This is a genomic window from Micromonospora sp. SYSU B005 (assembly GCF_055362685.1).
The window spans coordinates 507,599-563,267 of sequence record NZ_JAXCFU010000001.1 but is presented as its reverse complement, the minus strand read 5'-3'; the positions used below and the strand labels follow the sequence as shown (position 1 = coordinate 563,267).

Genomic DNA, 55,669 nt, shown 5'->3' with positions numbered 1-55,669 from the left:
TCGCCGGCCTGCCCGGTCCCGCCGCCGACCGGGCGGTGCACCACTGGGTGGAGCGGCTGGGCCTGACCCGCTTCCACGACGTACGCCTGCCGCGGTTGTCCAAGGGCACCGCGCAGAAGGTCGGCATGGCGCAGGCACTGCTGCGGCCGCCCGGCCTGCTGGTGCTCGACGAGCCCTGGGAGGGGCTGGACGCCACCGCCCGCGAGGCGGTCCCCGAGATCATCGGCGAGGTGCTGGCCGGCGGCGGCGCGGTGCTGGTCAGCGACCACCGGGGCGAGACGGTCCGGCTCCCGGGCGCCCGGCACCTGTCGGTCACCGACGGCACGGTGACCGAGGAGGCGTCGTCGGGCGGCGCGGCCGTCGCCGTGGTCGAGCTGGCGGTGCCGGCCGCCGGGCTGGCCGCCGCCGTCGCCCGCCTGCGCGCCGACGGCCACCAGATCCTTCGGGTACGCGAACCCGCCGTCCCGCCCCCGGCCACGCACCCGGTGCCGGCCTCCGCCGGCCCGTCGGGCACCGGCGGATCGGCCGGCGCGTCCGCCGCCGGTTCCCCGGACCAGGCCGCTGCCGAGGGGGACTCTGCCCGGCCCGGGCCGGCGCCGGAGGTGACCAGGTGATCGCGCTGGTCCGGCTGCGGCTGGCCGGCTTCGTGCGTACCGGACGGGCGCTGGCACCGGTGCTGGCCGGCCTGCTCGTCCTCGGCGTCCTCTACGGCGGAGGCCGGGCCCGGCCGGCGGAGGCCTACGGCGTCTCCGCCGTGGTGCTGTTCCCGGTGCTGGCCTGGCAGACCAAGATCCTGCTGGACGTGGAACCCGACGTGCAGCGCCGGATCGCCCGGGTGGTGGCCGGCCCGGCCCGGGAACGGGCGGCCGGGCTGCTCGCGGCGCTGGTGGCGGGGCTCGCCGTGGTGCTGCTCGCGCTGGCGCTGCCGTGGCCGCTGGGCGGTGTCACCGCTGCCGTCGGGCCGGGGGAGCGGCCGGTGCTCGCCGGGGTGGCCCTGGGGCTCTGGGCGCACCTGCTCGCGCTGCCGGCGGCGGTGGCGCTCGGCGCGCTCGCCAGCCGGGCGGTGACGCGCAGCGCCGGCTACGGGGTCGCCGTGCTGGTCACCGGCGCGGTCGGGGTCGTGGTGCTCGGGCTCTCCGGCTCGGTCGTGCCGTGGCTGGCCCCGCCGGTGATGGCGACCGCGCGGGCGCTCACCGGGCCGGTCGCGGCCGGGGAAGGCCTGCTGCTCACCGGCTGGGCGGCGCTCTGGGCGGCGGTGGCGCTGACCGGCTACGCCTGGGCGCGGCGTGCCCGGGCCTGAGCGATGGGTGACCGGGAGCACCCGGCGCGATTTGGTGCTGCGGCGTACGTCGCGTAACCTGGTGCGGTAGTTCCACCCAAAGACCGCTGGTCGCCGTGCTCCGGCACGGTCGAAGGTCCCGCGACGACGGGCGACCCGCGCAGGGCGGTAAGCGAAACTCGGTGTCACCCACGGTCCGCCGACTGTGCCAGTGTCCCGGCCCTCGCCCCGTGCGCCCTGCGCCGGGGCTTTTTCGTTGTCGTGATGCCTCCGCCGCCGTCGTCGAGCCTCGGCTCGCCGCCGGCGTACCAGCTCCGAGCAACGAGAGAGGAGGGACATGGCGGACAAGCCGATCCGGGCCGACAAGGCCACGGCCGTCGCCGAGCTGACCGAGAGCTTCCGCAACGCGGGAGCGACCGTGCTGACCGAGTACCGCGGGCTCACGGTTTCGCAGCTCACCCAGCTGCGGCGCTCGCTCGGCAAGGAGACCAGCTACACGGTCGCGAAGAACACGCTGGCAAAGCGTGCCGCGGCCGATGCGGGCATCTCCGGGCTCGACGAGCTGTTCTCCGGTCCTACCGCGCTGACTTTCGTTTCGGGCGACGTCGTCGAGGCGGCGAAGGGGCTTCGCGACTTCGCGAAGGCCAACCCGAAGCTCGTCATCAAGGGCGGTGTCTTCGAGGGCAAGGCCATTTCCGCGGCCGAGGTCACGAAGCTCGCCGACCTGGAGTCCCGCGAGGTGCTGCTGGCCAAGCTGGCCGGCGCCATGAAGGGCAACCTGAGCAAGGCCGCGGCCCTGTTCCAGGCTCCGCTCGCCAAGACCGCGCGTCTGGCGGCCGCCCTGCAGGACAAGCGCGAGAAGGAGGGCGCCGAGGCGGCCTGAGGCCACCCGGCGCACCCACGTTCTTAGTTTTCATTGCGAGAAAGGACGCCAGACATGGCGAAGCTCAGCACCGACGAGCTGCTCGACGCGTTCAAGGAGATGACGCTGATCGAGCTCTCCGAGTTCGTGAAGCAGTTCGAGGAGACCTTCGAGGTCACCGCCGCCGCTCCGGTCGCCATGGCCGGCCCGGCCGGTCCGGGTGCCCCGGCCGCCGAGGCCGAGCCGGAGAAGGACGAGTTCGACGTCATCCTCGACGCCGACGGTGGCAAGAAGATCCAGGTCATCAAGGTCGTGCGCGAGCTGACCGGCCTGGGCCTCAAGGAGGCCAAGGACCTGGTCGAGGCCGCTCCGAAGGCCGTCCTGGAGAAGGCCAACAAGGAGACCGCCGAGAAGGCCAAGGCCAAGCTCGAGGGCGAGGGCGCCAAGGTCACCCTCAAGTGACCTTGCTCCACCTGACGCGCGTCCGGCTCACGTGAGCCGGGGCACATCGCGTCGCGGCGGGCGGTGATCCGGGAGACCGGGTCACCGCCCGCCGTGTTGGTGCCACCCGACGGCGAACGGCGTGAGCAGGGCGTACAGCGTCCTCTCATCGGCCGGTCAGCGACGTCTGTCGGTAGCCCGTCGGTGGGAAAGACACCCCGAGCGGTAACCGGCCCTTGACGCGGCACCGGCCTGCCAGGCACGCTGAACATCAGCAAGACCTTCCGCGCTTGCAACGGCCGCCTCTCGGGTAAGGGCAACGGCAGCACCGCCGCCGCGGCTCCCGAGCGGACTGGCAGGAGCGTCGCGTTCCGAGCGGCCCGGTCGACCCGGTTTTCCGAGGTCCCAGGGCTTGTTCCGCGACGACCTGCGGGGTGGGCTGGACAGCGGTTAGCCTCTCGGCTACACTGCTAGTTTGCGCTGCCTTCCGACTTGACCCCTGCTCGGAAATGTCCGATTGTGGATATTTCTGGTGGGGTCATTGGAGTGCACGCGTACCAGCCGTTCTGCAGCACCGGTCCTCGGAAGGACGCATCTTGGCAGCTTCCCGCCCTGCGAAGACCAGTCGTACGTCGAGCGCATTCGCGCCCCGCCGAGTTTCTTTCGGTCGGATCACCGAACACCTCGAGGTCCCCAACCTCCTCGCCATCCAGAACGAGTCCTTCGACTGGCTCGTCGGCAACGAGGCTTGGCAGGGCCGGTCGGCGGACGACCCGCACGCACGCTCGGGTCTCGCGGAGATCCTCGACGAGATCAGTCCCATTGAGGACTTCTCCGGCACCATGTCGCTCTCCTTCTCGGCTCCGCGCTTCGACGAGGTCAAGGCCTCGATCGAGGAGTGCAAGGAGAAGGACCTGACCTACTGCGCGCCGCTGTTCGTGACCGCGGAGTTCACCAACAACACCACTGGCGAGATCAAGAGCCAGACGGTGTTCATGGGTGACTTCCCGATGATGACGCCGAAGGGCACCTTCATCATCAACGGCACCGAGCGCGTCGTGGTCAGCCAGCTCGTCCGCTCGCCGGGCGTGTACTTCGACAAGCAGCCGGACAAGACCTCCGACCGCGACCTCTCCAGCGTCAAGGTCATCCCGAGCCGGGGTGCCTGGCTGGAGTTCGACATCGACAAGCGCGACACGGTCGGCGTTCGCATCGACCGCAAGCGCCGCCAGGCCGTCACCGTCCTGCTCAAGGCCATCGGGTGGTCCGCCGAGCGCATCCGTGAGAAGTTCGGCTGGTCCGAGCTCATGATGACCACGCTCGAGAAGGACCACATCGCCGGCCAGGACGAGGCCCTGCTCGACATCTACCGGAAGCTCCGCCCTGGCGAGCCGCCGACCCGTGAGAACGCCCAGACCCTGCTCGACAACCTCTTCTTCAACCCGAAGCGGTACGACGTCGCCAAGGTCGGGCGCTACAAGTTCAACAAGAAGCTCGAGCTGGACGTGCCGATCACCACCGGCACGCTCACCGAGGACGACATCGTCGCCACCGTGGAATACCTCTGCCGGCTGCACGCCGGTGAGGAGGGCTACGAGGCCGACGACATCGACCACTTCGGCAACCGTCGCCTGCGTACCGTGGGCGAGCTGATCCAGAACCAGGTCCGGGTGGGTCTCTCCCGGATGGAGCGGGTCGTCCGCGAGCGGATGACCACCCAGGACGTCGAGGCGATCACGCCGCAGACCCTGATCAACATCCGCCCGGTGGTGGCGGCGATCAAGGAGTTCTTCGGTACGTCGCAGCTGTCCCAGTTCATGGACCAGACCAACCCGCTGGCGGGCCTGACCCACCGGCGCCGGCTGAGCGCGCTCGGCCCGGGTGGTCTGTCCCGCGAGCGGGCCGGCTTCGAGGTCCGCGACGTGCACCCGTCCCACTACGGCCGGATGTGCCCGATCGAGACGCCGGAAGGCCCGAACATCGGCCTGATCGGCGCGCTGTCCACGTTCGCCCGGGTCAACCCGTTCGGCTTCATCGAGACGCCGTACCGGAAGGTCATCGACGGCCGGGTCACCGACCAGATCGACTACCTGACCGCGGACGAGGAGGACCGGTTCGTCAAGGCGCAGGCGAACGCCCCGCTGAAGTCGGACGGCACCTTCGCCGAGGACCGCGTCCTGGTCCGCCGTAAGGGCGGCGAGACCGAGGACGTCGCGCCGGGCGCCGTGGACTACATGGACGTGTCGCCGCGGCAGATGACCTCGGTCGCCACCGCGATGATCCCGTTCCTTGAGCACGACGACGCCAACCGCGCGCTCATGGGCGCGAACATGCAGCGTCAGGCGGTGCCGCTGGTCAAGGCCGAGGCCCCGCTGGTCGGTACGGGCATGGAGTACCGCGCCGCGGTCGACGCCGGTGACGTCGTCGTCGCCGAGGTCGGCGGTGTGGTCGAGGACCTGTGCGCGGACTACATCACCGTCCACCAGGACGACGGCCACCGCCGGACGTACCTGCTGCACAAGTTCCGCCGCTCCAACGCCGGCTCCTGCGTCAACCAGAAGCCGGTCGTCTTCGAGGGCGACCGCGTCGAGGCCGGTCAGGTCATCGCCGACGGTCCGTGCACCGACGAGGGCGAGATGGCGCTCGGACGCAACCTGCTGGTGGCGTTCATGTGCTGGGAGGGCCACAACTACGAGGACGCGATCATCCTGTCGCAGCGCCTCGTGCAGCAGGACGTGCTCACCTCGATCCACATCGAGGAGCACGAGGTCGACGCCCGGGACACCAAGCTCGGCCCGGAGGAGATCACCCGCGACATCCCGAACGTCAGCGAGGAGATGCTCGCCGACCTCGACGAGCGCGGCATCATCCGGATCGGCGCCGAGGTCGTCCCCGGCGACATCCTGGTCGGCAAGGTCACCCCGAAGGGCGAGACCGAGCTGACCCCCGAGGAGCGGCTGCTCCGCGCGATCTTCGGCGAGAAGGCGCGCGAGGTCCGGGACACCTCGCTGAAGGTGCCGCACGGCGAGACCGGCACGGTCATCGGTGTGCGTACCTTCTCCCGCGAGGACGGCGACGAGCTGCCCCCGGGCGTCAACGAGCTGGTCCGGGTCTACGTGGCCCAGAAGCGCAAGATCCAGGACGGTGACAAGCTCGCGGGCCGCCACGGCAACAAGGGCGTCATCTCCAAGATCCTGCCGATCGAGGACATGCCGTTCCTGGAGGACGGGACCCCGGTCGACATCGTGCTGAACCCGCTCGGTGTGCCGTCCCGGATGAACATCGGCCAGGTCCTGGAGACCCACCTCGGGTGGGTGGCCAAGACCGGCTGGAGCGTGGACGGCGACGACGCCGAGTGGAAGCGCCAGCTCCGCTCGATCAACGCGCACGAGTCCGAGCCGGACACCAACGTGGCCACTCCGGTCTTCGACGGTGCCCGCGAGGAGGAGATCTCCGGTCTGCTGGCGTCGACCCTGCCCAACCGGGACGGCAACCAGCTCATCGGGGGCAGCGGCAAGGCGCAGCTGTTCGACGGTCGTTCCGGCGAGCCGCTGCCCGACCCGATCGCGGTCGGCTACGTCTACATCCTGAAGCTCAACCACCTGGTCGACGACAAGATCCACGCCCGGTCGACCGGCCCGTACTCGATGATCACGCAGCAGCCGCTGGGTGGTAAGGCGCAGTTCGGTGGCCAGCGCTTCGGTGAGATGGAGTGCTGGGCCATGCAGGCGTACGGCGCCGCCTACGCCCTGCAGGAACTGCTGACCATCAAGTCCGACGACGTCCTGGGCCGGGTCAAGGTCTACGAGGCGATCGTCAAGGGCGAGAACATCCCCGAGCCGGGCATCCCGGAGTCGTTCAAGGTGCTGCTCAAGGAGCTGCAGTCGCTGTGCCTCAACGTCGAGGTGCTCTCCAGCGACGGTGTGGCCCTGGAGATGCGCGAGACCGACGACGAGGTGTTCCGGGCGGCGGAGGAGCTGGGCATCGACCTGTCCCGGCGCGAGCCGAGCTCGGTCGAAGAGGTCTGAGGTGGTGATCCGGGGCAGGGTGACCCTGCCCCGGATCCCACTCGTTAGCTAGCAGTACAGACGACGACATAGGGGACATAGTGCTCGACGTCAACTTCTTCGACGAGCTGCGCATCGGCCTCGCCACCGCTGACGACATCCGTCAGTGGTCCCACGGCGAGGTCAAGAAGCCCGAGACCATCAACTACCGCACCCTCAAGCCGGAGAAGGACGGGCTCTTCTGCGAGAAGATCTTCGGTCCGCAGCGGGACTGGGAGTGCTACTGCGGTAAGTACAAGCGGGTCCGCTTCAAGGGCATCATCTGCGAGCGCTGCGGCGTCGAGGTGACCCGCTCCAAGGTTCGCCGGGAGCGGATGGGTCACATCGAGCTGGCCGCTCCGGTGACCCACATCTGGTACTTCAAGGGCGTGCCGAGCCGGCTGGGCTACCTGCTGGACCTCGCCCCCAAGGACCTCGAGAAGATCATCTACTTCGCCTCGTACGTCGTGACGAGCGTGGACGCCGAAGCGCGTCACCGCGACCTCTCGACCATCGAGAACGAGATCCTGGCCGAGAAGCGGCAGGCCGAGAACAGCCGCGACTCGGAGATCGAGAAGCGGGCCGCCAAGCTGGAGGCCGACCTGGCCGAGCTGGAGGCCGAGGGCGCGAAGGCGGACGTCCGGCGCAAGGTCAAGGAGGGCGGAGAGCGCGAGATGCGCCAGATCCGCGACCGGGCCCAGCGCGAGATCGACCGCCTCGACGAGGTCCTCGACACCTTCCGCAAGCTGGAGCCGAAGCAGCTGGTCACCGACGAGCTGCTCTACCGCGAGCTGCGCGACCGCTTCGGTGAGTACTTCACCGGCAGCATGGGCGCCGAGGCGATCAAGGCCCTGGTCCAGAACATGGACCTGGAGGCCGAGGCGGAGAACCTGCGCGAGACCATCCGCTCCGGCAAGGGCCAGCGGAAGATCCGGGCGCTCAAGCGGCTCAAGGTCGTCGCGGCGTTCCAGAACACCCGCAACTCGCCGCTCGGCATGGTGCTGGACTGCGTCCCGGTCATCCCGCCGGACCTGCGCCCGATGGTGCAGCTCGACGGTGGCCGCTTCGCGACCTCCGACCTGAACGACCTGTACCGGCGTGTGATCAACCGGAACAACCGCCTCAAGCGGCTGATCGACCTCGGCGCGCCCGAGATCATCGTCAACAACGAGAAGCGGATGCTCCAGGAGGCCGTCGACGCGCTGTTCGACAACGGCCGTCGTGGTCGTCCGGTCACCGGCCCGGGTAACCGGCCGCTGAAGTCGCTGTCCGACATGCTCAAGGGCAAGCAGGGCCGGTTCCGCCAGAACCTGCTGGGCAAGCGCGTCGACTACTCCGGCCGTTCGGTCATCGTGGTCGGCCCGAAGCTCAAGCTGCACCAGTGCGGCCTGCCCAAGCAGATGGCGCTGGAGCTGTTCAAGCCGTTCGTGATGAAGCGGCTGGTCGACCTCAACCACGCGCAGAACATCAAGTCCGCCAAGCGGATGGTCGAGCGGCAGCGGCCGGTCGTGTGGGACGTGCTGGAAGAGGTCATCGGCGAGCACCCGGTGCTGCTGAACCGCGCGCCGACCCTGCACCGTCTGGGCATCCAGGCCTTCGAGCCGCAGCTGGTCGAGGGCAAGGCCATCCAGATCCACCCGCTGGTCTGCACCGCGTTCAACGCCGACTTCGACGGTGACCAGATGGCGGTCCACGTGCCGCTGTCCGCCGAGGCCCAGGCCGAGGCGCGGATCCTGATGCTGTCGTCGAACAACATCCTCAAGCCGGCCGACGGCAAGCCGGTCACCATGCCCACCCAGGACATGGTCATCGGTCTCTACCACCTGACCCACCTCACTGCGGGTGGCAAGGGCGAGGGCCGGGCGTTCAGCTCGGACGCCGAGGCGCGGATGGCGTACGACAACGGCGAGCTGCACCTGCAGGCTCCGGTCCGGATCCGGCTGCGCGACGTGGTCGGTGTGGACAACGGTGCCGGCGCCGAGCCGTGGACCGCCCCCGAGGGGTGGACCGAGGGCGAGCCGGTGACCGTGGAGACCACGCTGGGCCGGGTCCTGTTCAACGAGACGCTGCCCCCGGGCTACCGCTTCGTGAACTACGAGATCCGCAAGGGCCAGCTCTCCGCGATCGTCAACGACCTCGCCGAGCGCTTCCCGAAGGTGGCCCTGGCGGCCACCCTGGACGGGCTCAAGGAGGCCGGTTTCCACTGGGCCACCTGGTCCGGCGTCACCATCGGCATGGAGGACGTCATCGCTCCGCCGCGCAAGCGGGAGATCCTGGAGCGGTACGAGAAGGAAGCCGACCGGATCGACAAGCAGTACCAGCGCGGTCTGATGACCGCCGAGGAGCGCCGCGGCGAGCTCATCGAGATCTGGACCAAGGCGACGAACGAGGTCGCCAAGGAGATGGACACCGCGCTGCCGCAGGAGAACCCGCTGTGGAAGATGATCAACTCGGGTGCCCGCGGTAACCTGCTCCAGCTCCGGCAGATCGCGGCGATCCGTGGTCTGGTGGCCAACCCGAAGGGCGAGATCATCCCGCGGCCGATCAAGGCCAGCTACCGGGAGGGTCTGTCCGTGCTGGAGTACTTCATCTCCACGCACGGTGCCCGTAAGGGTCTCGCGGACACCGCCCTGCGTACCGCCGACTCGGGTTACCTGACCCGGCGTCTGGTGGACGTCTCGCAGGACGTCATCATCCGCGAGGAGGACTGCGGCACCGACCGTGCCATCCCGATGCAGATCGGTGAGCGCATCGACGGCAAGCTGGTCGTGCACGAGCACGCCGAGACCAGCGTGCACGCCCGGACGCTCGCCGACGACATCAAGGGCCCGGACGGCACCGTGGTGGCCCACCGCGGCCAGGACATCAACTCCATCGGGGTCGACGCGATCGTCGCCGCCGGCGTGGAGACGGTGCGGGTGCGCAGCGTGCTCACCTGCGAGTCGAAGCTGGGCGTCTGCGGTGCGTGCTACGGCCGCTCGCTGCCGACCGGCAAGACCGTGGACGTCGGCGAGGCGGTCGGCATCATCGCCGCCCAGTCGATCGGTGAGCCGGGTACGCAGCTGACGATGCGTACCTTCCACACCGGTGGTGTCGCGGGTGAGGACATCACCCAGGGTCTGCCCCGTGTCCAGGAGATCTTCGAGGCCCGGGTGCCGAAGGGTAAGGCGCCCATCGCCGACACCCCGGGTCGCATCCGGATCGAGGACGGCGAGCGGTCCCGCAAGATCGTGGTCATCCCGGACGACGGCAGCGACGAGATCGTCTACGACAAGATCTCGAAGCGGGTGCGGCTCCGGGCGCACGACGGCGACCACGTCGAGGTCGGCGAGAAGCTCACCGAGGGCACCATCGACCCGCACGAGCTGCTGCGCATCCTCGGCCCGCGCGCGGTCCAGGTCCACCTGACCCAGGAGGTCCAGGAGGTCTACCGCTCGCAGGGTGTGCTCATCCACGACAAGCACATCGAGATCATCATCCGCCAGATGCTCAAGCGGGTGACGGTGATCGACTCCGGCTCGACCGAGTTCCTGCCGGGTGTGCTGGTCGACCGGGCGCTGTTCGAGTCGGAGAACCGCCGGCTCGTCGGCGAGGGTGGCGAGCCCGCCGCCGGTCGCCCGGTGCTGATGGGTATCACCAAGGCCTCGCTGGCCACTGACTCCTGGCTGTCGGCGGCCTCCTTCCAGGAGACCACCCGGGTGCTGACGGACGCGGCGATCCACGCCCGCAGCGACTCGCTGATCGGCCTCAAGGAGAACGTGATCATCGGTAAGCTCATCCCGGCCGGTACGGGCATCAGCAAGTACCGCAACGTCCGGGTCGAGCCGACCGAGGAGGCGAAGGCCAAGGTCTACTCGATGACCGGCTACCCGGAGACCGACTACGGCTTCGGGCCGGCCAGCGGCCAGGCGGTTCCGCTGGACGACTTCGACTTCGGGTCGTACCGCTAAGCAGTAGGCAACGACGAGGCCCCCGGCATCCGCCGGGGGCCTCGTCGCGTCCGGAGTGCCGGGACCGGGGGCGGATCCGGGGCATGATGGAGGCATGACGACCGTGCCCGGGCAGGCGCCCGTCGTGCCGCAGGCGTACCGCCATCCGCACGATCCGGAACCGGTCCGCTCCACGAAGGCCCGCGCCGTCTTCGCGCTCGGGCTGATCGGCGCGCTCACCGGCTTCTTCATCGGCGGGGCGGTGCCGGCCACCATCGCGCTCGTGCTCGCCCGGCAGGCCCGCCGGGAGGCGTACGCGTCGGGTGGCTATCTCACCGGCGCGGACTGGCTGCGGCGCGGCGAGCAGATGGCGCGGACCGGACTGGTGCTGACCGCCGCCGCGGTGGTCGCGGCGGTGGTGATCGGTGTGGTCCGGGCCGCGGACGCGTCGTTCGGCCACGACTTCGCGCCGAACTTCGACTGACCCGGTGGGGGAGCGGGCCCGCGCCCGCCCGCCCCGCAATGATCGGCGACGGTAGCCTGGCCGGTGTCCGCCGCGCGGCGGGCGTGTGGACAGGAGGACCCCGTGACGGAACCGGCCGCGCCGGGAGGCGACCCGACCCGCCCCGGGCCGTACCCGCCGGGTCCCGCGTCCGCGCCGGCGTTCGGGGCGTACCCGGGGGGTCCACCGGCGCACGGGCCGGCGTTCGGGGCGTACCCGGGGAGTCCGCCGGCGCACGGCGGCGGGTGGCCGGCGCCGGGGAGCGCGCCCGGCCACGGTGGCTGGGGCCCGCACGGCGGGCCGGCGCTTCCGCCCCCGCCGGCCGAGACGCCGCGGCCGCCGAAGCGGGTCGACGCGGTGCCGGGTACGCCGTTCGGCGTGGTCCACCTCGACGTGCCGCCGGTCACCTCGGGCCTGGCGATCGGGTCGCTCGTCGCAGGTATCGCCGCGATCGGGGTGTCGCTGCTGGTGTTGTGCTTCGGCCTGGCCGGCCGCAACGTCGGCGGCGCCTGGGCGGCGGGCGCGTTCACCGTGCTGGGCGGGCTGATCGGCGTCGGCGCGATGGTGGCCGGGCTGCTCGCCCGGCGGCAGATCCGGCGGCCGGCGCCGCCGCCGTCGGTGCGCTTCACCGGCGCCGGCCTGGCCGTGGCGGGGATCTCCTGCGGGGCGGCGGGCCTGCTGTTCGGCCTGATCGGGCTCGCGCTGGCCCTGGTGGTGCAGATCACGTGACGCCGCGTCTGCGACGCCTGCGGCCGGTGACCTGCCTTGTGCGGTATGTCCGGGTGCCCGAAGGGCGGGCGGTGTCGGGGCCGCCGGGTCGCGCGGCGGACGAGCCGGTACACTTGTCACTGTAGGTGCCCATCACCGGCGCATCGGCGACCCGGAGACCGGGCGGCGGACCGCACAGCGGTCCTTCCCGACCCATCCGTTTTGACCGGCGCGGCTGTGGTAGGTACTCTTTCCCCTTGTGCCCGGGCCCGCCCGGGCAATGCGTGCGTGCGCTGGAACCGGTCAGCCGGTGATCGCGCGGTCGCACCACCAAGACCAGAAGATCCGGTACGACGCGTCAGCGGCCGGCACCGGAACCGTGACTCGGGCGACACGCCCGACCGCGGGTGCTGGGGAGCCGTCAGGCGGCCCTGGTTGGAATGTAGGAGAGCCGCCCACCCGGACGGCTGGAGCAGACGGCGCGGTCGCCTCGCAGCGGCCGAAGGGAGCGGAGAAACCCGGTGCCCACCATTCAGCAGTTGGTCCGAAAGGGCCGTCAGGCCAAGACGACCAAGACCAAGACCCCGGCGCTCAAGGGTTCTCCCCAGCGGCGCGGCGTGTGCACCCGTGTGTACACCACCACCCCGAAGAAGCCGAACTCGGCGCTGCGCAAGGTCGCTCGTGTCAAGCTCAGCAGCCAGATCGAGGTGACCGCCTACATCCCGGGCGTCGGCCACAACCTCCAGGAGCACTCGATCGTGCTCGTGCGCGGTGGTCGTGTGAAGGACCTCCCGGGCGTGCGGTACAAGATCGTGCGCGGTTCGCTGGACACCCAGGGTGTCCGCAACCGCAAGCAGGCTCGCAGCCGCTACGGCGCGAAGAAGGAGAAGAGCTGACATGCCGCGTAAGGGACCCGCTCCGCGGAAGCCGCTGGTCGCTGACCCGGTGTACAACTCGCCCCTGGTCACCCAGCTGGTGAACAAGATCCTGCTGCGCGGCAAGCGTCAGCTCGCCGAGCGCATCGTGTACGCCGCCCTGGAGGGCTGCCGCGAGAAGTCCGGCACCGACCCCGTCGTCACGCTCAAGCGCGCGATGGACAACGTCAAGCCGACCCTCGAGGTGCGCAGCCGCCGTGTCGGTGGCGCCACCTACCAGGTTCCGGTCGAGGTCCGGCCGTCCCGCGCGACCACGCTCGGTCTGCGCTGGCTGGTGACCTACTCCCGGGCGCGGCGCGAGAAGACCATGGTCGAGCGGCTGATGAACGAGCTGCTGGACGCGAGCAACGGCCTCGGCGCCGCCGTCAAGCGGCGTGAGGACACGCACAAGATGGCCGAGTCCAACAAGGCCTTCGCGCACTACCGCTGGTAACACCTGAGGTTCCGGCGCCCACCCGGCGCCGGAACCGCCACCAGTTGTGTCGAGACGACGATAAGTAGGGATTGAAGTGGCCGCCGCAGACGCGCTCGCCAACGTACGCAACATCGGCATCATGGCCCACATCGATGCCGGTAAGACCACTACCACCGAGCGAATCCTGTTCTACACCGGCATCACGTACAAGATCGGTGAGGTCCACGAGGGCGCCGCCGTCATGGACTGGATGGAGCAGGAGCAGGAGCGCGGTATCACCATCACTTCCGCCGCCACCAAGTGCGAGTGGAAGGGCCACACGATCCAGATCATCGACACGCCCGGCCACGTCGACTTCACGGTCGAGGTCGAGCGGTCGCTGCGTGTTCTGGACGGTGCGGTCGCGGTCTACGACGGCGTGGCCGGCGTGGAGCCCCAGACGGAGAACGTCTGGCGGCAGGCGGACAAGTACAACGTCCCCCGGATGTGCTTCGTCAACAAGCTCGACCGGACCGGCGCCGACTTCTTCCGCTGCGTGCAGATGATGATCGACCGGCTCAACGCCACCCCGCTGGTCCTCCAGATCCCGATCGGCGCCGAGTCCGACTTCATCGGCGTGGTCGACCTGGTCGAGATGCGTGCGCTGACCTGGCGCGGCGAGACCCAGAAGGGTGAGGACTACGCGGTCGAGGAGATCCCGGCCGACCTCGCCGACTCGGCCGCGGAGTGGCGCGAGAAGCTGATGGAGACCCTCGCCGACGTCGACGACTCGGTGATGGAGAAGTACCTCGAGGGCGAGGAGATCTCGGTCGACGAGATCAAGGCCGCCATCCGCCGGTCCACCATCGCCGGCAAGGCCAACCCGGTCCTCACCGGTACCGCCTTCAAGAACAAGGGCATCCAGCCGATGCTGGACGCGGTCGTCGCGTACCTGCCCTCGCCGCTGGACATCCCGGCGATCGAGGGTACGGCCACCGACGGCGAGACCCCGCTGCAGCGGAAGCCCTCGGTCTCCGAGCCGTTCTCCGGCCTGGCCTTCAAGATCCAGACCGACAAGCACCTCGGCAAGCTGACGTACGTCCGGATCTACTCCGGCACGCTCGAGTCCGGTTCTCAGGTGATCAACTCCACCAAGGACCGCAAGGAGCGGATCGGCAAGATCTACCAGATGCACGCCAACAAGCGGGAGGAGCGCAGCTCCGCCCAGGCCGGCGACATCATCGCGGTGCAGGGTCTGAAGCAGACCACCACCGGTGACACCCTGTGCGACCCGGCGAACCCGGTCATCCTGGAGTCGATGACCTTCCCGGAGCCGGTCATCGAGGTGGCCATCGAGCCGAAGACCAAGGCCGACCAGGAGAAGCTCAGCACCGCCATCCAGCGGCTGGCCGAGGAGGACCCGACCTTCCGCGTCAAGCTGGACGACCAGACCGGTCAGACGGTCATCTCCGGCATGGGCGAGCTGCACCTGGACATCCTGGTCGACCGGATGCGCCGCGAGTTCAACGTCGAGGCGAACATCGGTAAGCCGCAGGTGGCGTACCGCGAGACCATCCGCCGCAAGGTGGAGAAGGTCGAGTACACCCACAAGAAGCAGACCGGTGGTTCCGGCCAGTACGCCCGCGTGATCATCAGCGTGGAGCCGCTGCCGCTGGGCAACGACGCCCCGACGTACGAGTTCGCCAACGCGGTGACCGGTGGCCGCATCCCCCGGGAGTTCATCCCCTCGGTGGACGCGGGCGCGCAGGACGCCATGCAGTACGGCATCCTCGCCGGCTTCCCCCTGGTGGGCGTCAAGCTCACCCTGGTGGACGGCCAGTACCACGAGGTCGACTCGTCGGAGATGGCGTTCAAGATCGCCGGCTCGATGGCGATGAAGGAGGCGGCCCGCAAGGCCGACCCCGCTCTCCTCGAGCCGATGATGGCCGTTGAGGTCACCACTCCTGAGGAGAACATGGGTGACGTCATCGGCGACCTCAACTCCCGGCGTGGCATCATCCAGGCGATGGAGGAGCGCAGCGGCGCTCGCGTCGTCCGGGCTCTGGTGCCGCTGTCGGAGATGTTCGGCTACGTCGGCGACCTGCGGTCGAAGACCCAGGGCCGGGCTAGCTACAGCATGCAGTTCGACTCCTACGCCGAGGTTCCGGCCTCGGTGGCCAAGGAGATCATCGCCAAGTCGACGGGTGAGTGACACTCACCCTCGGCTGATCCGATGACGCGAGGGCGGTCGCGGGAGGGTTCTCCCGCCCGCGGCCACCTCGATCGGGTTGCGTGAGACCGGGCCTGTAGGCTTCATCGCCGCAGAACCCACAAAAGCTCTCCGGCCTTCCGGCCGGAAAGGCTGTCGACAGAGTCCTAAGCGCCGAACGGCGCGCCGGGGCGAACGAACCAAGAAAGTCCACAGGAGGACACCAGTGGCGAAGGCGAAGTTCGAGCGGACTAAGCCGCACGTCAACATCGGCACCATTGGTCACATCGACCACGGTAAGACGACGCTGACGGCGGCCATCACCAAGGTCCTGCACGACCAGTACCCGGACCTGAACCCGTACACGCCGTTCGACGAGATCGACAAGGCGCCGGAGGAGAAGGCCCGCGGCATCACGATCTCCATCGCGCACGTCGAGTACCAGACCGAGGCGCGTCACTACGCGCACGTCGACTGCCCCGGTCACGCCGACTACATCAAGAACATGATCACCGGTGCCGCGCAGATGGACGGCGCGATCCTGGTGGTGGCGGCGACCGACGGCCCGATGCCGCAGACCCGCGAGCACGTGCTGCTGGCCCGTCAGGTCGGTGTGCCGTACATCGTCGTGGCGCTCAACAAGAGCGACATGGTCGACGACGAGGAGCTCCTGGAGCTCGTCGAGCTCGAGGTCCGTGAGCTGCTCTCCTCGCAGGAGTACCCGGGTGACGACCTGCCGGTCGTCCGGGTCTCGGCGCTGAAGGCCCTCGAGGGTGACCCGGAGTGGACCGGGAAGCTCCTGGACCTGATGAACGCCGTGGACACCGCGATCCCGCAGCCGGAGCGCGAGACCGAGAAGCCGTTCCTCATGCCCATCGAGGACGTCTTCACGATCACCGGTCGCGGCACCGTGGTCACCGGTCGCGCCGAGCGCGGCATCCTCAAGCCGAACGAGGAGGTGGAGATCGTCGGCATCCGTGAGAAGTCGATGAAGACCACCTGCACCGGCATCGAGATGTTCCGCAAGCTGCTCGACGAGGCCCGCGCGGGTGAGAACGTCGGTCTGCTGCTGCGCGGCATCAAGCGCGAGGACGTCGAGCGCGGCATGGTCGTCATCAAGCCGGGCACCACGACCCCGCACACGGAGTTCGAGGCGACGGTCTACATCCTCTCCAAGGAGGAGGGCGGCCGGCACACCCCGTTCTTCCAGAACTACCGCCCGCAGTTCTACTTCCGGACCACGGACGTCACCGGCGTCGTCACGCTGCCCGAGGGCACCGAGATGGTCATGCCGGGCGACAACACCTCGATGACGGTGAAGCTGATCCAGCCCATCGCCATGGAGGAGAACCTGAAGTTCGCGATCCGCGAGGGTGGTCGTACGGTCGGCGCGGGTCGCGTCACCAAGATCATCAAGTGAGCTGGGTAACCCCGATTAGCGTCGCCGCCGGTCGTGCGGCATACTAGTCAGGTTGCGTAACGACGGTCAGTCGCCTGCGTCCGGTTGAGGCTGGACCTCCGGGAGTCAGACTGTCTCGCGTAGGGTGGTTGGTCGCCATCGGCGGTCAACCACCCTCGCGCGGCGTTCAGGTCGCGGTCCCCGCGATCGGCGCCATGACCCACCGCGTGGTCAGCGAATCGCTCCGGAGTCCCGGGGCGGAGCCTGGCCCACGGGCGCGACACGCCCGACCGCGGGGGTCGGCGGAAGTGGGCCTGTGCCAGCCGGTACAGGCGCCCGCAACACAGCGGCATCGAGAGAAGGAACAGAAGCCACCATGGCGGGACAGAAGATCCGCATCCGGCTCAAGGCCTATGACCACGAGGTCGTCGACTCCTCGGCTCGGAAGATCGTCGAGACGGTGACGCGTACCGGGGCGCAGGTCGCTGGCCCGGTGCCGCTGCCCACGGAGATCAACCGTTTCTGCGTCATCCGCTCGCCGCACAAGTACAAGGACTCGCGCGAGCACTTCGAGATGCGTACGCACAAGCGTCTGATCGACATCATCGACCCGACCCCGAAGACGGTCGACTCGCTCATGCGCCTCGACCTGCCGGCTGGCGTCGACATCGAGATCAAGCTGTAGGGACCGGACAAATGGACAGGCAAGTCAAGGGGATCCTGGGCGCCAAGCTCGGCATGACCCAGGTCTGGGACAACAACAAGGTTGTGCCCGTGACCGTGGTTCAGGCCGGCCCGTGCGTCGTGAGCCAGGTTCGTAGCGCCGACAAGGACGGCTACTCCGCGGTCCAGCTGGCGTACGGGGTCATCGACCCGCGCAAGGTCAAGAAGCCGGTCGCCGGCCACTACGCCAAGGCGGACGTCGCGCCGCGCCGGCACATCGTCGAGCTGCGCACCTCCGACGCCGCGGACTACGCGCCGGGCCAGGAGGTCACGGTCGAGGAGTTCCCGGCCGGCGTCGTGATCGACGTGACCGGCAAGACCAAGGGCAAGGGCTACGCCGGCCCGATGAAGCGGCACGGCTTCCACGGTCTGCGTGCCAGCCACGGTGTCGAGCGCAAGCACCGCTCGCCCGGCTCGATCGGCGCCTGCGCGACCCCGGGTCGCGTCTTCAAGGGCACCCGGATGGCGGGCCGGATGGGTGGCGTGCGCTACACCGTCCAGAACCTGACCGTCCAGGCGGTCGACACCGAGAACAACCTCCTGCTCGTCCGCGGCGCCATCCCCGGCCCGAAGGGCGCGCTGGTCCTGGTCCGCACTGCGGCCAAGGCGAAGGTGAAGAAGGGCGGTGCGGCCAAGTGACCACCGTTGACGTCATCAACGTCGAAGGCGCCAAGAGCGGCTCCGTCGAGCTGCCGGCCGACATCTTCGACGCGCAGGCCAACATCGCCCTGATGCACCAGGTCGTGGTGGCCCAGCTCGCGGCGGCCCGTCAGGGTACGCACAAGACGAAGACCCGCGGCGAGGTCTCCGGTGGAGGCAGGAAGCCGTACAAGCAGAAGGGCACCGGTCGTGCCCGCCAGGGCTCGACCCGCGCGCCGCAGTTCGCCGGCGGTGGCGTGGTCCACGGCCCGGTGCCGCGCGACTACAGCCAGCGCACCCCGAAGAAGATGAAGGCCGCCGCCCTGCGTGGCGCCCTCTCCGACCGGGCCCGCGCCGGCCAGGTGCACGTCGTCGAGGCGTTCGTCTCCGGCGAGAAGCCGTCCACCAAGGCGGCCCTGGCCACGCTGACCAAGCTGACCCAGGCCCGTCGGGTCCTGGTCGTGCTGAGCAGCACCGACGAGCTGAACTGGGTGTCGCTGCGGAACCTGCGCAACGCGCGGGACAGCCGGGTGCACCTGATCGAGGCCGGCCAGCTCAACACCTACGACGTGCTGGTGGCCGACGACGTGGTCTTCACCAAGGAGGCCCTGGACGAGTTCCTGGGCGTTCCCGCCGAGACCACCGAGGAGGATGGCAAGTGAGCACGATCGCCGATCCGCGTGACGTCATCGTCGCGCCGGTCGTCTCGGAGAAGAGCTACAGCGAGCTGAACCGCAACTGGTACACCTTCCTGGTGCACCCGGACGCCAACAAGACCGAGATCAAGATCGCTATCCAGCAGATCTTCAACGTCCGCGTCCTGACGGTCAACACGCTCAACCGCGAGGGCAAGCGCAAGCGGACCCGTACCGGGTTCGGCAAGCGCAAGGACACCAAGCGCGCGATGGTGAAGCTGGCTGACGGTGACCGTATCGAGGCCTTCGGCGGCCCGGTCAGCTGAGGGGTGTAGACAATGGCTATCCGTAAGTACAAGCCGACGACGCCGGGCCGGCGTGGCTCGAGCGTTGCCGACTTCGCCGAGATCACCCGGTCGACGCCCGAGAAGTCGCTGCTGGCTCCGCTGCCGAAGAAGGGCGGACGCAACGCCCACGGCCGGATCACCACGCGGCACCACGGTGGCGGCCACAAGCGCCAGTACCGTCTGATCGACTTCAAGCGGGTCGACAAGGACGGCGTGCCGGCGAAGGTCGCCCACATCGAGTACGACCCGAACCGCACCGCGCGCATCGCGCTGCTGCACTACGCCGACGGCGAGAAGCGCTACATCATCGCGCCGAAGGACCTGAAGCAGGGCGACCGCGTCGAGTCCGGTCCGGGCGCCGACATCAAGCCGGGCAACAACCTGCCGCTGCGCAACATCCCGGTCGGTACCACCATCCACAACGTGGAGCTGCGTCCGGGTGGCGGCGCCAAGCTGGCCCGCTCGGCCGGCGTCGGCATCCAGCTGCTCGGCCGTGAGGGCGCGTACGCGACCCTGCGTATGCCGTCCGGTGAGATCCGGCGTGTGGACGTGCGCTGCCGCGCCAGCATCGGCGAGATCGGCAACGCCGACCAGTCGAACATCAACTGGGGTAAGGCCGGCCGTATGCGGTGGAAGGGCAAGCGCCCGACCGTCCGTGGTGTCGCGATGAACCCGGTCGACCACCCGCACGGTGGTGGTGAGGGTAAGACCTCCGGTGGTCGCCACCCGGTCAACCCGCAGGGTAAGCCCGAGGGCCGCACCCGTCGTAAGGGCCAGCCGAGCGACCGGCTGATCGTCCGCCGCCGCTACGCCACGCGTAAGCGCGGCTGAGGGAGATAAGACATGCCTCGCAGCCTGAAGAAGGGCCCGTTCGTCGACGACCACCTGCTCAAGAAGGTGGAGACGCAGAACGACAAGGGCTCGAAGAACGTCATCAAGACCTGGTCGCGCCGCTCGACGATCATCCCGGAGATGCTGGGTCACACGATCGCCGTGCACGACGGACGTAAGCACGTCCCGGTCTTCGTGACCGAGGCCATGGTCGGGCACAAGCTCGGCGAGTTCGCGCTGACCCGCACGTTCAAGGGTCACGAGAAGGACGACCGGAAGAGCCGCCGGCGCTGACGCCGCGGGCATACGGATAGAGGAACAAGGGGTTACAGCGATGCCAGGAAAGGGCGACGCTCCGGTGCTTCCGGGCGCGCGGGCGGTTGCGCGGCACGTGCGCATCTCGCCGATGAAGGCGCGCCGGGTGGTCAACCTCGTCCGCGGCCTGCCCGCGAAGGAGGCGCTCACGGTGCTGCAGTTCGCGCCGCAGGCTGCGAGCGAGCAGGTGTACAAGGTGCTCGCGAGCGCGATCGCCAACGCGGAGAACAACGAGCGGCTGGACCCCGACGCGCTGCTCGTCAGCGAGGCGTTCGTCGACGAGGGCCCGACCATGAAGCGGTTCCGGCCGCGGGCGCAGGGCCGGGCGTACCGGATCCGCAAGCGCACGTGCCACATCACCGTGGCGGTCGAGGCGGTCGCGGCGGCCACGCCGAAGAAGTCGGCGAAGAAGGCCGCTCCGGCCAAGCCGGCCGCTGAGGAGCAGAGCACGACGGAGGGTGCCGAGTAATGGGTCAGAAGGTTCACCCGACCGGGTTCCGGCTCGGCATCTCGACCGACTGGAAGTCCCGCTGGTTCGCGGACAAGCTCTACAAGGACTACATCGGCGAGGACGTCAAGATCCGCCGCATGATGTCCAAGGGCCTCGAGCGCGCCGGCATCTCCAAGGTCGACATCGAGCGCACCCGTGACCGGGTCCGCGTCGACATCCACACCGCCCGGCCGGGCATCGTCATCGGCCGTAAGGGTGCGGAGGCCGACCGGATCCGCGGCGAGCTGGAGAAGCTCACCGGCAAGCAGGTCCAGCTGAACATCATCGAGGTGAAGAACCCCGAGTCGGACGCGCAGCTGGTCGCCCAGGGCGTCGCCGAGCAGCTGTCCAGCCGGGTCAGCTTCCGTCGGGCCATGCGCAAGGCGATGCAGTCCGCCATGAAGAACCCCGCCTGCAAGGGCATCCGGGTTCAGGTCTCGGGCCGTCTGGGCGGCGCCGAGATGAGCCGGACCGAGTTCTACCGCGAGGGCCGGGTTCCGCTGCACACGCTGCGGGCCAACATCGAGTACGGCTTCTTCGAGGCCCGTACCACCTTCGGCCGGATCGGCGTGAAGGTCTGGATCTACAAGGGCGACGCCGTCCCGGGCCGCGAGGCCCCGGCCGAGGCTGCCCCGTCGCGCGGCCCGCGCCGTGACCGTGGCGACCGGCCGGACCGGCCGCGCCGTGGCCGCTCGGGCTCGTCCGGTACGACCGCCGGTGGCACCGAGGCCGGCCGGGCTGCCGCGACCACCATCGCGCAGCAGGCGGAGACGCCGGCCGGCGACCCGGTCGACAGCAGCGCTGTCGCCGCAGCCGCCTCGGCTCCGGTCGGTAACCAGCCGGCAGAACAGCAGCAGGAGGGCTGACAGATGCTGATGCCGCGCAAGCCCCCGAAGGGCTTCCGCAAGCCGCACCACCCGGACCGCAGTGGCGCGTCCAAGGGTGGTAACCGGGTGGTGTTCGGCGAGTTCGGGATCCAGGCTCTCGAGCCGGCGTACGTGACCAACCGCCAGATCGAGTCGGCGCGTATCGCGATGACCCGCCACATCAAGCGTGGCGGCAAGGTCTGGATCACGATCTTCCCGGACCAGGCCCTCACCAAGAAGCCGGCCGAGACCCGGATGGGTTCCGGTAAGGGTTCGCCCGAGTGGTGGGTCGCCAACGTGAAGCCGGGGCGGGTTCTCTTCGAGATGTCCTTCCCCAACGAGCAGATCGCGCGAGAGGCGATGCGTCGCGCGATCCACAAGCTCCCGATGAAGTGCCGCATTGTTACGCGCGAAGTGGGTGAATCCTGATGGCAGCGGGCGTCAAGCCCTCCGAGCTGCGTGAGCTCTCCGAGGAGGAGCTGGTCACGAAGTTGCGCGAGGCGAAGGCGGAGCTGTTCAACCTCCGCGTGCAGGCCGCAACCGGGCAGCTGGACAACAACCGGCGGCTGCAGGTCATCCGTCGGGAGATCGCCCGGATCTACACGATCATGCGTGAGCGTGAGCTGGGTCTCTCGGCCGCGCCGACTGAGGTGACTGCATCATGAGTGAGAACACCACCGCCCCCGCGCGGTCCCGCCGCAAGGTTCGCGAGGGCCTCGTGGTCAGCGACAAGATGGACAAGACCGTCGTGGTCGAGGTCGAGGACCGCGTCAAGCACGCGCTGTACGGCAAGATCATGCGCCGTACGCGCAAGCTGAAGGTGCACGACGAGCAGAACTCGGCCGGCATCGGCGACCGGGTCCTGATCATGGAGACCCGGCCGCTGTCCGCCACCAAGCGCTGGCGGCTCGTGGAGATCCTCGAGAAGGCCAAGTAGCGAAGGCTCGAGCTCGGCCGGGTCTCGGTCGGGCGCAGGTTCCGCCAGGCTCCGGCCGCCCCGAGCGGCCGGAGAACCGGCAGACATAGGAGATAGACGTGATTCAGCAGGAGTCGCGACTGCGCGTCGCCGACAACACGGGTGCCCGGGAGATCCTGTGCATCCGGGTGCTCGGCGGCTCCGGTCGGCGCTACGCGAGCATCGGCGACGTCATCGTGGCGACCGTCAAGGACGCGATCCCCGGTGCCGGTGTGAAGAAGGGCGACGTCGTCAAGGCCGTCGTCGTTCGGACCGCCAAGGAGAAGCGGCGGCCGGACGGGTCGTACATCCGCTTCGACGAGAACGCCGCCGTCATCATCAAGGACGGTGGGGACCCGCGCGGTACCCGTATCTTCGGCCCGGTGGGCCGGGAGCTGCGGGACAAGCGGTTCATGAAGATCATCTCTCTCGCGCCGGAGGTGTTGTGACCGTGAAGGTCAAGAAGGGCGACACGGTCGTCGTCATCGCCGGCAAGGACAAGGGTGCCAAGGGCAAGGTCATCGCGGCCTACCCGCGGCAGGACAAGGTCCTGGTCGAGGGCGTGAACCGGGTCAAGAAGCACACCCGTATCAGCACCACCCAGCGTGGCGCCAAGACCGGTGGCATCGTCACCCAGGAGGCCCCGATCCACGTCTCGAACGTGATGGTCCTGGACTCCGACGGCAAGCCGACCCGCGTCGGCTACCGGATCGACGACAACGGCCAGAAGGTCCGCATCGCGCGTAGCACCGGTAAGGACCTCTGATGACCACGGCTACCGAAACCAAGACCCTGCCGCGCCTCAAGGAGCGGTACCGCAACGAGGTGGTGGCCGAGCTGCAGAAGCAGTTCGAGTTCGCCAACCCGATGCAGGTGCCGCGGCTGGTCAAGATCGTCGTCAACATGGGTGTCGGCGAGGCCGCTCGCGACGCCAAGCTGATCGACGGGGCCGTCCGCGACCTGGCCACCATCACCGGCCAGAAGCCGCAGGTCCGGCGGGCCACGAAGTCCATCGCGCAGTTCAAGCTCCGCGAGGGCATGCCGATCGGCGCGAAGGTCACCCTGCGCGGCGACCGGATGTGGGAGTTCCTGGACCGGCTGCTCTCGATCGCGCTGCCGCGTATCCGTGACTTCCGCGGCCTGGACGGGCGCAAGCTCGACGGGCACGGCAACTACACGTTCGGCCTGACCGAGCAGTCGGTGTTCCACGAGATCGACCAGGACAAGATCGATCGCCAGCGGGGCATGGACATCACGGTGGTCACGACCGCCACGACCGACGACGAGGGCCGGGCGCTGCTCAAGCTCCTGGGCTTCCCGTTCAAGGAGAACTGAGATGGCCAAGAAGGCGCTGATCCTCAAGGCGGCCGCGAAGCCGAAGTTCTCGGTTCGCGCGTACACCCGCTGCCAGCGGTGCGGGCGTCCGAAGGCGGTCTACCGCAAGTTCGGTCTCTGCCGGGTGTGCATCCGGGAGATGGCCCACCGCGGTGAGCTGCCCGGCGTGTCCAAGGCTTCCTGGTAATAGCCCGGCGCGCTCCGGCGCGTCAGCTGAACTGTCTCTTCGCCGTAGGCCCCGGGCCTGGCCCGGGGAACCCCGGCGAGAAAGGTTGACGAGTTTTCATGACGATGACCGACCCGATCGCAGACATGCTCACGCGTCTGCGTAACGCCAACCAGGCGTACCACGACCGGGTGACGATGCCCTACTCGAAGATCAAGGCGAACATCGCCGAGGTCCTCAAGGCCGAGGGTTACATCGCCACCTGGTCGGTCGAGGAGCCCGAGGAGGGCGCCGTCGGCAAGCGACTGGTCGTCGAGCTGAAGTACGGCCAGAACCGCGAGCGGAGCCTGGCCGGCATCAAGCGCGTGTCCAAGCCCGGTCTCCGGGTGTACGCCAAGTCGGACGGGCTCCCGCGGGTGCTCGGCGGGCTGGGCGTGGCGATCATTTCGACGTCCCAGGGGCTGCTCACCGACCGGCAGGCCCGCAAGCGGAGCGTTGGCGGGGAAGTCCTCGCCTTCGTCTGGTAACGGGAGACAGGTAGAAATGTCGCGTATTGGACGTAAGTCGATCCCGGTGCCTGCCGGCGTCGACATCACGATCGACGGCCGGACCGTCAAGGTCAAGGGCCCCAAGGGCGAACTGAGCCACGTGCTGGCCGAGCCGATCACGGCGGAGCGGGGCGAGGACGGCGAGCTGCACGTCAACCGGCCCAACGACGAGCGCAAGGCCAAGGAGCTGCACGGCCTGAGCCGTACGCTGGTGGCCAACATGATCGTCGGTGTCACCGAGGGCTACCGCAAGAGCCTGGAGATCGCCGGTACCGGTTACCGCGTGACCGCCAAGGGCAAGGACCTGGAGTTCGCGCTCGGGTTCTCGCACCCGGTCCTGGTGCCGGCGCCGGAGGGCATCACCTTCACGGTCGAGAAGCCGACGCTGTTCCACGTGGCCGGCATCGACAAGCAGCAGGTCGGCGAGGTCGCCGCCAACATCCGGAAGATCCGTCCGCCGGAGCCCTACAAGGGCAAGGGCGTGAAGTACCAGGGCGAGGTCATCCGCCGCAAGGCTGGAAAGGCAGGTAAGAAGTGAGCGCCACGCTGCTCAAGCGCCGCCGCGGCGTCGCCGCCAAGCGTGCCGTCGGGCGTGCGCGTCGGCACTTCCGGGTCCGCAAGAACGTCAGCGGCACCGCCGAGCGTCCCCGCCTGGTCGTCACCCGCTCCCTGCGCCACGTGGTGGCCCAGGTCGTGGACGACACCAAGGGTCACACCCTGGCGTCGGCCTCGACCATGGACGCCTCGCTGCGCGGCGCCGAGGGCGACAAGAGCGCCCTGGCCGGCAAGGTCGGCGCCCTGCTCGCCGAGCGCGCCAAGGCCGCCGGCGTCTCGAAGGTCGTCTTCGACCGCGGTGGCAACCGGTACGCGGGGCGTGTCGCCGCGCTTGCCGACGCCGCCCGCGAAGCCGGGCTCGAGTTCTAGAAACCCCGTCACGAGAGAGAAGGAAGGCTGCTGATGCCAGGTCAACAGCGCCGTGGCGGCGGGTCCGGTGGCAACGAGGGTGGTCGCCGCGACAACCGCCGTGAGGGCGGCCGCGGAAACGCGCCCGTCGAGAAGACCCCGCACCTCGAGCGGGTCGTCGCGATCAACCGCGTCGCCAAGGTCGTGAAGGGTGGTCGTCGCTTCAGCTTCACCGCCCTGGTGATCGTGGGCGACGGCGACGGCACCGTCGGTGTGGGCTACGGAAAGGCCAAGGAGGTGCCCGCGGCGATCGCCAAGGGTGTCGAGGAGGCCAAGAAGCACTTCTTCAAGGTGCCGCGCATCGCGTCCTCGATCCCGCACCCGGTGACGGGTGAGGCGGCGGCCGGTGTGGTGCTGCTCAAGCCGGCCTCCGCCGGTACGGGCGTCATCGCCGGTGGCCCGGTGCGTGCCGTGCTGGAGTGCGCGGGCATCCACGACGTGCTCTCCAAGAGCCTCGGCTCGTCCAACCCGATCAACATCGTGCACGCCACGGTGGCGGCCCTGAAGGGGCTCGAGTCCCCGGAGCAGGTCGCGGCCCGTCGTGGTCTGCCGGTCGAGGACGTCGCGCCGGCCGCCATGCTGGCGTCGCGGGCGGGGGTGGCGTCCTGATGGCACGCCTGAAGGTCACCCAGGTCCGGTCCGAGATCGGGACCAAGAAGAACCAGCGTGACTCGCTGCGTTCGCTCGGTCTCAAGCGGATCAACGACGTGGTGGTCAAGGAGGACCGGCCGGAGATCCGCGGCATGATCTTCACGGTCAACCACCTCGTGAAGGTCGAGGAGGTCGAGTAATGACGATCAAGGTGCACCACCTGCGTCCGGCTCCCGGCGCCAAGACCGACAAGACCCGCGTGGGTCGCGGTGAGGGCTCCAAGGGCAAGACCGCCGGTCGCGGTACCAAGGGTTCCAAGGCCCGGAAGAACATCTCGCCGGCGTTCGAGGGTGGGCAGATGCCCATCCACATGCGCCTGCCGAAGATGAAGGGCTTCAAGAACAAGTTCAAGGTCGTGTTCCAGGTGGTCAACCTGGACCGGCTGGCCGAGCTGTTCCCGAACGGCGGCCAGGTCGGCCCGGTCGAGCTGGTCGAGGCCGGCGCGGTCCGCAAGGGTCACCCGGTCAAGGTGCTCGGCACCGGCGACCTCGGCGGCGTGTCTCTCCAGGTCTCGGCGCACGCGTTCAGCGCGTCGGCCAAGGAGAAGATCACCGCCGCCGGTGGCTCGGTCACCGAGCTGTAAGGCGATGTCCATGGCGCCCGTTCAGTTGTTCGCAACTGGGCGGGCGCCATGGTCTACCGGCCACATGTGCGCCGGGTAACATCGGATTCGGTTTATGTAGCCGGGCACATCTGCCCGGACCGGGGCCGGGCTGTTAGAGTCCGTTCCCAGCCATGGATACCGGACACTCCGTCCGGCACCACCCCGCCCCGCCAGGGACTCGTTCACCGGCGGCCCGCGTCGCGCAGGAGGAAGAAGTTGCTGTCCGCCTTTCTCAGTGCGTTCCGTACGCCTGACCTGCGCAAGAAGCTGCTGTTCACAGTAGGCATCATCGCGGTCTACCGGCTGGGCGCCACGCTGCCCAGCCCGGGCGTCTCGTACGGCAACGTGCAGAAGTGTCTCGAGGCCACGCAGGGCGGCAGTACGGGAGTGCTCAACCTGCTGGATCTGTTCTCCGGTGGCGCGCTGCTCCAGCTCTCGGTCTTCGCGCTGGGCATCATGCCCTACATCACCGCGTCGATCATCCTGCAGCTGCTGACGGTGGTGATTCCGCGCCTGGAGCAGCTCCGCAAGGAGGGCCAGGCCGGGCAGGCCAAGATCACGCAGTACACCCGCTACCTGACGCTGGGCCTGGGTGTCCTCCAGGCGTCGGCGTTCGTGGCGCTGGCCCGCTCCGGCCAGCTGTTCAACAACCAGTGCGACCAGTTCCCGATCGTGCCCGAGGGCACCGGCATCCCGAACTGGCTGACCCTGGGCATCCTGGTCATGACCATGACCGCCGGCACCGGCGTGGTGATGTGGCTCGGTGAGCTGATCACCGACCGGGGCGTCGGCAACGGCATGTCCGTGCTGATCTTCACCTCGATCGCGGCCCGCCTCCCCAGCGAGGGCTGGAAGATCAAGACCACCAAGGGCTGGGGGATGTTCCTCCTCGTCATCGCCCTGGTGCTGGTGGTCATCACCGCTGTCACGTTCATCGAGCAGGCGCAGCGCCGCATCCCGGTGCAGTACGCCAAGCGCATGATCGGCCGGCGGATGTACGGCGGCACGTCGACCTACATCCCGCTGAAGGTGAACCAGGCGGGTGTCATCCCGGTCATCTTCGCCTCGTCGCTGCTCTACCTGCCGCAGCTCGCGCTCCAGTTCTTCGATCAGAACGACCCGGGCAAGGTCCAGGCGTGGATCCAGAACCACATCGTGAAGGCGAGCGCGCCGGAGCACATCGCGATCTACTTCCTGCTGATCATCTTCTTCACGTACTTCTACGTGTCGATCACGTTCAACCCGACCGAGGTCGCGGACAACATGAAGAAGTACGGCGGCTTCGTGCCGGGCATCCGCCCCGGCAAGCCGACCGCCGAGTACCTCGACTTCATCCTCAGCCGGATCACCCTGCCGGGCGCGCTCTACCTGGGCATCGTCGCGATCCTGCCGAACTTCTTCTTCATCTGGCTCGACAACCAGCAGTTCCAGAACTTTCCGTTCGGCGGCACCGCTGTGCTCATCATGGTCGGCGTCGGTCTGGAGACCGTGAAGCAGATCGAGAGCCAACTCATGCAGCGGAACTACGAAGGGTTCCTGCGGTAGATGCGACTCGTTCTGGTTGGCCCGCCGGGCGCGGGCAAAGGCACACAGGCGGAGTTCGTCGCCGCGCACCTCTCGGTGCCGAAGATCTCGACCGGTGACATCTTCCGGGCGAACGTCTCCCAGGGCACGCCGCTGGGCGTCGAGGCCAAGCGGTACATGGACGCCGGCAAGCTGGTTCCGGACGAGGTCACCATCAACATGGTGCGAGACCGGCTCGCCGAGCCGGACGCGAGCGAGGGCTTCCTGCTCGACGGCTTCCCGCGGACCACGCCGCAGGCCGCCGCGCTGGACAAGCTCCTCGCCGACCTCGGCACCGCGCTGGACCTGGTGCTGGAGCTGGTCGTCGACGACGACGAGGTGATCCGGCGCCTGTCCGGCCGGCGCACCTGCCGCGGCTGCGGCAAGATCTGGCACGTCGAGTTCGACTCGCCGAGCCGGGAGGGCGTCTGCGACCGCTGCGGCGCGGAGCTGTTCCAGCGGGACGACGACAAGCCGGAGACCATCGCCGCCCGGCTGCGGGAGTACGCCGAGAAGACCGCGCCGCTGGTCGACTACTACGGCGCCCAGGGCAAGCTGGTGGGCATCGACGCGACCGGCCCGGTGGAGGACGTCACCGTCCGCGCCATCGACGCGCTGCGCTCGTACGGCGGCTGAGGTCCCACCCGCCACCCGGCGGATAGAGTGCGAACAGCGGGGTACGTGCGACGTGCCCCGCTGCTCCGCGTACGCGTGACGAAAGGTAACCACCACCATGCGCCGTCCCCAGCTGGACATCCAGCTGAAGACCCCCGAGCAGATCGAGCTGATGCGGGCCGCCGGTCTGGTCGTCGCCCGCGCCCTGCGGCGGATGCGGGAGGCGGTGGCGCCGGGCGTGTCGACGGCCGACCTGGACGCGATCGCCGAGTCGACCATCCGCGAGGCGGGCGCCGTGCCGTCGTTCAAGGGCTACCACGGCTTCCCGGCGTCGATCTGCTCCTCGGTCAACCGGCAGGTGGTGCACGCCATCCCGTCGGCCGAGCAGGTGCTGCGCGAGGGCGACCTGATCTCGATCGACTGCGGCGCGGTGCTGGACGGCTGGCACGGCGACGCGGCGGTCACGGTGCCGGTCGGCGAGGTCGACCCGGCGCTGCTGAGGATGACGGCGGTGGCCGAGGACGCCATGTGGGCCGGGATCGCCGCGGCGGCGCGCGGGGCGGCCTCCGGCAAGGGCCGGCTCACCGACATCTCGCACGCGGTCGAGACGGCGGTCCGCAAGGGCGGCCGGTACGGCATCGTCGACGGCTACGGCGGCCACGGCATCGGCACCGAGATGCACCAGGACCCGCACGTGCTCAACCACGGGCGTCCCGGCAAGGGGCCGCGCCTGGTGCCGGGCCTGGCGCTCGCCATCGAGCCGATGATCACGATGGGCTCGCCGCGTACGGTCGAGCTGTCCGACGGCTGGACCGTGGTGACCCGGGACGGGTCGATGGCGGTGCACGTCGAGCACTCGATGGCGCTGCTGGACGACGGCGTGTGGGTGCTGACCGCCGAGGACGGCGGACGGGCCCGCCTGGGCGACCTGGTGACCAGGCGGCAGACGTCGGTGGACTCACCGGCCTGATCGAGGGCCCCGGCCCCGCCGGATGACCGGCCGCGCCGTGCCGGGCTGGCGATCGGGTGACATGCTTGCTCCCATGGAGGAGCGCAACCGCATGCGGGCGGCCGACGCGGACCGTGAGGCCACCGCGGAGCGACTCCGGGCGGCGTTGAACGAGGGCCGGCTCGACCTGCACGAGTACGACGACCGGCTGCGCCGGGCGTACGGGTCGAAGACCTACGGCGAGCTGGACGAGCTGCTGACCGACCTGCCCGGCGCCGGACCGGCCGGACGCCCCCTGCCGGCGCCCCGCGCGCCAGGGGAGGGCGGGGTGGCGGTCCCGGGCCCGGAGGCCGTGAGCGGGGCGCGTAGCGCCTGGCTGCTGGGGGTCTGGGGCCCCTGGCTGAAGGTGGCCCTGATCCTCACCGCGATCTGGTTCGTCTCGCAGCTGGGTGAGGGCGAGTTCGAGTTCGACGACTACTGGCCGCTCTGGGTGCTCGGCCCGTGGGGCGCGGTGGTGCTCTACCAGACCGTCCAGGGGCTGGCGTCCGGCGCGCCGGAGAAGGACGCCGAACGCCGGCGGCGCAAGCGGGTCGAGCGGGAGGCCCGCCGCCAGGCGAAGCGCGAACTGCCGGAGACGTGACCTGCGTCATATCCGAGCCGTCCGGGTGACTGTCGCGCCGGTCGGTTTGGCGAGCACGTGCGGGTCGGCGTACACTTTCAGATCGGCGCACAGCGTCCACTCCGCCATGCCCACCCTGCGCTTCGGTGGGAGTCGGAGCCGCGGCTGGCGCGGGTTTCCTGATCTTGGTCAGTTCACCCGTGTAAGACGTTGTGGGCCGTCCGGAGTAACCGACGTCAGGACAGCGGAGGACATGCCGAAAAAAGACGGAGCCATCGAGATCGAGGGTCGGGTCATCGAGCCCCTGCCGAACGCCATGTTCCGGGTGGAGCTCGCGAACGGCCACAAGGTGCTCGCTCACATCAGCGGCAAGATGCGCCAGCACTACATCCGCATCCTGCCGGAGGACCGGGTCGTCGTCGAACTCTCGCCGTACGACCTGACCCGCGGGCGCATCGTCTACCGCTACAAGTAAGCCTGACGGCGGCCGGGAGACCCGTGTCCGTCTTCGACGTCCGGATCGCGCACCGCCGCGGCTCCGGGCCAGATGGGAAGTAAGGCAACCGTGAAGGTCAAGCCGAGCGTCAAGAGGATCTGCAACAAGTGCCGGGTGATCCGCCGGCACGGCCGGGTCATGGTCATCTGCACCGACCCGCGCCACAAGCAGCGCCAGGGCTGACGCCCCACACATCACCAGCTCGTCTCAGCCGCGGTCGGGTGCGCAGCGCGTACCCCTCGTGGTTGACCCCCGGTCGGAGGCCGGGGCCCGCTCGGGCAGCGACCGATCCCGGTCGCCGGCGTTCTTGACGCCGGAAGGACAGGGACGGCCGGTAGCGGGGTGGGACGGGTCCACACCTCCGCCACAACATCACGAGGAGTACGCCCGCACATGGCACGTCTAGTCGGCGTGGATCTCCCCCGCGAGAAGCGGATGGAGATCGCGCTCACCTACATCTTCGGGGTCGGTCGCACCCGCGCCCTGGAGACGCTCGCCGCGACCGGCATCTCGCCGGACAAGCGCGTTCGGGACCTCACGGACGAGGAGCTCGTCGAGCTCCGGAACCACATCGAGGGCAACTACAAGGTTGAAGGCGACCTGCGCCGCGAGGTCGCCGCTGACATCCGCCGCAAGGTCGAGATCGGCTGCTACGCCGGTATCCGGCACCGCCGCGGTCTGCCCGTGCGTGGCCAGCGCACCAAGACCAACGCGCGGACCCGGAAGGGCCCGAAGCGGACCGTGGCCGGCAAGAAGAAGCCCGGCAAGAAGTAACTAGGAGCGCACAGACTTATGCCACCGAAGGCTCGTGCCGGAGCCGCCGTCAAGAAGGTCCGGCGCAAGGAACGCAAGAACGTCGCCCACGGGCAGGCGCACATCAAGAGCACCTTCAACAACACCATCGTGTCCATCACGGACCCGACCGGTGCGGTCATCTCCTGGGCCTCCTCCGGCCAGGTCGGCTTCAAGGGCTCCCGCAAGTCGACTCCGTTCGCCGCGCAGCTCGCCGCCGAGGCCGCCGCGCGCCGCGCGATGGAGCACGGCATGCGCAAGGTCGACGTGTTCGTCAAGGGCCCCGGCTCCGGCCGGGAGACCGCCATCCGTTCGCTGCAGGCCGTCGGCCTCGAGGTCGGGCAGATCTCCGACGTCACGCCGCAGCCGCACAACGGGTGCCGTCCGCCGAAGCGTCGCCGGGTCTGAGAGGTTAGAGAGAGATGGCTCGTTACACCGGTGCTGACTGCCGCCGTTGCCGGCGGGAGAAGATGAAGCTGTTCCTCAAGGGCAGCAAGTGCGATGGTCCGAAGTGCCCGTTCGAGTCCCGGCCGTTCCCGCCCGGGCAGCACGGCCGCGGCCGCACGAAGGAGACGGAGTACCTGCTCCAGCTCCGTGAGAAGCAGAAGGCCCGTCGTGTCTACGGCGTGCTGGAGAAGCAGTTCCGCGGCTACTACGAAGAGGCCGTGAGCAAGGAAGCCAAGACCGGTGAGGTCCTGCTGCAGATCCTCGAGTCGCGGCTGGACAACGTGGTCTACCGGGCCGGCTACGCCAAGTCCCGGGACATGGCCCGTCAGCTGGTCAAGCACGGCCACTTCACGGTGAACGGCAAGAAGGTCGACATCCCGTCGTACCGCGTCAAGGAGCACGACATCGTCGAGGTGCGTGCCAAGAGCAAGGAGCTCACCCCGTTCCTCGTGGCGCAGGGTGAGGCCGGCTCGCGGACCGTTCCGGCGTGGCTGGAGGCGATCCCGAGCCAGCTGAAGATCCTTGTGCACTCGCTCCCGGCCCGCCAGGTGATCGACACCCAGGTCCAGGAGCAGCTGATCGTCGAGCTCTACTCCAAGTAAGGGCTCGTTGCGGTGGCCCGTCCTCCGGGGCGGGCCACCGGAACAGTTGTGTCGTGGGCGTCAAATAGCGGGCGCCCCGGAAGAGAAGAGAAAAGATGCTCATCAGCCAGCGACCGTCTCTCTCCGAAGAGTCGATCAACGAGACCCGCTCCCGGTTCACCATCGAGCCGCTGGAGCCCGGCTTCGGCTACACGCTGGGCAACTCGCTCCGGCGTACGCTGCTGTCCTCGATCCCGGGCGCGGCGGTCACCTCGATCAAGATCGACGGTGTGCTGCACGAGTTCACCACGATCCCCGGTGTCAAGGAGGACGTGGTCGAGCTCGTCATGAACATCAAGGAGCTGTGCGTCAGCTCCGAGCACGACGAGCCGGTCAGCATGTACCTGCGCAAGCAGGGCCCGGGCGACGTGACCGCCGGTGACATCCAGCCCCCGGCCGGTGTCTCGGTGCACAACCCGGACCTGAAGCTCGCCACCCTCAACGGCAAGGGCCGGCTCGACATGGAGCTGACCGTCGAGCGGGGTCGCGGCTACGTCACGGCGGCGCAGAACAAGCAGGCGGGCGCCGAGATCGGCCGGATCCCGGTCGACTCGATCTACTCGCCGGTGCTCAAGGTGACGTACCGGGTCGAGGCGACCCGTGTCGAGCAGCGTACCGACTTCGACCGGCTCATCATCGACGTCGAGACCAAGCCGTCGATGGGCCCGCGTACCGCGCTGGCCTCGGCCGGCTCGACGCTGGTGGAGCTGTTCGGGCTGGCCCGGGAGCTGGACGAGACCGCCGAGGGCATCGACATCGGGCCGTCCCCGCAGGACGCCCAGCTGGCGGCGGACCTGGCCCTGCCGATCGAGGAGCTGGACCTCACCGTCCGCTCCTACAACTGCCTCAAGCGCGAGGGCATCAACTCCGTTGGTGAGCTCATCGGGCGTACCGAGGCCGACCTCCTCGACATCCGCAACTTCGGTCAGAAGTCGATCGACGAGGTCAAGATGAAGCTCGCCGGGATGGGCCTGGGGCTGAAGGACTCGGCTCCGAACTTCGACCCGGCGCACGTCGTGGACGCCTTCGGCGAGGCGGACTACGACACCGACGACTACCGCGAGACCGAGCAGCTCTAGTCCGCGCTGCCGCCACACCTGAGGAGCACCAAGCATGCCCACGCCCACCAAGGGCCCCCGCCTCGGCGGCAGCCCCGCGCACGAGCGGCTGATGCTGGCCAACCTGGCCACTGCGCTGTTCCAGCACGGCAAGATCCAGACCACCGAGACGAAGGCCCGGCGGCTGCGTCCGCTGGCCGAGCAGCTCATCACCAAGGCCAAGCGCGGCGACCTCGCCTCGCGCCGCCGCGTGCTGGGCGTCGTCAAGGACAAGGACGTGGTCTACGCCCTGTTCGACCAGATCGCGCCCCGGTACGCCAACCGCAACGGTGGCTACACCCGGATCGTGAAGACCGGTCCGCGCAAGGGTGACGCCGCTCCGATGGCGATCATCGAGCTGGTGGAGGAGCTTCAGGTCGCCGAGCCGAAGGCGAACAAGAAGACCGCCGCCCGCAAGGCCGCGCAGCAGGACAAGGTCGAGGCCCTGGCCCCGGCCGAGGAGACCCCGCGCTCCAGCGCCGGTGACCAGGACGCCGAGCCGCCGGTCTCCGCGTCGGGTGACACCGCCGCCGCCCGTGAGGACAGCGACGAGGCCACCGAGAACGACAAGGCCTGAGATCAGGCTCGACCGGGCCCGGCATCCCCTCGGGGGTGCCGGGCCCGTCGCCGTCGACAGGAGGTACGAGGTGGACGAGCGGACCCGGCTGCGGCTGGACGTCTCGTACGACGGCACCGACTTCTCCGGCTGGGCGCCCCAGCCGACCCGGCGCACCGTGGCCGGCGTACTCGTGCAGACGCTGGACCTGGTGCTCGGCGCGGGCACGGTGACCGGCCTGACGGTGGCCGGGCGTACCGACGCCGGGGTGCACGCCACCGGGCAGGTATGCCACCTCGACCTGCCGACTCCCGTGTGGCGGGAGCACGAGGGGCGGCTGCTGCGCCGGCTGGCCCGGCTCTTGCCGCCTGACGTCCGGGTACGCGCGATGACCGAGGTGCCCGCCGACTTCGACGCCCGCTTCTCGGCCACGTTCCGGCGCTACGAGTACCGGGTCACCGACGCACCGTGGGGCGCCGAGCCGCTGCGCCGCGGGGACACCCTGGCCTGGCCGAAGCCGCTGGACCTGGCGGCGCTGAACGCCGCCGCCGCCGGGCTGGTGGGCGAGCACGACTTCGCCGCGTACTGCCGGCGCAAGGAGAACGCCACCACGCTGCGCGAGGTGACCCGGCTGGACTGGCGGCGCGACCCGGACGGGATCCTGGTCGCCACCGTGCAGGCCGACGCGTTCTGCCAGAACATGGTGCGCAGCCTGGTCGGGGCGATGCTGGTGGCCGGTGACGGGCGGCGGCCGGTCCAGTGGCCGGCCGGCCTGCTGACCCGGCGTGAGCGCTCCAGCGAGGTGACAGTGGCGCCGGCGCACGGCCTCGCCCTGGTCGCTGTGGGCTACCCGGCCGACCCGGCCGAGTACGCCCGCCGCGCCGAGGAGACCCGCCGGTTGCGGGTGCCGGTGGCCGAGGGCTGAGCCCGCCTCAGTCCGTGCCCCGCTGTCCGGCGCTGTCCCCGGCCGACTCCGCGTCGGGCTGACCGGCCGTGCCGGCCGCCGCGCGACGGTCCAGCACACCCCGGTTGAGGTGCAGCTCGACCATGTCGTACATGATCTCGCGGGCGGCCGCGTCGTCGCTCGGGATGCGTTCCCCGTCGGCGCGGGTGACCAGGCAGTAGGCGACGTAGTGTCCGCGTACCTGCCAGGCGACCCGGGCCGCGGCCTTCTCCACCGCGTCGGTGTCGTCGCCGGCCGCCATGCCACGGAACCGTCCCTGGCGCGCGTCGAGCAGCGGCCGGATGCGGTCGCGTACGCGCTGGGCGGTGGCCACGTCGGTGAGGTTGAACAGGCCGGCGGTGATCAGGTGGTCGCCGTCGGGGGAGCGGAGCGTGCCCCGCACGACCTGGTTGCAGCCGAGCCGGACCAGCAGGTCGGCGATCTCGCCGGTGGCCGCTACCTGGCACTTCGTGCTGGCCTGGGTCTTCAGCACCCGGTATGCGGGCTTTCCGTCGGTGACCACCAGATCCTTCGTCGGGAAGACCTCCGTGGCGGTGAGCGACGCCTGGTCGGTGTCCCGGGAGTCCAGGTCGGTGGCACCGGACGGGGTGCTCGACTCGGTCGGCTGCGGGGTCGGCTGGCCGGCTGGGGGCGTGGCGGTGCGTTCGTCGAGCAGAGCCGCGACGGCGAGCCCGGTGAGCGAGAGCAGCAGCAGGACGGCGGCACCGCCGACGAGCGTCTGCCAGAACCGCCCGCCGCCGCGGCGTTCGGCGCGCCGGGTCCGGGGCAGCTCGGAGACGTCGGCGGCGCGGGCGGTGGGGCTGGCCGGGATCGGCACCGTCGGCCGGTTCACCGCCGCCGGTACGGGCGCGGGCATGGGCGGCGCGGGCTGCGGCACCGGGGACGGCTCCCGTGGTGGCGCGGGCCGTCCGGGTGCCGGCGCCGGGGCCGGTGGTGCCGGAACGGGTGCGCGGGTGTCGTCCGCCACCGCCTGCCCGTCGGGGTCGGCCTGCTCGGCCGCGCCGGCCGGCGGCAGCGCCGGTTGCGGGCGCGGCGGCGGGGGCAGCGACGGCGTGGGGAAGCGGGAGCGTGACGGACCCGCGGGCGGAGGCGTGGCTGCGGGCCCGGTGGGGGCCGACCCGGGCTTCGGGTACTCCAGGAAGGCGTCCTCATCGGACTCGTACCGGTACACCATGTGGCATAGAGTAGGACTGATTGTCCCTTTCAGGGGTAATATCGGGAAATTCTGGTGGAGTGGCGTCCGGCCCTGCCCGTGACACCGTCGCCGGAACCGCCCCGGCCCGGTGCGAGAATGCCTGCGTGACCGGCGACCACTACTTCACCGCTGAACCCTCGACCCCGGCCCGCCCGCGCGAGGTCGAGTTCACAGTCGCCGGGCGCGACTACACACTCGGCTCGGCCGGTGGCGTCTTCTCCGCCGACCGGCTCGACCCGGGGACCGCCGTGCTGCTGCGCAAGGCCGACCTGCCGGCCGCCGACGTCACCGGCGCGCTGCTCGACATCGGATGCGGCTTCGGCCCGATCACCTGCGTCCTCGCCACTGTCGCGCCGAAGGCCACCGTCTGGGCGGTGGACGTCAACGAGCGCGCCCGCGCCCTCACCACCGACAACGCGGCAAGGGTCGGCGCCGCCGACCGGGTACGCGCCGTCGCGCCCGACGACCTGCCGGACGACGTCACCTTCACCCAGATCTGGTCCAACCCGCCGATCCACATCGGCAAGGCGGAACTGCACGGCCTGCTGCTGCGCTGGCTGCCCCGGCTCGCCCCGGACGGAGTGGCCTGGCTGGTCGTCGCCCGGCACCTCGGCGGCGACTCGCTGCACCGCTGGCTGATGGAGCAGGGCTGGTCCGTCGAGCGGCAGGCCAGCCAGAAGGGCTACCGGGTGCTGCGGGTCACCCGGTAAACCGGTGTCGTCCACCGACCCGGCTCGGGCAGGATGCCCGCGTGGGATACGTGGACGTGGCAGGAGTGGGGCACATCCTCCCGGACGGGCGTGAGCTGTTCAGCGACGTGTCGTTCCGGGTCGGTGAGGGCGCGAAGGTGGCGCTCGTCGGCCCGAACGGCGCCGGCAAGACCACGCTGCTGCGGATGGTCGCCGGTGACCTGCCGGTCAAGACCGGCGCGATCGCCCGCTCCGGCGGGCTGGGCGTGATGCGGCAGTTCATCGGCATGATCGGCGACGAGTCCACGCTCGCCGACCTCGCCCTGTCGCTGGCGCCGCCGGCGCTGCGCAACGCCGGGCGGCGGCTCGCCGAGACCGAGGCGGCCATGCGGGCGGCCGAGGTACGCGGCAAGTACAGCTCCGCCGCCGCGAAGACCCAGCTCGCGTACGCCGAGGCGCTCGCCGCCTGGGGCGAGACCGGCGGGTACGACGCGGAGGTCCTCTTCGACACCGTCGCCACCATCGTGCTGGACCTGCCACGGGACAGCGCCCGGGAACGGCCGGTCCGCACGCTCTCCGGCGGCCAGCAGAAACGCTTCGCGCTGGAACTGCTGCTGCGCGGCCCGGACGAGGTGCTGCTGCTCGACGAGCCGGACAACTTCCTCGACGTACCCGGCAAACGCTGGCTGGAGGGGCGGCTGCGCGAGTCGGCCAAATCCGTGCTGTACGTCTCGCACGACCGGGAACTGCTGGCGCAGACCGCCGACCGCGTCGTCGCGGTGGAGGGCGGCAGCGCGTGGGTGCACCCGGGCGGCTTCGCGAGCTGGCACGACGCCCGGGTGGCCCGGCACGCCCGCCTCGACGAGCTGCGCAAACGCTGGGACGAGGAACACCAGAAGCTGCGCGAGCTGATGCTGATGTACAAGCAGAAGGCCGCGTACAACGACGGGATGGCGTCCCGCTACCAGGCCGCGCAGACCCGGTTGCGCAAGTTCGAGGAGGCCGGGCCGCCGCCCGTACCCCCGAAGGACCAGGACATCCGGATGCGCCTGACCGGCGGGCGGACCAGCAAGCGCGCGGTCATCGCCGAGCAGCTGGAGCTGGACGGCCTGACGTACCCGTTCGACCTGGAACTCTGGTACGGCGACCGGGTCGCGGTGCTGGGCGCGAACGGCACCGGCAAGTCGCACTTCCTGCGCCTGCTGGCCCGCGGCGGCACCGACCCGGAGCCGGGAAACACTCCAGTCGACGGTGCCGGCGCGCTCGCACCGGTCGCCCACGGCGGCGTGGTGCGGCTCGGCGCGCGGGTCCGGCCCGGGCACTTCTCGCAGACCCACGACCGGCCGGAGCTGATGGCCAAGACGCTCGTCGAGGTGCTGTGGCGCGGCGACGACCACCGGGCCGGCATGGACCGGCACGCCGCGATGGCGGCGCTGTCCCGGTACGAGCTCGCCGGCCAGGGCGACCAGCGGTTCGGCACGCTCTCCGGCGGGCAGCAGGCCCGCTTCCTGGTGCTGCTGCTGGAGCTGTCCGGGGCGACGCTGCTGCTGCTCGACGAGCCCACGGACAACCTCGACCTGGCCTCGGCCGAGGCACTGGAGGCCGGGCTGACCGCGTTCGAGGGGACTGTGGTCGCTGTGACACACGACAGGTGGTTCACCCGTACCTTCGACCGGTTCGTGTTGTTCCGGGGCGACGGCGACGTGGTGGAGACGCCGGAGCCGGTCTGGGACGTGGGGTGATCGACCGGGAGCTGGCCGACCGGCTGTGCGCGGTGGACGGCGTGGTCGCGGTGGCGCTCGGCGGCAGCCGCGCCCGCGGCGACCACCGGCCCGACTCCGACTGGGACCTGGGCCTCTACTACCGGGGTACGCCGGACCTGGCCGGGCTGCGCGCGGTGGCCGCCTCGATCGCCGACGGGCCGGTGGACCTCACCGCACCGGGCGGCTGGGGGCCGTGGGTCGACGGGGGCGGCTGGCTGCGTGTCGGCGGCGTCGCAGTGGACTGGATCTACCGCGACCTGGACCGGGTGCACCGGGTGTGGGCGGACTGCCGGGCCGGCCGCTACACGGTCGAGGCGCAGGCCGGGCACCCGCTCGGCTTCTACTCGCACGCGTACGCCGGGGAGGTGGCGCTTGGGCGGGTGCTCGGCGACCCGAGCGGTGAGCTGACCGCGCTGCGGGCCGAGACCGTCGACTACCCGCCCGCGCTCGGCGCCGCGCTGGTCGCCGGCGGCTGGGAGACCGGGCTGCTGCTCGACGGCGCGGCGAAGGGCGCGGCCGGAGGCGACGCCGGCTACGTGGCGGGCTGCCTGTTCCGGGTGGTCGGCGTGCTGGTCCACGCGCTGCACGGCCGGGCCGGACGGTGGCTGGTCAACGAGAAGGGCATGATCACGTCCGCCGGACGCCTGCCTGGTGCGCCGCCGGACTTCGCCGAGCGGGCGCAGGAACTGCTGGGCGCGGTGGGGCGTACCCCGTCCGAGCTGGCGGCGACGATCGCCGCCGCCCGAACGCTGGCCGCCGAGGTGCTGCCGCTGCCCGGATGACACCCGGGCAGCGGGCATAGGGTGGATCTCGTGAGTGAGATGACCTATCGCCGGCTGGGCGACTCCGGGCTCGTGGTGTCAGTGGTCGGTATCGGCTGCAACAACTTCGGCCGCAAACTCGACCTCGACGGCACCCGGGCGGTGGTGGACGCCGCGCTCGACGCCGGGATCAACTTCTTCGACACCGCCGACATCTACGGCGAGCCGCAGGGCGCCTCCGAGGAACTGCTCGGCCAGGCGCTCAAGGGCCGCCGCGACGACGTGGTGCTGGCCACCAAGTTCGGCATGGACATGAACGGCGCGAACGGGCCGGACCACGGCGCCCGGGGCGCCCGCCGCTACATCGCCCGCGCGGTCGAGGCGTCGCTGCGCCGGCTCGGCACCGACCACATCGACCTGTACCAGATGCACGAGCCCGACCCGGGCACCCCGATCGACGAGACGCTCGCCGCGCTGGACGACCTGGTGACCGCCGGCAAGGTGCGCTACCTGGGCAACTCCAACTTCGCCGGCTGGCAGATCGCCGACGCCGACTGGACCGCGTCGTCGCAGGGGCGTACCCGGTTCATCTCCGCGCAGAACCACTACTCGCTTGTGGAACGCGGGGTGGAGGACGAGGTGATCCCCGCCTGCGAGCGGTTCGGCCTCGGCATGCTGCCGTTCTTCCCGCTCGCCAACGGGCTGCTCACCGGCAAGTACAAGCGCGGTGAGGCGCCCCCGGCTGGTAGCCGACTGGCCGGTGGCGGCCGGTACGCCGAGCGGCTGGCCGCCGCGCGCTGGGACGTCATCGAGGCGATCGAGGCGTACGCGGCCGAGCGCGGCATCACCATGCTCCAGGTGGCCATCGGCGGCCTGGCCGCCCGTCCCGCCGTGACGTCGGTGATCGCCGGCGCGACGACCCCCGAGCAGGTGAAGGCGAACGCCGAAGCCGGGACGTGGCAGCCCAGCGACGAGGACCTCGACGCCTTGGACGCCATCCTCTGACCGTCCCCGCCGGTACCGACGCGCCCGCTCGTGCGTTGGATCCGTCCGCGTGTCGGCGTGCACCCACCGTGGCCGCCCGCGCGCGGAGGCACCCATGGCGTTCCACTCAGAGGCAGCGCTCACGACGGGTGGAACGGCATGGGTGTCAAAAGGGCCTTGAAACACCCATGGCGTTCCACTCGTCGCCAGATTCAGTCGCGAGTGGAACGCCATAGGTGTCTGCGGGCGGGCCTTCTGACGCCCGTGGCGTCTCGGGCGGCCCGGACCGGACCGGCCAGGCGGCGGGTGGCGGGCCGGGGCTGCGGGCACGGATCAGTGGTTCGTCTCGATGGCGCGACGTTCTGCCAGGGCCTGGCGCACCAGGGCCACTGTGGCGTCGGGGCGGCGTAGCACGTCGTCGGCGGTGAACCGGAGCACGACCCACCCGGCCGCGCGGAGCGCGTTCAGGCGCGCCACGTCCCGCCGGAAGTGCGCCCGCTCCCGGTGGTGGTCGCCGTCGTACTCGACCGCGAGGCGGAGAGCCGGCCAGGCCAGGTCCACCCGAGCCACGAAGCGTCCGCCGGCGCGAACCTCGTGCTGGGCGGTGAGCGGGCCGAGGCCGGCGTCGAGCAGGAGCAGCCGCAACCGTGTCTCCATCGGGGACTCGCTCAGCGGCTCGGCCACCGCCAGTACCTCGCGCAGCAGCGGAGCACCCGGCCAACCCGGCCGGTCGGCGGCGTAGGCCCGCAGGGCGGGCAGCTTCACGACCCGGCGACGCAGCAGCGCGTCGACGGCGACCAACGCCTCGACGCGGGTGCCGTGGCGGCCCAGGTCGAACGCGGTACGCAGCGGGGTGGTGACCGGTAGCCCGCCGACGAGGGTGCGATCCTGCTCCGGCAGCGGCGAACGGACCACCCGCAACCGTGGGTGCGGTCGCAGTCGAGCAGCAGGCGGCAGCACCACTGTGACCGGCGCGTCGCGGGTGAGCACGTCCACGCCGTACACCCAGGCGGCGCTGCGCCCGGCAAGCACGGCATCCGGCGGCAGACGCAACGTCACCGCCTCGCACCACATCCGGTGGTCGTCGGCGCGGTATCCGTCCCGGTGCACGTACACGTCCGGCAGCAGGCGGATCCACGCCGGCCCGCGCAGCATCGTCCAGGTGAGCAGCCCTTCGGAGACGACACTGCCGCCCCGGAACGGCACGATCGCCAGGCGGCGCGGAACGCGGGCGGGAACGGCCATCCCGGCAGCGTGTCGTGACGGGACGGTCACCCGCTGCCCCGATCCGGCGGACGGCTGGTTCCTGGGAAAAACCTCACCCGGGCTTCCGTACGGGCGGGAGGCGTCGTACGGTAGGCCGCAAGTGACCCACGGGAGCCCGGTGCGGACCGGGCTGAGAGGGGGGCTGGGAGCCCCCGACCGTCGAACCTGATCCGGGTAATGCCGGCGCAGGGAGGAGCGTTGCCGTGCTGTCCCTGGGACGACTGCATCTCATCACCGACACCCGGCCGGGGCGTGACCCGCTCGCCGTGCTGCGTGCCGCCCTGCCCGTCGCGCGCGCCGACCTCGTCGTGCAGGTGCGCGTGGAGGACGACGCCACCGACCGGGAGGCGTACGAGCTGGCGTGCCGGGTGACCGAGGCGTGCCGGCCGTACGGAGCGCGGTGCCTGGTCAACGACCGGCTGCACGTGGCGCTCGCGGTGGACGCCGCCGGGGGCCACGTCGGCGCGGACGACCTGCCGGTCGCAGCCGCCCGCCGGGTGCTCGGCCCGGACGCGGTGCTCGGCGCGACCGCCCGGGAGCCGGTAGGCGCCCGCGCGGCGGTGGACGCGGGCGCGAGCTACCTGGGCGTGGGCCCGTGCCACGCCACCACCACCAAGTCCGGCCTGCCGGACCCGATCGGCCCCGACGGGGTACGCGCGGTCGCCGAGGCGGTGAGCGTGCCGGTGATCGCGATCGGCGGGGTGACCGCCGCGAGCGTGCCGGCGTTGCGGGCGGCCGGGGCGTACGGGGTGGCGGTGGTCGGCGCGCTCAGCCTGGCCGCCGATCCCGCGCACGCCACCGCCGAACTGCTGCGGGCGCTGACGCGATGAGCCCGGCCGACGTGGCGGTGGTGGGCGCCGGGCCGGTGGGACTCGCGATCGCGTGGCGCTGTGCGCAGCGCGGGCTGCGCGTGGTGGTGCACGACGACCGGCCCGGGTCGGGTGCCTCGTCGGTGGCCGCCGGGATGCTGTCGCCGGTCGCCGAGGCGTACTTCGGTGAGCACGAACTGACCGCGCTCCTCGTCGAGTCCGCCGCGCGCTGGCCCGGCTTCGCGGCCGAGCTGACCGGGGCGAGTGGCGTCGACGTCGGCTACCGCACCGAGGGCACGCTCGTCGTCGGGCTCACCGCCGACGACCTGGCCGAGGCGGGGCGGCTGTGGTCGTACCAACGGGGTTTGAGACTGCCGATCACGCCGCTGCGCCCCTCGGAGCTGCGCGACCGCGAGCCGGCGCTGGCGCCGCGCGTGCGCGGCGGCGCTGTCGCGCCCGGCGACCACCAGGTCGACCCGCGGCGGCTGGTCGTCGCGCTGCGCACGGCCGCCGAGCGCGCCGGGGTGGAGCTGCGTCCGGCCCGCGTCGGCGCGCTGTCCGAGGTGGACGCAAGGATCACTGTGGTCGCGGCCGGATGCGGCGCGGCGGCGCTGACCGGCCTGCCGGTCCGGCCGGTCAAGGGCCAGGTGCTGCGGCTGCGCGCGCCGGGTGGCGGTCCGCCGGGCTTCCGGCACGTGATCCGGGGGTACGCGGACAGCGAGTCGGTCTACCTGGTGCCCCGGGACAGCGGAGAGGTCGTGGTCGGGGCGACGGTCGAGGAGCGCGCGGACACCGCTGTCACCGCCGGTGGCGTGCTGACACTGCTGCGCGCCGCCGCGGAGCTGGTGCCGGAACTCGTCGAGTACGAGCTGGTGGAGGCCGTCGCGGGGCTGCGCCCCGGTACGCCTGACAACGCGCCGATCATCGGGCCGCTGCCCGGGCGGCCGGGCGTGCTCGCCGCGACCGGGCACCACAGGCACGGCATCGTGCTCACCCCGGTCACCGCCGACCTGGTCACCGAACTGATCGTCACCGGCGAGCCGGATCCCGCGCTCGTCCCCTTCACCCCGGACCGCTTCGGGAAGGAGCGCACGTGGAACTGATCGTCAACGGCACCGGCCGGACGCTGCCCGAGGGCGTCACCGTCGCCGAGGTGGTCCGCACCGTCACCGACCGGGAGCGCGGGCTCGCGGTGGCGGTGAACGGCGAGGTGGTGCCGCGCGGCGGCTGGTCGGCGAGCGTGCTGCGAGACGGCGACCGGGTCGAGGTGCTCAGCGCCACCCAGGGCGGGTGAGCAGGATGTCCACGCTTGAGATCGGTGGGGTCACGTTCGGCTCCCGGCTCATCCTCGGCACCGGCGGCGCGGCCAACCTGCACGTGCTGGAGCAGGCCATCCGCGCCTCCGGCACCGAGCTGGTGACGTTGGCGCTGCGCCGGGTGGACACCACGCCCGGCGGGTCGGGCGGCCTGCTCGACCTGGTGGAGCGGTGCGGCGTACGGCTGCTGCCGAACACGGCCGGCTGCCGTACCGCAGTGGAGGCGGTGAAGACGGCGCACCTGGCCCGGGAGGCGTTCGACACCGACTGGGTGAAGCTGGAGGTGATCGGCGACGAGCGCACGCTCCTGCCCGACGGGGTGGAGCTGCTGCGCGCCGCCGAGGAACTGGTGGCCGACGGGTTCACAGTGCTGCCGTACACCTCGGACGATCCGGTGCTGGCCCGGCGGCTGGCCGACGTGGGCTGCGCGGCGGTGATGCCGGCCGGGTCGCCGATCGGTTCCGGGCTGGGCATCGGCAACCCGCACCACATCCGGCTGATCCGGGCGGCCGTGGACGTGCCGGTGGTGCTCGACGCGGGCATCGGTACCGCCTCCGACGCGGCCCTGGCGATGGAGCTGGGCTGCGACGCGGTGCTGCTGGCGAGCGCCGTGACCCGGGCCGCCGACCCGGTGGCGATGGCCACGGCCATGCGGTACGCGGTCGAGGCCGGCCGCCTGGCGTACGGCGCGGGCCGCATCACCCGCCGCTTCCACGCCTTGCCGTCCACCTCGGACGAGGGACGGCCCGACCTGTGACCGCCGTACGCGCTGCGGATCCTGGTACGGAGGCGCCCGTGGAGGGACGGCCGCGTAACAAGATCTACGCCGGTCCGACCGGGGTCGTCGTGCTCACCGATCGACGGGTCGCTCGGGGACCGCTCGTCGACGTGGTCGCTGGTGCCGTCGGCGGGGGAGTGCGCTGGGTGGTGCTGCGGGAGAAGGACCTGCCCCGCGCCGAACGCCTCGCGCTCGCCGTCGACCTGCGCGCGATCCTCGCCGAGGTGGACGGCACGCTGATCGTGGCCGGACCGGACCCGCTCGACGGGGACGCGGTGCACCTGCCCGCGGCCGGCCCGTATCCGCCACCCGCCGTCGGACTCGTCGGCCGCTCCTGCCACGACACCGCCGAGCTGGCCCGGCTCACCACCGAGCACTACGCGACGCTGTCCCCGGTCTACGCGACACAGACAAAGCCCGGCTACGGCCCGGCGTTTCGGGAGTCCGGACTCGCCGCGCTGGTGAAAGCCAGCCCGGTCCCGGTGCTCGCCCTCGGCGGCATCGAAACGGCAGCTCAGGTAGCGGCCTGCGTTGAAGCGGGCGCAACAGGAGTAGCAGTCCTGGGAGCCGTCATGCGCGCCAACGACCCCACCGAAACCGCCACCACGCTGGGCAGAGCCTTCCAGGAGGCGGCCACCCGTGTGGCGCGCACCCACCCCGCGCGATCCGACGAAGGCCCACACGAGAAGGGCTGCGGCCGACCGTGACCACGGAGGGATCAAGCCTGACCGCCCGGAGTGGGCACGGTCGGCCGCAGCCCTGAACCGCAACCACCGGAGAAGACAAGTGACGCCGAAAACAGTTCTGAGCATCGCCGGCTCCGACTCCGGAGCGGGAGCGGGCATCCAGGCCGACCTCAAGACGTTCGCCGCGCTCGGGGCGTACGGCACGACAGTTCTCACCGCAGTCACCGCGCAGAGCACCAGGGGCGTGGACGCCGTCCTGCCGCTGCCCCCGCAGACAGTGCGCGACCAGATGGACAGCGTCCTCGGCGACTTCGACGTGCGCGCTGTGAAGACCGGGATGCTCGGCACCCCGGCCGTCGCCGACGCGGTGGCCGAGGCGGCCCGGGCCGGGCGGCTGCCGCACCTGGTCGTCGACCCGGTGCTGGTCGCCACGAGCGGGCACCGGCTCGGCGTGGTGGAGGCGGTCGAGCGGCTGCTGCCGTACGCGGAGGTCGCGACGCCGAACTGCGCGGAGGCCGCGGCCCTCACCGGAGGCCCGGTGGGCACCGTCGAGGAGATGGTCGCGGCGGCCGAGGCGCTGGCGGCGCGTGGACCGGCGTTCGTGGTGGTGACCGGCGGCGACGTGGACGCCGACGGCGAGTCGGTGGACGTGCTCGCCGGCGGCGGGACGACCCGCCTGCTGCGCGCGCCCCGGGTGGACACCCGGCACAACCACGGCACCGGCTGTTCGTTCTCGGCCGCCGTCGCGGTCCGGCTCGCCGCGGGCGACGCGGTGCCGGTCGCGGTGGCGGCCGCCAAGGAGTACGTCACCCGCGCGCTGACCGGCGCGCGGACCTGGGAGCTGGGCGCGGGACGCGGCCCGCTGGACCACTTCGGCTGGTCCGCATGAGCGACAGGGAGGCTGTCATGCAGGCACGTCGCAAGGTGTACGTGGAAGGGTCACGCCCGGACATCCGGGTGCCGTTCGCCGAGGTGACGCTGACCGGGGACAACCCTCCGGTACGGCTCTACGACACCTCCGGTCCCGGCTCCGACCCGGAGGTGGGGCTGCCCGCGCTGCGCGGACCGTGGATCGCCGAACGCGGGGACGTGGCCCCGGTACGCGGAGCGGGCACGCCGCTGGCCGGAACCCGTCCCACTCAGCTCGCGTACGCCCGGGCCGGGATCGTCACGCCGGAGATGGAGTTCGTGGCGATCCGGGAGTCGGTGTCGCCGGAGTTCGTGCGGGACGAGATCGCGGCCGGGCGGGCCGTGCTGCCGCTCAACGTCAACCACCCCGAGTGCGAGCCGGCCATCATCGGCAAGGCGTTCCTGGTGAAGGTGAACGCCAACATCGGCACCTCGGCTGTCACCTCGTCGGTGGCCGAGGAGGTGGAGAAGCTGACCTGGGCCACCCGGTGGGGCGCGGACACCGTGATGGACCTGTCCACCGGCAAGCGCATCCACGAGACCCGCGAGGCGATCGTGCGGAACGCGCCGGTGCCGATCGGCACGGTGCCGATCTACCAGGCGCTGGAGAAGGTCGGCGGCGACCCGGTGAAGCTGAGCTGGGAGGTGTTCCGCGAGACGGTCATCGAGCAGGCGGAGCAGGGCGTCGACTACATGACCGTGCACGCCGGGGTGCTGCTGCCGTACGTGCCGCTGGCGGTGGACCGGGTCACCGGGATCGTGTCCCGGGGCGGCTCGATCATGGCGGCCTGGTGCCTGGCGCACCACGAGGAGAACTTCCTCTACACGAACTTCCGGGAGCTGTGTTCGCTGCTCGCGAAGTACGACGTCACGTTCTCCCTCGGTGACGGCCTGCGCCCCGGTTCCATCGCGGACGCCAACGACGAGGCGCAGTTCGCCGAGCTGCGCACGCTCGGTGAGCTGACGAAGGTCGCCTGGGAGTACGACGTGCAGGTGATGATCGAGGGCCCCGGGCACGTGCCGATGCACAAGATCAAGGAGAACGTGGACCTCCAGCAGGAGTGGTGCCACGAGGCGCCGTTCTACACGCTCGGGCCGCTGACCACCGACGTCGCGCCCGCGTACGACCACATCACCTCCGCGATCGGCGCGGCGATGATCGGCATGTTCGGCACCGCGATGCTCTGTTACGTCACCCCGAAGGAGCACCTCGGGCTGCCGGACCGCGACGACGTGAAGGCGGGCGTGATCGCGTACAAGATCGCCGCGCACGCGGCCGACCTGGCCAAGGGGCACCCGGGCGCGCAGGCGTGGGACGACGCGCTCTCGAAGGCCCGGTTCGAGTTCCGCTGGTCCGACCAGTTCAACCTGGCGCTCGACCCGGAGACCGCGCGGGCGTACCACGACGCGACGCTGCCCGCCGAGCCCGCGAAGACCGCGCACTTCTGCTCGATGTGCGGGCCCAAGTTCTGCTCCATGAAGATCACCCAGGAGCTGAAGGACTACGCGGCGCGGGGCATGCGCGGCAAGTCCGAGGAGTTCGTCGCCTCCGGATCGCGGGTGTACCTGCCGCTGGCGTGAGCGAGGCCCGGGCGGGCCGTTTCGACCCGGTCCGCCCCGGCCGTCGTTCAGTCGCGGTGGTGCCGTCCGGTCCGCAGCGAGCGGGCGTCGTCGGCGTTGTCGTCCGAGGCGAGACCGGCCACCCAGTCCACGTACTCGTCGTCGGCAGCGGTGGTCGGCTCGGCCGTCCGCTCGGCCGGCTCCGGCTCGTCCTTGGCCCGGTTGCGCCGGAACAGGCCGCGCCGGGGCTTCGACTTCCCGCCGGACGCGTCGGCGTCGTCCGGTCCGGCGTGCCGCCCGCGCCGGGAGTCCGCCTCCGTCTCCGTGGCGGTGGCCTCCGGCAGTGCGGCGGTGGTGTCCGGCAGCGCGGCACCCGCCTCGCCCGGTGCGGCGGTCGTCGCGGGCCGGGCGACAGGCTTCCCCGCCTCGGGCCGGGTGAGTGGCCCTGCCGGGCGGGCGTTCGTGGCGAGCGCGTCCCATCCGGTGCTCGCGCCCGGCTCGGGCAGGCCCCGGTGGCGGGGACGCGGCGCCGGCTCGGCCGGGACGTTCGCCTCCGCGGCGTCCCGAGCCGGTGCGTCCGGTTCGGTGGTCGCGCGGTGCGGGCGGCCCGCCGGGGTGATCGGCCAGGCCGGGCGCACCTCGCCGGGCGCCCCGGTCACGTCCTCGAACATCGGGAACCGGGGCCGGGGCGACGGGACCGGCGCCGGGTCGTCGAAGAAGAAGTTGCGTCCGGTACGCCCCGGCGACGCGACCTCGTTGGAGTCGGCACGGGGAGCCGGGCTGCCGAGGGAACCGTCAGGCGCGCCAGAGTCCGTGCGGTCCGGTGCCGAGGCGGCGCTCGCGTCGTTCCGGGCCGGGTTCGCGGCCTGGGGGATCGGGGCGGTGTCGGTGGCGTCCGGTGCCGGCCGGGTCCGGCGGCCGGTCGCCGTCGGCGCGGCGTCGGACGAGCCGTCCTGGGCGCTGGTCTTCGTCGGCACCGCTTCGGCCTGCCCGCCCGCCGTCGTCGGTGCGGCGTCGGCCGGGTCGAACTCGGGAGTGGCCGGGCCGGTGGCGCGCGGTCCGGCCTTCGAGGCGCGGGGACGCCGGGAGCGGGTGGAGCGGCCGGTGGCTTCGGCCGGCGGCGCGGCGGGGGTGGCGCTGCCCGCGTCGGTAGTGGCTGGTCCGGCGGGGACGGCGCTGTCCGTCTCGGCCGCGACCGGTCCGGCGGGTGCGCCGCCATCCGTACGCGGGCCGGGCACCTGGCCCTCGGCGGTGGCCGGTGACGTCTCGTTCGAGGTGGTGCCCGCACCGGCGCTCGGGGAGGAGACGTCCGCGGGGCGAGGTGCGGTGATGCCGTCGGCGCGTGACGCCGGTCCGTCGATCGGGTCGGCGGACCGGCCGGCGCGGGTGCGGCGCGGCCGGGTCACCCGGGGCGCGGTCGCCGCCGCTTCCGGTGCGGCACCGTCGGTCCCGGCTGCGGAGCCGGAGCCGGTGGCCGACGTGGTGGAGACGGCCCCGCTGTCGGTCGGTGCGGCTGTCGCCTGCCCGGACGCTCCATCGGCGGGTTCGGAACCGGCGACGGCCGGGTCGAGAGTGGTCGCACGGTCCGTGGTGGCCGCCTCGCCGGTGCTGCCCGCGTGGGCCGTGCCCGTGCCCGTGCCCGGGTCGGGGCGGCCCGCGGCGAGGACGTCGATGGCCGAGGTCCGGCGGCCCGGGGGCAGTAGACCCGGCATGGGCTGGCCGTGGCCCGTGTCGGCGACGGCCGAGCGCTCACCCACCGGCCGTTCCGCAACTGCCTGCTGATCGACGGCGGGCAGATCCGCGAGGGCCGGCCGGCCGGCCGCGGGAAGATCGGTGCCGGCCGTCGCCGTGGCCGAGCCGCCGGGCTCCGGCCAGTTCCAGTGCGCGGGCGCGGCGGCGCCGCTCGTCATCGGAGGCTCGGGCGGGGCGGCCGGGACGCCCGGCGCGGACGAGTGCGGCAGCGGCGCGAGGATGTCGGTGGCCTCGACCGCGTCGGGGTCGCCGGTGGCGGTGACCGGGCGGGGCAGCACGGTGGTGGCGGTCGAGCCGAGCGCACCGGCGATCACGGCGATCAGCGCGCCGTAGTAGGGCGCGACCTGGTAGCGGTCGGTCGCCGAGCCGGGACCGGCGGTCAGGTAGGCGAACGCGACGAGCACCGGACCGGCCGCCCCGGCCGCGCCGCCGACCAGCGGCGGCCATTCGGCCCGGCGCGCGAGTACGCCGACCGCGCCGCCGGCCAGCAGAGCGAGCACCGGCAGCAGCAGCATGGACAGGCGTTGGGCCGCCTCCGGATCGAGCCAGGAGGGTTCGAGGACGCCGAGCCGTACCGTGGCGAGCGGGCGGTTGGCGACGATCGTGGGTGCGACGGAGAGCAGCGCCAGCAGCCAGACGATGCCGGCGGTGATCGCCACGCCCCAGCCGAACGGCGGCTTGAGCAGGACGGCGATCGCCGCGCCCGCGCCGACGACCGCGCCGAGGGCGGCGCAGATGCCGGCGGCCCAGACCGGGTCGACGGATCCGCCCAGCTCGGCCGCGCGGGCCGGTTGCATGCACAGCGGGGCGACCACCATCGCGCCCAGCGCGCTGACGCCGGCGATGGAGAGCAGTTCGGTGGTGCCGCCGGGACTGTCGTCGCGGCGGGCGAAGCGCTCGGTGAGGACGGCTCCGGCGACCGTGGCGACAGCGGCGAACCAGCCCACCCAGACGAGCTGGGCGGGCCACCGGTTGACCGAGACGTCCACGAACGCGCCGTCGAGGCGTACGACTCCGAAGCCGTACGCGATCCCCAACTGGCCGGCCCCGGCCAGTACGCTCACCCCGAGCGCCGTGAGCAGCAGCCTGCCCCACGTCCGAAAGGCCATGTCGGGCACGTTACGGCCCGGTGACCCCGATCGCCACCTTGCCGCCGCGCGGCGCGGCGAACCCGCCGGTGTGGCTACTTCAGCTCGACCAGGCGCGCGAGGTAGGTGGTGTCGCCGACGTTGGTGAGCATGTGCACCGCGCCCGGGTCGCGGTAGACCACGCCGCCGGTCGGCTCGTCGGCGTCGATGGTGGTGCCGTCGATCGTCTGCACCACGTTCTTGGCGCCCTGGATGGCCACCACCAGGTACGGGTGGTCGTGGCGGTGCAGCGGCTGCCGCTCACCCGGCTCCAGCCGGATGTGCCAGACGCGTACGCGGTCGTTCTCGTACACGATCTCCTGGCCCACCGGGCCGAGTTCGAGGTCGGCGGAGAGTTCGGTCATCGTGGTCCGTCCAGTCGGGAGAGCACCTCGGCGGCGATGAGCTCCACGTGGTCGAGGTCGTCGAAGTCGATCAGGCGCAGGTGCACCCGGGTGGCCCCGATGGCGGCGAACTCGCCGATCCGGTCGACCAACTGGGCGGGGGAGCCGACCACCGGGTCCTCCGGCGGCAGCGCGCTGGAGACGTGCAGCGGCGCGGCCCGGCGCTGCGCCTCGGCGTCGGTGCGTCCGATCGCCACCACGATGCCGGCGGAGAGTGTCAGCGGCGCGCGGCCGGAGGCGTCCCGCCCGGCGCGGTCGCACGCCTCGCGTACCCGCTCGTACGCGGCGGCGGTCTCGGCCACGCTCTTGAACGGCATGTTGAACTCGTCGGCGTAGCGGGCGGCCAGCTCGGGGGTGCGCTTCGGTCCCCGGCCACCGACGATCACCGGCGGGCCGGGCTGCTGCACCGGCTTGGGCAGCGCGGGCGCGTCGACCAGCCGGTAGTGCTCACCGGTGAAGCTGTACGTCTCGTCGGCCGGGGTGCGCCACAGGCCGGTGACGATCTCCAGCTGCTCGGCGAGCCGGTCGAATCGCTCGCTGACCGGCGGGAACGGGATGCCGTACGCGGTGTGCTCGCGCTCGTACCATCCGGCGCCGATGCCCAGCTCGACCCGGCCGCCGCTCATCCGGTCGACCTGGGCGACCATGACGGCGAGCGGCCCGGGGAGCCGGAACGTGGCGGACGTGACGAGCGTGCCGAGGCGGATCCGGGAGGTCTCCCGGGCCAGCGCGGCGAGCGTCAGCCAGGCGTCGGTGGGGCCGGGCGGCGCCGGCTCGTCCCCCATGGCCCGATAGTGGTCGGCCCGGAAGAAGCCCTCGAAGCCGGTCTCCTCGACCAGCCGGGCGAACCGGAGCTGGTCGTCGTAGTCCGCACCGCGGTGGGGTTCGGTGAACACCGAGACCCGCATGGTCACCGGCCTCCGACGGGTACGCCGGGGGCGTCCCGCTCCATCAGCAGTTCGTGCAGCTCGGCGCTGATCCGCGCGACGTCTTCCAGGTGTTCGTGGCGGCCCAGCGTGCGCGGCCGGGGGACGTTCACCTCGACCACCTCGCGGATGCGCCCGGGGCGCGGGCTGAGCACGACGACCCGGTCGGCGAGCAGCACCGCCTCGTCGATCGAGTGGGTGACGAAGACGATCGTCGCCTTCGTCTCCATGTGCACGCGCTGGAGTTCGCCGGAGAGTTCCTCGCGGGTGAGCGCGTCGAGCGCGGAGAACGGCTCGTCCATGAGCATCACCCGGGGCGAGCCGACCAGCGACCGGCACAGCGACACGCGCTGCTGCATGCCGCCGGACAGCTCGTGCGGGAGGCGCTTCTCGAAGCCGCCCAGCCCGGCCATCTCCAGCAACTGGCGGGCCCGGTCGCGGTGCTCGGCGCGGCGCCAGCCGAAGATCTCCACCGGCAGCAGCACGTTGTCCAGCACCGAGCGCCAGGGCAGCAGCGCCGGCCGCTGGAACAGCATCGCCACGTCGCGGCGGGGCTTCGTGATCGGCGTACCGCCCACGGTGATCTCACCGCCGGTGACCGGGAGCAGGCCCGCGATCATGCGCAGCAGCGTGGACTTGCCGCAGCCGGACCGGCCGAGGACGGCGACGAACTCGCCTTCGGCGACGTCGAGGTCGATGCCGCGCAACGCCTCCACCCGTCCCGAACGGCCGTCGAAGGTGCGGGACACCCCGGACAGTCGGATCATCTTCCGCCGGCTCCCTTCCACGTCGTCCGAATGCGAGCCGGGCTAGCGTAGCGGACGGTGCTTATAGCACTGTCCGGGGTGGACGTCAGTCCGCTTTCCGTCACGCAACTTCGTTTCCGTTCCGCAACCGGGACGGCGGCGGCAGGTCATCCGGCTTCTCGTACGCTGTTGCGCGCGAAGAGTCCCCTCACGACGGTCCAGTCGGCCGAACCCACTTGCCGACCCCGTCGGACCCACGACCCGACCGGCGAAGAAGTCCTGGTCGGAAAGGACATGGTGCACTGATGAGAAGGCTGACCCGTACGGTCGCCGCCGCGGCTCTGGCCACCGCCCTCGCCCTGGTGGGCGGCTGCAGCAGCGACTCGGACAAGTCCGAGAGCGGCGGCGGCAACGGCGCGGCGCTGGAGAAGGTGACGTACCTCACCTCGTTCGGCAACTTCGGGCGTGACTCCTACGCCTGGGTGGCGAAGGACAAGGGCTTCTTCAAGGAGGCCGGTTTCGACGTCGACATCAAGCCCGGTCAGGGCACCGGCTCCGTGATCCAGACCATCACCGGCGGCCAGGCCGACTTCGGCCCGATCGACCTGACCGGTGGCATCCTCCAGCTCGGCAACGGCCAGGCGAAGGACTTCGTGGCGGTGGCCGCGATCCAGCAGCGCACCATGGCCGCGATCGTCACGGTCGAGGGCAAGAACATCGCCACCCCGAAGGACCTCGAGGGCAAGAAGCTCGCCGACACCCCGACGTCCGTCGTGCGCAACCTCTTCCCGACGTACGCGCGCCTCGCCGGCATCGACGGCAGCAAGGTGACCTGGGTAAACGGTGAGGCGCAGGGCCTGATCGGCATGCTCGGCTCGGGCTCGGTGGACGGCATCGGCCAGTTCGTCGTCGGCCAGCCGACGGTGGAGACGGTGACCAAGAAGAAGCCGGTCGTCCTGCCGTACAGCAACGTGATGCAGGACCTCTACGGCAACGCGCTGATCACCTCGTCGAAGATCGCCAAGGAGAAGCCGGAGATGGTGAAGAAGTTCACCGCCGCGCTGCTCAAGGGCCTGGAGTACTCGCTGGCCAACCCGGACGAGGCGGCCGAGATCCTGAAGAAGAACGTGCCGGCCGCCGTCCCGGCCGCGGCGTCCGCCGAGCTTCAGCTGATGGCCGCGTACGTGCGGTCGAGCAACTCCGGCACCGCGATCGGCACGCTGGACAGTGGCCGGGTGGCCAAGAGCATCGCGCTGCTCCAGGGCGCCGGTGCGCTGAAGCAGAACCTCACCCCGGACCAGATCATCGACTTCAGCCTCGCGCCGAAGGCCTGACCGGCCCGCTCGGGCCAACGGGGGTGCGACCCGCCGGACACCCCGGTGGGGCGCACCCCCTTCGCGTGCCGGTCACACCGACCGGCGCAGAGAGGAGGACACGTTGACACAGTCGACCGAGGCCCGGCCGGAGGCGCTGCCGCGCCCGGCGGTCCGGCGCGGGGTCGCCGTACGCCCGGCGGCGGTCGGGCTGCCGGCGCTCGGCCTGGTGATCGCGGTGGCGGCCTGGTGGCTGGTCACCTCGGGCCTGAACCTGGTGCACCCGGCCGCGCTGCCCCCGCCGCAGGCGGTGGGGAAGTCCCTCGCCGGCACCACCGAGGTGCTGCTGCCCGCGCTGGGCATCACCACCTGGATGACGGTGTTCGGCTTCCTGCTCTCGTCGGTGGCCGGGGTGCTGATCGGGATGGCACTGGCCGCCTCCAGCCGGGTGGAACGGATGTTCGCGCCGCTGCTGGTGGCGGTGAACGCGGTCCCGAAGATCGCGTTCGGGCCGCTGCTCGTGGTAGCCGTGGGCTGGGGGCAGAAGCCGATCCTGACCATGGTGTTCCTGCTCTGCTTCTTCCCGATCGTGCTCTCCACCGCGACCGGGCTGACCACCACCCCGGCGGATCTGGCGGAGCTGGGCCGGTCGCTCAACGCCTCGTGGTGGCAGTCGTTCCGCAAGGTGCGCTTCCCGGCGGCGCTGCCGCAGATCTTCGTCGGTCTGAAGGTGGCCATGCCGCTCGCCGCGATCGGCGCGGTGATCGGGGAGTTCTACTCGGACCGCCCGGGCCTGGGTTACCAGATCCTCCAGTACAACGGCGTCGGCGACACCGCTACCGCGTGGGCGGCGATCGTGCTGGTGGCGCTGATGAGCATCGTGCTCTACGCCGCGCTGAGCCTGGTCGAGCGCCTGGCCCTGCCCTGGGTGCGGGCCACCACCTCAGCCCGCTGAGAGCACCGACAAGAGCACCCGGCGTCGACCGAGCACCCAGAGGGAAATCTCAACCCACGGGTGCTGGCCGCCCACGACAGGTGTGGCCCCACCGCAACCGGCGCAGGGATCAAGCTTGACCGCCCGGAGCCGGGTGGGGGGGGGGGCCCCCCCCCCCCCCACCCACCCAAAAGCCACCCCGCCCCCCCAGCCCCCCCCCCCCCCCCCCCCGGGGCCACC

64 protein-coding genes and 1 riboswitch (1 of these 65 only partly in view) are annotated in these 55,669 nt (G+C 71.0%); of the genes, 58 read left to right on the top strand and 6 right to left on the bottom strand.

Annotated features, from left to right (window positions below; genetic code table 11):
• The 45 genes from SM452_RS02660 to truA all read left to right on the top strand — a co-directional run.
• Positions 1 to 614: the 3' portion of an ABC transporter ATP-binding protein gene (locus tag SM452_RS02660; RefSeq protein WP_355506149.1), read on the top strand. The gene continues 271 nt to the left of window position 1, outside the view; 614 of the gene's 885 nt are visible here — the last part of the coding sequence; its start codon lies beyond the left edge, outside the window; its stop codon occupies positions 612 to 614.
• On the top strand, positions 611 to 1,300 hold the full coding sequence (locus SM452_RS02655; protein WP_355506152.1) for a hypothetical protein: 690 nt from the start codon (positions 611 to 613) through the stop codon (positions 1,298 to 1,300). Before SM452_RS02660 ends, SM452_RS02655 begins: the two co-directional genes overlap by 4 nt.
• A 316-nt stretch (positions 1,301 to 1,616) precedes the next feature.
• Entirely contained in the window at positions 1,617 to 2,162 is a 546-nt protein-coding gene (gene rplJ / locus SM452_RS02650) for a 50S ribosomal protein L10 (RefSeq protein ID WP_018784544.1), read from the top strand.
• Between the two features lie 54 nt (positions 2,163 to 2,216).
• On the top strand, positions 2,217 to 2,603 hold the full coding sequence (gene rplL, locus SM452_RS02645) for a 50S ribosomal protein L7/L12 (protein WP_018784545.1): 387 nt from the start codon (positions 2,217 to 2,219) through the stop codon (positions 2,601 to 2,603).
• A gap of 575 nt (positions 2,604 to 3,178) precedes the next feature.
• Positions 3,179 to 6,610, top strand: a complete 3,432-nt coding sequence (gene rpoB, locus SM452_RS02640) for a DNA-directed RNA polymerase subunit beta (protein ID WP_013288641.1) — start codon at positions 3,179 to 3,181, stop codon at positions 6,608 to 6,610.
• Between the two features lie 80 nt (positions 6,611 to 6,690).
• Positions 6,691 to 10,578, top strand: coding sequence for a DNA-directed RNA polymerase subunit beta' (locus SM452_RS02635; protein ID WP_262013094.1), 3,888 nt, complete (start codon positions 6,691 to 6,693; stop codon positions 10,576 to 10,578).
• A gap of 94 nt (positions 10,579 to 10,672) precedes the next feature.
• Positions 10,673 to 11,041 carry a hypothetical protein gene (locus SM452_RS02630; protein ID WP_167796934.1) on the top strand — a complete coding sequence of 123 codons (369 nt, stop codon included), beginning with the start codon at positions 10,673 to 10,675 and terminating at the stop codon, positions 11,039 to 11,041.
• 375 nt (positions 11,042 to 11,416) lie between these two features.
• Entirely contained in the window at positions 11,417 to 11,788 is a 372-nt protein-coding gene (locus tag SM452_RS02625; RefSeq protein WP_194801541.1) for a hypothetical protein, read from the top strand.
• Positions 11,789 to 12,288: 500 nt separating this feature from the next.
• Positions 12,289 to 12,663, top strand: coding sequence for a 30S ribosomal protein S12 (gene rpsL / locus SM452_RS02620; RefSeq protein ID WP_007465318.1), 375 nt, complete (start codon positions 12,289 to 12,291; stop codon positions 12,661 to 12,663).
• Position 12,664: 1 nt separating this feature from the next.
• Positions 12,665 to 13,135, top strand: coding sequence for a 30S ribosomal protein S7 (gene rpsG / locus SM452_RS02615; RefSeq protein ID WP_013288637.1), 471 nt, complete (start codon positions 12,665 to 12,667; stop codon positions 13,133 to 13,135).
• Between the two features lie 76 nt (positions 13,136 to 13,211).
• Positions 13,212 to 15,308, top strand: coding sequence for an elongation factor G (fusA, locus tag SM452_RS02610; protein ID WP_262013092.1), 2,097 nt, complete (start codon positions 13,212 to 13,214; stop codon positions 15,306 to 15,308).
• A 223-nt stretch (positions 15,309 to 15,531) separates the two neighbouring features.
• Positions 15,532 to 16,725 (top strand): elongation factor Tu, encoded by a 1,194-nt coding sequence (gene tuf, locus SM452_RS02605; RefSeq protein ID WP_013288635.1) that lies wholly within the window; start codon positions 15,532 to 15,534, stop codon positions 16,723 to 16,725.
• A 355-nt stretch (positions 16,726 to 17,080) separates the two neighbouring features.
• The gene (rpsJ, locus tag SM452_RS02600; protein WP_007073037.1) at positions 17,081 to 17,389 is read left to right on the top strand and encodes a 30S ribosomal protein S10; all 309 of its coding nucleotides are present in this window, start codon (positions 17,081 to 17,083) and stop codon (positions 17,387 to 17,389) included.
• Positions 17,390 to 17,400: 11 nt separating this feature from the next.
• Complete coding sequence (gene rplC / locus SM452_RS02595; RefSeq protein ID WP_120573086.1) at positions 17,401 to 18,066, top strand: 50S ribosomal protein L3; 666 nt, start codon at positions 17,401 to 17,403, stop codon at positions 18,064 to 18,066.
• On the top strand, positions 18,063 to 18,728 hold the full coding sequence (gene rplD / locus SM452_RS02590) for a 50S ribosomal protein L4 (protein ID WP_047891644.1): 666 nt from the start codon (positions 18,063 to 18,065) through the stop codon (positions 18,726 to 18,728). The genes rplC and rplD overlap by 4 nt, the downstream gene beginning before the upstream one ends.
• Positions 18,725 to 19,027, top strand: a complete 303-nt coding sequence (rplW, locus tag SM452_RS02585; protein ID WP_013288632.1) for a 50S ribosomal protein L23 — start codon at positions 18,725 to 18,727, stop codon at positions 19,025 to 19,027. Before rplD ends, rplW begins: the two co-directional genes overlap by 4 nt.
• A 12-nt stretch (positions 19,028 to 19,039) precedes the next feature.
• On the top strand, positions 19,040 to 19,879 hold the full coding sequence (gene rplB / locus SM452_RS02580) for a 50S ribosomal protein L2 (RefSeq protein ID WP_013288631.1): 840 nt from the start codon (positions 19,040 to 19,042) through the stop codon (positions 19,877 to 19,879).
• A 12-nt stretch (positions 19,880 to 19,891) separates the two neighbouring features.
• A complete protein-coding gene (gene rpsS / locus SM452_RS02575; protein WP_007073032.1) occupies positions 19,892 to 20,173 on the top strand; it encodes a 30S ribosomal protein S19 in 282 nt (93 codons plus the stop codon).
• Between the two features lie 40 nt (positions 20,174 to 20,213).
• Positions 20,214 to 20,663, top strand: coding sequence for a 50S ribosomal protein L22 (rplV, locus tag SM452_RS02570; protein ID WP_013288630.1), 450 nt, complete (start codon positions 20,214 to 20,216; stop codon positions 20,661 to 20,663).
• Positions 20,663 to 21,550, top strand: a complete 888-nt coding sequence (gene rpsC / locus SM452_RS02565) for a 30S ribosomal protein S3 (protein ID WP_262013091.1) — start codon at positions 20,663 to 20,665, stop codon at positions 21,548 to 21,550. Before rplV ends, rpsC begins: the two co-directional genes overlap by 1 nt.
• A 3-nt stretch (positions 21,551 to 21,553) precedes the next feature.
• On the top strand, positions 21,554 to 21,979 hold the full coding sequence (gene rplP, locus SM452_RS02560; protein ID WP_007465292.1) for a 50S ribosomal protein L16: 426 nt from the start codon (positions 21,554 to 21,556) through the stop codon (positions 21,977 to 21,979).
• The gene (gene rpmC / locus SM452_RS02555; protein WP_013288628.1) at positions 21,979 to 22,215 is read left to right on the top strand and encodes a 50S ribosomal protein L29; all 237 of its coding nucleotides are present in this window, start codon (positions 21,979 to 21,981) and stop codon (positions 22,213 to 22,215) included. Before rplP ends, rpmC begins: the two co-directional genes overlap by 1 nt.
• A complete protein-coding gene (gene rpsQ, locus SM452_RS02550; protein WP_128137051.1) occupies positions 22,212 to 22,487 on the top strand; it encodes a 30S ribosomal protein S17 in 276 nt (91 codons plus the stop codon). The genes rpmC and rpsQ overlap by 4 nt, the downstream gene beginning before the upstream one ends.
• A gap of 98 nt (positions 22,488 to 22,585) precedes the next feature.
• Positions 22,586 to 22,954 (top strand): 50S ribosomal protein L14, encoded by a 369-nt coding sequence (gene rplN / locus SM452_RS02545; protein ID WP_007073026.1) that lies wholly within the window; start codon positions 22,586 to 22,588, stop codon positions 22,952 to 22,954.
• Positions 22,951 to 23,271 (top strand): 50S ribosomal protein L24, encoded by a 321-nt coding sequence (rplX, locus tag SM452_RS02540; protein WP_013288626.1) that lies wholly within the window; start codon positions 22,951 to 22,953, stop codon positions 23,269 to 23,271. The genes rplN and rplX overlap by 4 nt, the downstream gene beginning before the upstream one ends.
• Positions 23,271 to 23,840 carry a 50S ribosomal protein L5 gene (gene rplE, locus SM452_RS02535; protein WP_018784556.1) on the top strand — a complete coding sequence of 190 codons (570 nt, stop codon included), beginning with the start codon at positions 23,271 to 23,273 and terminating at the stop codon, positions 23,838 to 23,840. Before rplX ends, rplE begins: the two co-directional genes overlap by 1 nt.
• Before the next feature lies 1 nt (position 23,841).
• Entirely contained in the window at positions 23,842 to 24,027 is a 186-nt protein-coding gene (locus SM452_RS02530; RefSeq protein ID WP_007073023.1) for a type Z 30S ribosomal protein S14, read from the top strand.
• A gap of 98 nt (positions 24,028 to 24,125) precedes the next feature.
• A complete protein-coding gene (rpsH, locus tag SM452_RS02525) occupies positions 24,126 to 24,533 on the top strand; it encodes a 30S ribosomal protein S8 (protein ID WP_013288624.1) in 408 nt (135 codons plus the stop codon).
• A 16-nt stretch (positions 24,534 to 24,549) separates the two neighbouring features.
• Positions 24,550 to 25,092, top strand: a complete 543-nt coding sequence (rplF, locus tag SM452_RS02520; protein ID WP_013288623.1) for a 50S ribosomal protein L6 — start codon at positions 24,550 to 24,552, stop codon at positions 25,090 to 25,092.
• Positions 25,089 to 25,478: a 50S ribosomal protein L18 gene (gene rplR / locus SM452_RS02515; protein WP_013288622.1), complete on the top strand. Its 390-nt coding sequence runs from the start codon at positions 25,089 to 25,091 to the stop codon at positions 25,476 to 25,478. Before rplF ends, rplR begins: the two co-directional genes overlap by 4 nt.
• A gap of 33 nt (positions 25,479 to 25,511) precedes the next feature.
• Entirely contained in the window at positions 25,512 to 26,126 is a 615-nt protein-coding gene (rpsE, locus tag SM452_RS02510) for a 30S ribosomal protein S5 (protein WP_135242070.1), read from the top strand.
• Entirely contained in the window at positions 26,126 to 26,308 is a 183-nt protein-coding gene (gene rpmD / locus SM452_RS02505) for a 50S ribosomal protein L30 (RefSeq protein ID WP_013473693.1), read from the top strand. The genes rpsE and rpmD overlap by 1 nt, the downstream gene beginning before the upstream one ends.
• On the top strand, positions 26,308 to 26,751 hold the full coding sequence (gene rplO / locus SM452_RS02500) for a 50S ribosomal protein L15 (protein ID WP_018784561.1): 444 nt from the start codon (positions 26,308 to 26,310) through the stop codon (positions 26,749 to 26,751). The genes rpmD and rplO overlap by 1 nt, the downstream gene beginning before the upstream one ends.
• Positions 26,752 to 26,988: 237 nt before the next feature.
• Positions 26,989 to 28,317, top strand: coding sequence for a preprotein translocase subunit SecY (gene secY / locus SM452_RS02495; RefSeq protein ID WP_355506162.1), 1,329 nt, complete (start codon positions 26,989 to 26,991; stop codon positions 28,315 to 28,317).
• Positions 28,318 to 28,971: an adenylate kinase gene (locus tag SM452_RS02490; protein WP_013288618.1), complete on the top strand. Its 654-nt coding sequence runs from the start codon at positions 28,318 to 28,320 to the stop codon at positions 28,969 to 28,971.
• Positions 28,972 to 29,068: 97 nt separating this feature from the next.
• The gene (map, locus tag SM452_RS02485) at positions 29,069 to 29,920 is read left to right on the top strand and encodes a type I methionyl aminopeptidase (RefSeq protein ID WP_355506165.1); all 852 of its coding nucleotides are present in this window, start codon (positions 29,069 to 29,071) and stop codon (positions 29,918 to 29,920) included.
• Positions 29,921 to 30,011: 91 nt separating this feature from the next.
• A complete protein-coding gene (locus tag SM452_RS02480) occupies positions 30,012 to 30,539 on the top strand; it encodes a DUF1707 SHOCT-like domain-containing protein (protein ID WP_262013267.1) in 528 nt (175 codons plus the stop codon).
• Between the two features lie 232 nt (positions 30,540 to 30,771).
• The gene (infA, locus tag SM452_RS02475; RefSeq protein ID WP_007073013.1) at positions 30,772 to 30,993 is read left to right on the top strand and encodes a translation initiation factor IF-1; all 222 of its coding nucleotides are present in this window, start codon (positions 30,772 to 30,774) and stop codon (positions 30,991 to 30,993) included.
• A gap of 90 nt (positions 30,994 to 31,083) precedes the next feature.
• Positions 31,084 to 31,197, top strand: a complete 114-nt coding sequence (gene rpmJ, locus SM452_RS02470) for a 50S ribosomal protein L36 (RefSeq protein WP_012184307.1) — start codon at positions 31,084 to 31,086, stop codon at positions 31,195 to 31,197.
• Positions 31,198 to 31,407: 210 nt separating this feature from the next.
• Positions 31,408 to 31,788, top strand: a complete 381-nt coding sequence (gene rpsM / locus SM452_RS02465; protein ID WP_013288614.1) for a 30S ribosomal protein S13 — start codon at positions 31,408 to 31,410, stop codon at positions 31,786 to 31,788.
• A gap of 18 nt (positions 31,789 to 31,806) precedes the next feature.
• Positions 31,807 to 32,214 (top strand): 30S ribosomal protein S11, encoded by a 408-nt coding sequence (rpsK, locus tag SM452_RS02460; protein ID WP_013288613.1) that lies wholly within the window; start codon positions 31,807 to 31,809, stop codon positions 32,212 to 32,214.
• 14 nt (positions 32,215 to 32,228) lie between these two features.
• Entirely contained in the window at positions 32,229 to 32,855 is a 627-nt protein-coding gene (rpsD, locus tag SM452_RS02455) for a 30S ribosomal protein S4 (RefSeq protein WP_018784565.1), read from the top strand.
• Positions 32,856 to 32,950: 95 nt separating this feature from the next.
• On the top strand, positions 32,951 to 33,973 hold the full coding sequence (locus SM452_RS02450) for a DNA-directed RNA polymerase subunit alpha (RefSeq protein WP_007073009.1): 1,023 nt from the start codon (positions 32,951 to 32,953) through the stop codon (positions 33,971 to 33,973).
• A gap of 34 nt (positions 33,974 to 34,007) precedes the next feature.
• The gene (gene rplQ / locus SM452_RS02445; RefSeq protein ID WP_355506170.1) at positions 34,008 to 34,568 is read left to right on the top strand and encodes a 50S ribosomal protein L17; all 561 of its coding nucleotides are present in this window, start codon (positions 34,008 to 34,010) and stop codon (positions 34,566 to 34,568) included.
• A gap of 70 nt (positions 34,569 to 34,638) precedes the next feature.
• Positions 34,639 to 35,472 carry a tRNA pseudouridine(38-40) synthase TruA gene (gene truA / locus SM452_RS02440; protein ID WP_355506173.1) on the top strand — a complete coding sequence of 278 codons (834 nt, stop codon included), beginning with the start codon at positions 34,639 to 34,641 and terminating at the stop codon, positions 35,470 to 35,472.
• Between the two features lie 7 nt (positions 35,473 to 35,479).
• Here the strand turns inward: truA and SM452_RS02435 are convergent, their stop codons facing one another.
• Positions 35,480 to 36,685: a hypothetical protein gene (locus SM452_RS02435; RefSeq protein WP_355506175.1), complete on the bottom strand. Its 1,206-nt coding sequence runs from the start codon at positions 36,683 to 36,685 to the stop codon at positions 35,480 to 35,482.
• Between the two features lie 125 nt (positions 36,686 to 36,810).
• Between SM452_RS02435 and SM452_RS02430 the strand changes: the two genes are divergently transcribed.
• The 4 genes from SM452_RS02430 to SM452_RS02415 are packed head-to-tail and all read left to right on the top strand — an operon-like array spanning position 36,811 to position 40,924.
• Positions 36,811 to 37,416 carry a class I SAM-dependent methyltransferase gene (locus tag SM452_RS02430; RefSeq protein ID WP_463839228.1) on the top strand — a complete coding sequence of 202 codons (606 nt, stop codon included), beginning with the start codon at positions 36,811 to 36,813 and terminating at the stop codon, positions 37,414 to 37,416.
• Positions 37,417 to 37,457: 41 nt separating this feature from the next.
• A complete protein-coding gene (locus SM452_RS02425; protein WP_463839227.1) occupies positions 37,458 to 39,137 on the top strand; it encodes an ABC-F family ATP-binding cassette domain-containing protein in 1,680 nt (559 codons plus the stop codon).
• A complete protein-coding gene (locus SM452_RS02420) occupies positions 39,134 to 39,940 on the top strand; it encodes a nucleotidyltransferase family protein (RefSeq protein ID WP_355506181.1) in 807 nt (268 codons plus the stop codon). Before SM452_RS02425 ends, SM452_RS02420 begins: the two co-directional genes overlap by 4 nt.
• 21 nt (positions 39,941 to 39,961) lie before the next feature.
• A complete protein-coding gene (locus SM452_RS02415) occupies positions 39,962 to 40,924 on the top strand; it encodes an aldo/keto reductase (RefSeq protein WP_355506183.1) in 963 nt (320 codons plus the stop codon).
• A 312-nt stretch (positions 40,925 to 41,236) separates the two neighbouring features.
• Here the strand turns inward: SM452_RS02415 and SM452_RS02410 are convergent, their stop codons facing one another.
• Positions 41,237 to 42,148, bottom strand: a complete 912-nt coding sequence (locus SM452_RS02410; RefSeq protein ID WP_463839226.1) for a DUF559 domain-containing protein — start codon at positions 42,146 to 42,148, stop codon at positions 41,237 to 41,239.
• 118 nt (positions 42,149 to 42,266) lie between these two features.
• Positions 42,267 to 42,378, top strand: a riboswitch (TPP riboswitch).
• Here SM452_RS02410 and thiE point away from each other — a divergent pair.
• From thiE to thiC, 7 genes are all read left to right on the top strand, one after another.
• A complete protein-coding gene (gene thiE, locus SM452_RS02405) occupies positions 42,376 to 42,999 on the top strand; it encodes a thiamine phosphate synthase (protein ID WP_463839384.1) in 624 nt (207 codons plus the stop codon). (Overlaps the previous riboswitch by 3 nt.)
• Positions 42,996 to 44,081 carry a glycine oxidase ThiO gene (thiO, locus tag SM452_RS02400; protein ID WP_463839225.1) on the top strand — a complete coding sequence of 362 codons (1,086 nt, stop codon included), beginning with the start codon at positions 42,996 to 42,998 and terminating at the stop codon, positions 44,079 to 44,081. The genes thiE and thiO overlap by 4 nt, the downstream gene beginning before the upstream one ends.
• The gene (thiS, locus tag SM452_RS02395) at positions 44,072 to 44,272 is read left to right on the top strand and encodes a sulfur carrier protein ThiS (RefSeq protein WP_013288601.1); all 201 of its coding nucleotides are present in this window, start codon (positions 44,072 to 44,074) and stop codon (positions 44,270 to 44,272) included. Before thiO ends, thiS begins: the two co-directional genes overlap by 10 nt.
• A gap of 5 nt (positions 44,273 to 44,277) precedes the next feature.
• Positions 44,278 to 45,051, top strand: coding sequence for a thiazole synthase (locus SM452_RS02390; protein ID WP_262013080.1), 774 nt, complete (start codon positions 44,278 to 44,280; stop codon positions 45,049 to 45,051).
• 38 nt (positions 45,052 to 45,089) lie between these two features.
• On the top strand, positions 45,090 to 45,779 hold the full coding sequence (locus SM452_RS02385) for a thiamine phosphate synthase (RefSeq protein WP_463839224.1): 690 nt from the start codon (positions 45,090 to 45,092) through the stop codon (positions 45,777 to 45,779).
• A gap of 79 nt (positions 45,780 to 45,858) precedes the next feature.
• Positions 45,859 to 46,647 carry a bifunctional hydroxymethylpyrimidine kinase/phosphomethylpyrimidine kinase gene (gene thiD, locus SM452_RS02380; RefSeq protein ID WP_013288598.1) on the top strand — a complete coding sequence of 263 codons (789 nt, stop codon included), beginning with the start codon at positions 45,859 to 45,861 and terminating at the stop codon, positions 46,645 to 46,647.
• Positions 46,648 to 46,664: 17 nt separating this feature from the next.
• Positions 46,665 to 48,248: a phosphomethylpyrimidine synthase ThiC gene (gene thiC, locus SM452_RS02375; RefSeq protein ID WP_463839223.1), complete on the top strand. Its 1,584-nt coding sequence runs from the start codon at positions 46,665 to 46,667 to the stop codon at positions 48,246 to 48,248.
• 47 nt (positions 48,249 to 48,295) lie between these two features.
• Here the strand turns inward: thiC and SM452_RS02370 are convergent, their stop codons facing one another.
• The 4 genes from SM452_RS02370 to SM452_RS02355 form a co-directional block, all read right to left on the bottom strand.
• Positions 48,296 to 51,088 carry a hypothetical protein gene (locus SM452_RS02370; protein ID WP_463839222.1) on the bottom strand — a complete coding sequence of 931 codons (2,793 nt, stop codon included), beginning with the start codon at positions 51,086 to 51,088 and terminating at the stop codon, positions 48,296 to 48,298.
• A gap of 74 nt (positions 51,089 to 51,162) precedes the next feature.
• Positions 51,163 to 51,471 carry a cupin domain-containing protein gene (locus tag SM452_RS02365; RefSeq protein ID WP_013288595.1) on the bottom strand — a complete coding sequence of 103 codons (309 nt, stop codon included), beginning with the start codon at positions 51,469 to 51,471 and terminating at the stop codon, positions 51,163 to 51,165.
• Positions 51,468 to 52,418 (bottom strand): LLM class F420-dependent oxidoreductase, encoded by a 951-nt coding sequence (locus SM452_RS02360; RefSeq protein WP_463839383.1) that lies wholly within the window; start codon positions 52,416 to 52,418, stop codon positions 51,468 to 51,470. The genes SM452_RS02365 and SM452_RS02360 overlap by 4 nt, the downstream gene beginning before the upstream one ends.
• 2 nt (positions 52,419 to 52,420) lie before the next feature.
• Positions 52,421 to 53,203, bottom strand: coding sequence for an ABC transporter ATP-binding protein (locus SM452_RS02355; RefSeq protein ID WP_194801410.1), 783 nt, complete (start codon positions 53,201 to 53,203; stop codon positions 52,421 to 52,423).
• 284 nt (positions 53,204 to 53,487) lie between these two features.
• On the opposite strand from SM452_RS02355, the gene SM452_RS02350 reads away from it, so the two are divergent.
• Positions 53,488 to 54,516, top strand: coding sequence for an ABC transporter substrate-binding protein (locus tag SM452_RS02350; RefSeq protein WP_262013076.1), 1,029 nt, complete (start codon positions 53,488 to 53,490; stop codon positions 54,514 to 54,516).
• Positions 54,517 to 54,652: 136 nt separating this feature from the next.
• Entirely contained in the window at positions 54,653 to 55,450 is a 798-nt protein-coding gene (locus SM452_RS02345) for an ABC transporter permease (RefSeq protein WP_262013265.1), read from the top strand.
• The last annotated feature ends 219 nt before the right edge of the window (positions 55,451 to 55,669 follow it).

Coding starts and splice junctions, on each gene's coding strand:
- rpsS (WP_007073032.1), top strand. CDS start 19,892: ATGCCTCGCAGCCTGAAGAAGGGCCCGTTCGTCGACGACCACCTGCTC.
- SM452_RS02360 (WP_463839383.1), bottom strand. CDS start 52,418: ATGCGGGTCTCGGTGTTCACCGAACCCCACCGCGGTGCGGACTACGAC.
- rpsH (WP_013288624.1), top strand. CDS start 24,126: ATGACGATGACCGACCCGATCGCAGACATGCTCACGCGTCTGCGTAAC.
- SM452_RS02350 (WP_262013076.1), top strand. CDS start 53,488: ATGAGAAGGCTGACCCGTACGGTCGCCGCCGCGGCTCTGGCCACCGCC.
- map (WP_355506165.1), top strand. CDS start 29,069: ATGCGCCGTCCCCAGCTGGACATCCAGCTGAAGACCCCCGAGCAGATC.
- thiC (WP_463839223.1), top strand. CDS start 46,665: ATGCAGGCACGTCGCAAGGTGTACGTGGAAGGGTCACGCCCGGACATC.
- rplP (WP_007465292.1), top strand. CDS start 21,554: ATGCTGATGCCGCGCAAGCCCCCGAAGGGCTTCCGCAAGCCGCACCAC.
- rpsD (WP_018784565.1), top strand. CDS start 32,229: ATGGCTCGTTACACCGGTGCTGACTGCCGCCGTTGCCGGCGGGAGAAG.
- SM452_RS02480 (WP_262013267.1), top strand. CDS start 30,012: ATGCGGGCGGCCGACGCGGACCGTGAGGCCACCGCGGAGCGACTCCGG.
- rpmC (WP_013288628.1), top strand. CDS start 21,979: ATGGCAGCGGGCGTCAAGCCCTCCGAGCTGCGTGAGCTCTCCGAGGAG.
- rpmD (WP_013473693.1), top strand. CDS start 26,126: ATGGCACGCCTGAAGGTCACCCAGGTCCGGTCCGAGATCGGGACCAAG.
- infA (WP_007073013.1), top strand. CDS start 30,772: ATGCCGAAAAAAGACGGAGCCATCGAGATCGAGGGTCGGGTCATCGAG.
- rpsM (WP_013288614.1), top strand. CDS start 31,408: ATGGCACGTCTAGTCGGCGTGGATCTCCCCCGCGAGAAGCGGATGGAG.
- rplE (WP_018784556.1), top strand. CDS start 23,271: ATGACCACGGCTACCGAAACCAAGACCCTGCCGCGCCTCAAGGAGCGG.
- rpsQ (WP_128137051.1), top strand. CDS start 22,212: ATGAGTGAGAACACCACCGCCCCCGCGCGGTCCCGCCGCAAGGTTCGC.
- thiO (WP_463839225.1), top strand. CDS start 42,996: ATGAGCCCGGCCGACGTGGCGGTGGTGGGCGCCGGGCCGGTGGGACTC.
- SM452_RS02630 (WP_167796934.1), top strand. CDS start 10,673: ATGACGACCGTGCCCGGGCAGGCGCCCGTCGTGCCGCAGGCGTACCGC.
- SM452_RS02390 (WP_262013080.1), top strand. CDS start 44,278: ATGTCCACGCTTGAGATCGGTGGGGTCACGTTCGGCTCCCGGCTCATC.
- rplO (WP_018784561.1), top strand. CDS start 26,308: ATGACGATCAAGGTGCACCACCTGCGTCCGGCTCCCGGCGCCAAGACC.
- rpsK (WP_013288613.1), top strand. CDS start 31,807: ATGCCACCGAAGGCTCGTGCCGGAGCCGCCGTCAAGAAGGTCCGGCGC.
- rplF (WP_013288623.1), top strand. CDS start 24,550: ATGTCGCGTATTGGACGTAAGTCGATCCCGGTGCCTGCCGGCGTCGAC.
- SM452_RS02355 (WP_194801410.1), bottom strand. CDS start 53,203: ATGATCCGACTGTCCGGGGTGTCCCGCACCTTCGACGGCCGTTCGGGA.
- SM452_RS02410 (WP_463839226.1), bottom strand. CDS start 42,148: ATGGCCGTTCCCGCCCGCGTTCCGCGCCGCCTGGCGATCGTGCCGTTC.
- SM452_RS02435 (WP_355506175.1), bottom strand. CDS start 36,685: ATGGTGTACCGGTACGAGTCCGATGAGGACGCCTTCCTGGAGTACCCG.
- rplB (WP_013288631.1), top strand. CDS start 19,040: ATGGCTATCCGTAAGTACAAGCCGACGACGCCGGGCCGGCGTGGCTCG.
- rpsC (WP_262013091.1), top strand. CDS start 20,663: ATGGGTCAGAAGGTTCACCCGACCGGGTTCCGGCTCGGCATCTCGACC.
- SM452_RS02490 (WP_013288618.1), top strand. CDS start 28,318: ATGCGACTCGTTCTGGTTGGCCCGCCGGGCGCGGGCAAAGGCACACAG.
- SM452_RS02530 (WP_007073023.1), top strand. CDS start 23,842: ATGGCCAAGAAGGCGCTGATCCTCAAGGCGGCCGCGAAGCCGAAGTTC.
- SM452_RS02450 (WP_007073009.1), top strand. CDS start 32,951: ATGCTCATCAGCCAGCGACCGTCTCTCTCCGAAGAGTCGATCAACGAG.
- rplC (WP_120573086.1), top strand. CDS start 17,401: ATGGACAGGCAAGTCAAGGGGATCCTGGGCGCCAAGCTCGGCATGACC.
- SM452_RS02365 (WP_013288595.1), bottom strand. CDS start 51,471: ATGACCGAACTCTCCGCCGACCTCGAACTCGGCCCGGTGGGCCAGGAG.
- rplQ (WP_355506170.1), top strand. CDS start 34,008: ATGCCCACGCCCACCAAGGGCCCCCGCCTCGGCGGCAGCCCCGCGCAC.
- rplJ (WP_018784544.1), top strand. CDS start 1,617: ATGGCGGACAAGCCGATCCGGGCCGACAAGGCCACGGCCGTCGCCGAG.
- SM452_RS02370 (WP_463839222.1), bottom strand. CDS start 51,088: ATGGCCTTTCGGACGTGGGGCAGGCTGCTGCTCACGGCGCTCGGGGTG.
- rplL (WP_018784545.1), top strand. CDS start 2,217: ATGGCGAAGCTCAGCACCGACGAGCTGCTCGACGCGTTCAAGGAGATG.
- rpsG (WP_013288637.1), top strand. CDS start 12,665: ATGCCGCGTAAGGGACCCGCTCCGCGGAAGCCGCTGGTCGCTGACCCG.
- rplV (WP_013288630.1), top strand. CDS start 20,214: ATGCCAGGAAAGGGCGACGCTCCGGTGCTTCCGGGCGCGCGGGCGGTT.
- rpsJ (WP_007073037.1), top strand. CDS start 17,081: ATGGCGGGACAGAAGATCCGCATCCGGCTCAAGGCCTATGACCACGAG.
- rpsE (WP_135242070.1), top strand. CDS start 25,512: ATGCCAGGTCAACAGCGCCGTGGCGGCGGGTCCGGTGGCAACGAGGGT.